This is a genomic window from Caenimonas sp. SL110, assembly GCF_001044395.1.
GTDB lineage: Bacteria > Pseudomonadota > Gammaproteobacteria > Burkholderiales > Burkholderiaceae_C > Ramlibacter.
In genome coordinates, this window is record NZ_JANU01000068.1 from 1 (window position 1) to 57,671 (window position 57,671).

Annotated in this window: 50 protein-coding genes and 1 tRNA gene (1 of these 51 running past the window's edge); 31 read left to right on the plus strand and 20 right to left on the minus strand. The window is 63.6% G+C overall.

Annotation, left to right across the window (positions count from 1 at the left end; all coding sequences use genetic code 11):
• Positions 1 to 123: 123 nt before the first annotated feature.
• Positions 124 to 1,185, minus strand: coding sequence for an aldo/keto reductase (locus AQ12_RS21335; RefSeq protein WP_048442005.1), 1,062 nt, complete (start codon positions 1,183 to 1,185; stop codon positions 124 to 126).
• 37 nt (positions 1,186 to 1,222) lie between these two features.
• Positions 1,223 to 2,983 carry an acyl-CoA synthetase gene (locus AQ12_RS21340; RefSeq protein ID WP_048442006.1) on the minus strand — a complete coding sequence of 587 codons (1,761 nt, stop codon included), beginning with the start codon at positions 2,981 to 2,983 and terminating at the stop codon, positions 1,223 to 1,225.
• A gap of 53 nt (positions 2,984 to 3,036) precedes the next feature.
• On the opposite strand from AQ12_RS21340, the gene AQ12_RS21345 reads away from it, so the two are divergent.
• The 12 genes from AQ12_RS21345 to AQ12_RS21400 all read left to right on the plus strand — a co-directional run bounded on the left by AQ12_RS21345 (position 3,037) and on the right by AQ12_RS21400 (position 18,041).
• Positions 3,037 to 3,942, plus strand: a complete 906-nt coding sequence (locus AQ12_RS21345; RefSeq protein ID WP_048442007.1) for an alpha/beta fold hydrolase — start codon at positions 3,037 to 3,039, stop codon at positions 3,940 to 3,942.
• A gap of 128 nt (positions 3,943 to 4,070) precedes the next feature.
• Complete coding sequence (locus AQ12_RS21350; protein ID WP_048442008.1) at positions 4,071 to 4,991, plus strand: DUF2927 domain-containing protein; 921 nt, start codon at positions 4,071 to 4,073, stop codon at positions 4,989 to 4,991.
• A gap of 120 nt (positions 4,992 to 5,111) precedes the next feature.
• Positions 5,112 to 8,588, plus strand: a complete 3,477-nt coding sequence (locus AQ12_RS21355) for a response regulator (protein WP_048442009.1) — start codon at positions 5,112 to 5,114, stop codon at positions 8,586 to 8,588.
• 37 nt (positions 8,589 to 8,625) lie between these two features.
• The gene (locus AQ12_RS21360; protein ID WP_048442056.1) at positions 8,626 to 9,441 is read left to right on the plus strand and encodes a CheR family methyltransferase; all 816 of its coding nucleotides are present in this window, start codon (positions 8,626 to 8,628) and stop codon (positions 9,439 to 9,441) included.
• A complete protein-coding gene (locus AQ12_RS21365) occupies positions 9,438 to 10,070 on the plus strand; it encodes a chemotaxis protein CheB (RefSeq protein ID WP_048442010.1) in 633 nt (210 codons plus the stop codon). The genes AQ12_RS21360 and AQ12_RS21365 overlap by 4 nt, the downstream gene beginning before the upstream one ends.
• On the plus strand, positions 10,067 to 11,212 hold the full coding sequence (locus AQ12_RS21370; RefSeq protein WP_048442011.1) for a hybrid sensor histidine kinase/response regulator: 1,146 nt from the start codon (positions 10,067 to 10,069) through the stop codon (positions 11,210 to 11,212). The genes AQ12_RS21365 and AQ12_RS21370 overlap by 4 nt, the downstream gene beginning before the upstream one ends.
• Before the next feature lie 30 nt (positions 11,213 to 11,242).
• Positions 11,243 to 12,347, plus strand: a protein-coding gene (gene prfB / locus AQ12_RS21375) for a peptide chain release factor 2 (protein WP_152682893.1) whose coding sequence is annotated in 2 segments (ribosomal slippage) — positions 11,243 to 11,323 and positions 11,325 to 12,347 — 1,104 coding nt in all. Because the reading frame shifts where the segments join, the coding sequence is not laid out codon by codon here.
• Between the two features lie 37 nt (positions 12,348 to 12,384).
• On the plus strand, positions 12,385 to 13,104 hold the full coding sequence (locus AQ12_RS21380; protein ID WP_082151730.1) for an HAD family phosphatase: 720 nt from the start codon (positions 12,385 to 12,387) through the stop codon (positions 13,102 to 13,104).
• Positions 13,097 to 15,751 (plus strand): aminopeptidase N, encoded by a 2,655-nt coding sequence (gene pepN, locus AQ12_RS21385; RefSeq protein ID WP_048442013.1) that lies wholly within the window; start codon positions 13,097 to 13,099, stop codon positions 15,749 to 15,751. The genes AQ12_RS21380 and pepN overlap by 8 nt, the downstream gene beginning before the upstream one ends.
• Before the next feature lie 132 nt (positions 15,752 to 15,883).
• Entirely contained in the window at positions 15,884 to 17,146 is a 1,263-nt protein-coding gene (locus AQ12_RS21390; protein WP_048442014.1) for a 6-phosphofructokinase, read from the plus strand.
• Positions 17,147 to 17,250: 104 nt separating this feature from the next.
• Positions 17,251 to 17,547 carry a DUF1778 domain-containing protein gene (locus tag AQ12_RS21395; protein ID WP_048442015.1) on the plus strand — a complete coding sequence of 99 codons (297 nt, stop codon included), beginning with the start codon at positions 17,251 to 17,253 and terminating at the stop codon, positions 17,545 to 17,547.
• On the plus strand, positions 17,544 to 18,041 hold the full coding sequence (locus AQ12_RS21400; protein WP_048442016.1) for a GNAT family N-acetyltransferase: 498 nt from the start codon (positions 17,544 to 17,546) through the stop codon (positions 18,039 to 18,041). Before AQ12_RS21395 ends, AQ12_RS21400 begins: the two co-directional genes overlap by 4 nt.
• Before the next feature lie 5 nt (positions 18,042 to 18,046).
• Here AQ12_RS21400 and AQ12_RS21405 read toward each other — a convergent pair whose 3' ends face one another.
• The 5 genes from AQ12_RS21405 to AQ12_RS21425 are packed head-to-tail and all read right to left on the minus strand — an operon-like array spanning position 18,047 to position 25,418.
• Positions 18,047 to 19,825, minus strand: coding sequence for a DUF885 family protein (locus AQ12_RS21405; RefSeq protein WP_048442017.1), 1,779 nt, complete (start codon positions 19,823 to 19,825; stop codon positions 18,047 to 18,049).
• A 28-nt stretch (positions 19,826 to 19,853) separates the two neighbouring features.
• The gene (locus tag AQ12_RS21410) at positions 19,854 to 21,689 is read right to left on the minus strand and encodes a S8 family serine peptidase (protein ID WP_161799055.1); all 1,836 of its coding nucleotides are present in this window, start codon (positions 21,687 to 21,689) and stop codon (positions 19,854 to 19,856) included.
• Between the two features lie 10 nt (positions 21,690 to 21,699).
• Positions 21,700 to 23,394, minus strand: a complete 1,695-nt coding sequence (locus tag AQ12_RS21415; protein ID WP_048442019.1) for an ABC transporter ATP-binding protein — start codon at positions 23,392 to 23,394, stop codon at positions 21,700 to 21,702.
• A 12-nt stretch (positions 23,395 to 23,406) separates the two neighbouring features.
• Positions 23,407 to 24,483, minus strand: a complete 1,077-nt coding sequence (locus tag AQ12_RS21420; protein WP_048442020.1) for an ABC transporter permease — start codon at positions 24,481 to 24,483, stop codon at positions 23,407 to 23,409.
• On the minus strand, positions 24,480 to 25,418 hold the full coding sequence (locus AQ12_RS21425) for an ABC transporter permease (RefSeq protein WP_048442021.1): 939 nt from the start codon (positions 25,416 to 25,418) through the stop codon (positions 24,480 to 24,482). Before AQ12_RS21425 ends, AQ12_RS21420 begins: the two co-directional genes overlap by 4 nt.
• A 149-nt stretch (positions 25,419 to 25,567) precedes the next feature.
• On the opposite strand from AQ12_RS21425, the gene AQ12_RS21430 reads away from it, so the two are divergent.
• From AQ12_RS21430 to AQ12_RS21460, 7 genes are all read left to right on the plus strand, one after another.
• Positions 25,568 to 27,412, plus strand: coding sequence for an ABC transporter substrate-binding protein (locus AQ12_RS21430; RefSeq protein WP_048442022.1), 1,845 nt, complete (start codon positions 25,568 to 25,570; stop codon positions 27,410 to 27,412).
• Between the two features lie 12 nt (positions 27,413 to 27,424).
• Positions 27,425 to 29,056 (plus strand): peptide ABC transporter substrate-binding protein, encoded by a 1,632-nt coding sequence (locus AQ12_RS21435; RefSeq protein ID WP_048442023.1) that lies wholly within the window; start codon positions 27,425 to 27,427, stop codon positions 29,054 to 29,056.
• Between the two features lie 9 nt (positions 29,057 to 29,065).
• Positions 29,066 to 29,986 (plus strand): oligopeptide ABC transporter permease OppB, encoded by a 921-nt coding sequence (oppB, locus tag AQ12_RS21440; protein ID WP_048442024.1) that lies wholly within the window; start codon positions 29,066 to 29,068, stop codon positions 29,984 to 29,986.
• An 87-nt stretch (positions 29,987 to 30,073) separates the two neighbouring features.
• Positions 30,074 to 30,925 carry an ABC transporter permease gene (locus AQ12_RS21445; protein WP_048442058.1) on the plus strand — a complete coding sequence of 284 codons (852 nt, stop codon included), beginning with the start codon at positions 30,074 to 30,076 and terminating at the stop codon, positions 30,923 to 30,925.
• Between the two features lie 3 nt (positions 30,926 to 30,928).
• Positions 30,929 to 31,945: an oligopeptide/dipeptide ABC transporter ATP-binding protein gene (locus tag AQ12_RS21450; protein ID WP_048442025.1), complete on the plus strand. Its 1,017-nt coding sequence runs from the start codon at positions 30,929 to 30,931 to the stop codon at positions 31,943 to 31,945.
• A complete protein-coding gene (locus AQ12_RS21455; protein ID WP_082151733.1) occupies positions 31,942 to 32,979 on the plus strand; it encodes a dipeptide ABC transporter ATP-binding protein in 1,038 nt (345 codons plus the stop codon). The genes AQ12_RS21450 and AQ12_RS21455 overlap by 4 nt, the downstream gene beginning before the upstream one ends.
• A complete protein-coding gene (locus tag AQ12_RS21460) occupies positions 32,976 to 34,244 on the plus strand; it encodes an MFS transporter (protein ID WP_048442027.1) in 1,269 nt (422 codons plus the stop codon). Before AQ12_RS21455 ends, AQ12_RS21460 begins: the two co-directional genes overlap by 4 nt.
• A 137-nt stretch (positions 34,245 to 34,381) precedes the next feature.
• Here the strand turns inward: AQ12_RS21460 and AQ12_RS21465 are convergent, their stop codons facing one another.
• From AQ12_RS21465 to AQ12_RS21485, 5 genes are all read right to left on the minus strand, one after another.
• Positions 34,382 to 37,333 (minus strand): TonB-dependent receptor, encoded by a 2,952-nt coding sequence (locus tag AQ12_RS21465; protein ID WP_048442028.1) that lies wholly within the window; start codon positions 37,331 to 37,333, stop codon positions 34,382 to 34,384.
• A 294-nt stretch (positions 37,334 to 37,627) separates the two neighbouring features.
• Positions 37,628 to 38,287, minus strand: coding sequence for an energy transducer TonB (locus AQ12_RS23070; RefSeq protein WP_048442029.1), 660 nt, complete (start codon positions 38,285 to 38,287; stop codon positions 37,628 to 37,630).
• Positions 38,288 to 38,294: 7 nt separating this feature from the next.
• Positions 38,295 to 38,717: a biopolymer transporter ExbD gene (locus tag AQ12_RS21475; RefSeq protein ID WP_048442030.1), complete on the minus strand. Its 423-nt coding sequence runs from the start codon at positions 38,715 to 38,717 to the stop codon at positions 38,295 to 38,297.
• Between the two features lie 16 nt (positions 38,718 to 38,733).
• A complete protein-coding gene (locus AQ12_RS21480; RefSeq protein ID WP_048442031.1) occupies positions 38,734 to 39,156 on the minus strand; it encodes a biopolymer transporter ExbD in 423 nt (140 codons plus the stop codon).
• Positions 39,157 to 39,194: 38 nt separating this feature from the next.
• Entirely contained in the window at positions 39,195 to 40,067 is an 873-nt protein-coding gene (locus AQ12_RS21485; protein WP_238587797.1) for a MotA/TolQ/ExbB proton channel family protein, read from the minus strand.
• A gap of 262 nt (positions 40,068 to 40,329) precedes the next feature.
• Here AQ12_RS21485 and AQ12_RS21490 point away from each other — a divergent pair.
• The 3 genes from AQ12_RS21490 (at position 40,330) to AQ12_RS21500 (ending at position 42,235) form a co-directional block, all read left to right on the plus strand.
• Positions 40,330 to 40,405 (plus strand) — tRNA-Thr (locus tag AQ12_RS21490).
• A 131-nt stretch (positions 40,406 to 40,536) separates the two neighbouring features.
• Positions 40,537 to 41,796 carry a serine hydrolase gene (locus AQ12_RS21495; protein WP_053076847.1) on the plus strand — a complete coding sequence of 420 codons (1,260 nt, stop codon included), beginning with the start codon at positions 40,537 to 40,539 and terminating at the stop codon, positions 41,794 to 41,796.
• Between the two features lie 112 nt (positions 41,797 to 41,908).
• On the plus strand, positions 41,909 to 42,235 hold the full coding sequence (locus AQ12_RS21500) for a hypothetical protein (RefSeq protein ID WP_048442033.1): 327 nt from the start codon (positions 41,909 to 41,911) through the stop codon (positions 42,233 to 42,235).
• Here the strand turns inward: AQ12_RS21500 and AQ12_RS21505 are convergent.
• On the minus strand, positions 42,211 to 42,960 hold the full coding sequence (locus AQ12_RS21505) for a SapC family protein (protein WP_048442060.1): 750 nt from the start codon (positions 42,958 to 42,960) through the stop codon (positions 42,211 to 42,213). The two genes, AQ12_RS21500 and AQ12_RS21505, sit on opposite strands and share 25 nt — an antisense overlap.
• Before the next feature lie 22 nt (positions 42,961 to 42,982).
• The gene (locus AQ12_RS21510) at positions 42,983 to 44,302 is read right to left on the minus strand and encodes a hemolysin family protein (RefSeq protein WP_048442034.1); all 1,320 of its coding nucleotides are present in this window, start codon (positions 44,300 to 44,302) and stop codon (positions 42,983 to 42,985) included.
• Between the two features lie 25 nt (positions 44,303 to 44,327).
• On the opposite strand from AQ12_RS21510, the gene AQ12_RS21515 reads away from it, so the two are divergent.
• The gene (locus AQ12_RS21515; RefSeq protein ID WP_048442061.1) at positions 44,328 to 45,155 is read left to right on the plus strand and encodes a symmetrical bis(5'-nucleosyl)-tetraphosphatase; all 828 of its coding nucleotides are present in this window, start codon (positions 44,328 to 44,330) and stop codon (positions 45,153 to 45,155) included.
• Between the two features lie 27 nt (positions 45,156 to 45,182).
• On the opposite strand, the gene AQ12_RS21520 is transcribed toward AQ12_RS21515, so the two are convergent.
• Together AQ12_RS21520 and AQ12_RS21525 are read right to left on the minus strand one after the other, a co-directional pair.
• Positions 45,183 to 46,646 carry a DEAD/DEAH box helicase gene (locus AQ12_RS21520; RefSeq protein ID WP_048442035.1) on the minus strand — a complete coding sequence of 488 codons (1,464 nt, stop codon included), beginning with the start codon at positions 46,644 to 46,646 and terminating at the stop codon, positions 45,183 to 45,185.
• 106 nt (positions 46,647 to 46,752) lie between these two features.
• Positions 46,753 to 47,634, minus strand: coding sequence for a neutral zinc metallopeptidase (locus AQ12_RS21525; RefSeq protein WP_048442036.1), 882 nt, complete (start codon positions 47,632 to 47,634; stop codon positions 46,753 to 46,755).
• 57 nt (positions 47,635 to 47,691) lie between these two features.
• Here AQ12_RS21525 and pcp point away from each other — a divergent pair, with 57 nt between their 5' ends.
• The 7 genes from pcp (at position 47,692) to AQ12_RS21560 (ending at position 53,556) form a co-directional block, all read left to right on the plus strand.
• On the plus strand, positions 47,692 to 48,363 hold the full coding sequence (gene pcp / locus AQ12_RS21530; RefSeq protein WP_048442037.1) for a pyroglutamyl-peptidase I: 672 nt from the start codon (positions 47,692 to 47,694) through the stop codon (positions 48,361 to 48,363).
• A gap of 70 nt (positions 48,364 to 48,433) precedes the next feature.
• A complete protein-coding gene (locus AQ12_RS21535; RefSeq protein ID WP_048442038.1) occupies positions 48,434 to 49,285 on the plus strand; it encodes a 3',5'-nucleoside bisphosphate phosphatase in 852 nt (283 codons plus the stop codon).
• The gene (locus AQ12_RS21540) at positions 49,255 to 50,175 is read left to right on the plus strand and encodes a DMT family transporter (RefSeq protein ID WP_048442039.1); all 921 of its coding nucleotides are present in this window, start codon (positions 49,255 to 49,257) and stop codon (positions 50,173 to 50,175) included. The genes AQ12_RS21535 and AQ12_RS21540 overlap by 31 nt, the downstream gene beginning before the upstream one ends.
• 15 nt (positions 50,176 to 50,190) lie before the next feature.
• Positions 50,191 to 50,826: an L-threonylcarbamoyladenylate synthase gene (locus tag AQ12_RS21545; protein ID WP_048442040.1), complete on the plus strand. Its 636-nt coding sequence runs from the start codon at positions 50,191 to 50,193 to the stop codon at positions 50,824 to 50,826.
• A gap of 45 nt (positions 50,827 to 50,871) precedes the next feature.
• A complete protein-coding gene (locus tag AQ12_RS21550; protein WP_048442041.1) occupies positions 50,872 to 51,546 on the plus strand; it encodes a site-2 protease family protein in 675 nt (224 codons plus the stop codon).
• Between the two features lie 31 nt (positions 51,547 to 51,577).
• The gene (locus AQ12_RS21555; RefSeq protein WP_048442042.1) at positions 51,578 to 52,861 is read left to right on the plus strand and encodes a tryptophan--tRNA ligase; all 1,284 of its coding nucleotides are present in this window, start codon (positions 51,578 to 51,580) and stop codon (positions 52,859 to 52,861) included.
• 101 nt (positions 52,862 to 52,962) lie between these two features.
• Positions 52,963 to 53,556: a response regulator transcription factor gene (locus tag AQ12_RS21560; RefSeq protein WP_082151741.1), complete on the plus strand. Its 594-nt coding sequence runs from the start codon at positions 52,963 to 52,965 to the stop codon at positions 53,554 to 53,556.
• Here the strand turns inward: AQ12_RS21560 and AQ12_RS21565 are convergent.
• Positions 53,535 to 54,950, minus strand: coding sequence for a HAMP domain-containing sensor histidine kinase (locus AQ12_RS21565; protein WP_048442043.1), 1,416 nt, complete (start codon positions 54,948 to 54,950; stop codon positions 53,535 to 53,537). The genes AQ12_RS21560 and AQ12_RS21565 overlap by 22 nt on opposite strands.
• A gap of 58 nt (positions 54,951 to 55,008) precedes the next feature.
• On the opposite strand from AQ12_RS21565, the gene AQ12_RS21570 reads away from it, so the two are divergent.
• Positions 55,009 to 55,860: a hypothetical protein gene (locus tag AQ12_RS21570; protein WP_048442044.1), complete on the plus strand. Its 852-nt coding sequence runs from the start codon at positions 55,009 to 55,011 to the stop codon at positions 55,858 to 55,860.
• Here the strand turns inward: AQ12_RS21570 and AQ12_RS22890 are convergent.
• From AQ12_RS22890 to soxB, 3 genes are all read right to left on the minus strand, one after another.
• The gene (locus tag AQ12_RS22890; protein WP_152682895.1) at positions 55,857 to 56,051 is read right to left on the minus strand and encodes a hypothetical protein; all 195 of its coding nucleotides are present in this window, start codon (positions 56,049 to 56,051) and stop codon (positions 55,857 to 55,859) included. The genes AQ12_RS21570 and AQ12_RS22890 overlap by 4 nt on opposite strands.
• Before the next feature lie 95 nt (positions 56,052 to 56,146).
• The gene (locus AQ12_RS21575) at positions 56,147 to 56,644 is read right to left on the minus strand and encodes a heme-binding protein (RefSeq protein WP_048442045.1); all 498 of its coding nucleotides are present in this window, start codon (positions 56,642 to 56,644) and stop codon (positions 56,147 to 56,149) included.
• Positions 56,631 to 57,671, minus strand: partial view of a thiosulfohydrolase SoxB gene (gene soxB / locus AQ12_RS21580; protein ID WP_048442046.1) — the 3' portion only. 696 nt of this gene lie beyond the right edge of the window; 1,041 of the gene's 1,737 nt are visible here — the last part of the coding sequence; its start codon lies beyond the right edge, outside the window; the stop codon is at positions 56,631 to 56,633. Before soxB ends, AQ12_RS21575 begins: the two co-directional genes overlap by 14 nt.

Here is a 57,671-nt window from a genome sequence, read left to right on the forward strand (position 1 = left end):
CGAATCAAGCACTTGAGTGGTGTTTCTTAAGAGTCCGCAATGACAGCCAATATCAAGTCCGCAATGACAGCCGATATCGAGTCCGGCATGACAGACCGGGCGTCCATCAACAGCCATCACAGCTCAATTCGCCGGATCGCGATGCTTCCACCTGATCGCGTCGATCGCGGCCAGCACCTCCGGCGACAGCGTCGTTCCCAAGGCGGCGACATCTTCATCGAGCTGCGCAATGCTCGTCACGCCGATGATCGTGCTGGCGACCTGCCACTTGGTGTAGCAGAACGCAAGCGCCATCTGCGCGGGCGTCATGCCGTTGGCGCGGGCCAGCGCGTTGTATTCACGCGCCGCAATCAGCGCGCCTTCACGGCCCCAGCGGCCCTTGCGAACGCTCTCGAACTTCGCGATCCGCGCATCCGATGGAGCCGTATCGCCGGTCAGGCCCGATTCATCGTACTTGCCCGTGAGCAATCCAAACCCAAGCGGTGAATAAGCCAGCAGCGAAACATTCAGACGATGCAGGGATTCGTCCAGGGCGTTTTCAAGCGCGCGGCTGATCAGGCAATACACGTTCTGCACCGTCGCGGGTCGCGGCAGGTTGTGCAGCTCGGCCAGTCGCACGAATTCATGCACACCGTACGGTGTCTCATTCGACAGGCCCATGTAGCGAACCTTGCCCGCCTTCACCAGCTTGCCGAATGCCTCCAGCTGCTCGTGGATGGAGGTGACCGTGCGCTCCTTGGTCGGGTCGTAGTAGTTCGCGCCGAACACAGGCACATTGCGCTCGGGCCAGTGGATCTGGTAGAGGTCGATCACGTCGGTCTTGAGCCGCCGCAGTGAGTTGTCGCATGAGGCCACGATGTCCGCCGCCGTCATGCCTTCGCCCGCGCGAACCCACGGCATGCCGCGAGACGGCCCCGCAACCTTGGTGGCAAGAACGACCTTCTGGCGCACGCCGCGATTCTTTTCGAACCAGTTGCCGATGATGGTTTCAGTCGCGCCGTAGGTTTCTGCGCGCGATGGCACGGCGTACATCTCTGCCGTGTCGATGAAGTTGATGCCGTGTTGCTGCGAACGGTCGAGGATGGCGTGCGCTCCCGCCTCGTCCACCTGCTCGCCAAAGGTCATGGTGCCCAGGCAGATCGGCGTGACTTGAAGGCTGCTGGAGCCAAGCTGAATTTTTTGCATGCGAAAGGATAGACGAATCGCGCCGCGCCTGCTGCGTTCAGGACTTCGACCCTGCCCTGGCCTCCTCCTGCAACCGCAACACGCGCCGCTGCACCTTGCCTGTGGTGGTCATGGGCAACGCGTCGATGAATTCGATTTCCTTCGGATATTCATAGGGCGCAAGTTTGCCCTTCACGTGCGCCTGCAACTGCGCGATCAGCTGCATGTCATAGACCGCGCTGCCCTCAACGCTTTCGCCTTGCTGCCGCAGCCGCGCCGCAGCGTAGTCGGGTGCAAGCACCACGAACGCCTTCACCACCGCGCCGCGTTCGCTGTCGGGCTTGGGTACCACGGCAGCATTGACCACAGCCGGATGCTTGACCAGGCAGTTCTCGATTTCGCTCGGGCCGATGCGGTAGCCCGCCGCCTTGAACACATCGTCGGCGCGGCCCTGATACCAGAGGTAGCCGTCCTTGTCGCGCGTGGCGAGATCACCGGTGCGGCACCAGTCGCCGGTGAACTTGTTCGCCGTGGCGTTGTCGTTCTTCCAGTAACCCAGAAAGAAGATCGGATCGGGATCACCATGCACATCGAAGCGGTTCAGCGCGACATCGCCGGGCACGCCCACTTCACATTCATTGCCTTGGTCGTCGATCACCGCCACGCGATGACCGGGATAGGGCTTGCCCATGCTGCCCGGTCGCGCCGGCCATCCGATGCCTTGCGCCGTTCGCCCATTCATCGCGCAGTTGCCCACGATGTAGTTGACCTCGGTCTGCCCGAACATTTCGTTGACGGTGATGCCCAGGTGGTCCTTGCAGTAAGCGAACACGGCGTCGCCGACGGCTTCACCCGCGCTCATCATGGCTTCGAGCTTCAATGAAAAGTGAAGCTCGGGCTCGGGATAGGCCTTCATCATTGCCTTGAGCGCCGTCGGGAAGAGAAAGGTGTGCGTGACGCCATGCTCCTGCATCAGCGTGAACGCGAGTTCCGGCGAGAAGCGGCCGTTGTACGCGACGATGGGACGGCCGAAGTAAAGCGTGGGAAGCAATGCGTCCATCAGTCCGCCGGTCCATGCCCAGTCGGCAGGCGACCAGAAGATGGCATCGCTGTCTTTCTTTCCCGCAAAGCCAAACCAGTTCTGGCTGCACACAAACCCGGGCAGGTTTCCGATCAATGCACGGTGCGGGATCAATGCGCCCTTGGGCGGCCCGGTCGTGCCGCTGGTGTAGATCAGCACGGCGCCCTCATCGGCCTTGGTCGCAACGCAGGTGAAGGTCCGGCCCTGTTGATCCATGGCTGCTTCATAGGCAAGGTCTGCCTGCGCGCCTGCACTGCCCACGCCGACGACCGTGCGAAGCGCAGGACACTTGCTGCGCACTTCATTCATGTTCGCAATCGAACTTTCGTCGCAGATCGCCACCACGGCTTCACTGTCCTGCAGACGGTATTCGAGCGCCTCCGGCCCGAACAGGATGGACAGCGGCATGGCCACCGCGCCCATCTGGAAGATCGCCATGTAGGCGATCGCGGTTTCAAAGCGCTGCGGCATCACGACCGCCACCCGGTCCCCGCGCTGGACTCCTAGCGACACCAGAAGATTGGAAAGCGCGTTGGCGCGGATGTGCAGTTCCTTGTACGAGAGAAACTCGGCGCCCGCCTCCACGCCATGCGCACGAATGGCCGTGCGTTCGATGGCATCGGGCATGGCCGCCCAACGCACGCAGCACTCGTTGGCGATGTTGAAGTGCGCAGGCACTTGCCAGCCAAAGCTGGCGTGCATGCCGGCATAGTTGTCCGTGCGGGGTCTGGTTGCCATGTCGGTCTCCCATGTGATCGAGCGAATGTAACGGGGTCTTTATCATCGGCGGCATGTACCAGGAAAAGAAGCAAGCCCGCAGCGAATTCACGCCGATCCGCAACCTCAACTACCACGTGCTCACATGGGGCGAGCCGGCCCCCGGCAAGGTGCCGCTGGTCATGGTGCATGGCTGGATGGATGTCGCGGCGTCGTGGCAATTTGTCGTCGATGCTTTCAAGGCCGACCACTGGGTCATCGCGCCCGACTGGCGCGGCTATGGCCTGACCACAGGCAGCCCGGTAGATAACTACTGGATTCCCGACTACCTCGCCGACCTCGACTTCCTGCTGGACCACTACAGCCCCGACGCGCCCGTCAACCTGGTCGGCCACAGCCTGGGCGGCAACGTCGCCATGCTCTACGCGGGCACGCGTCCCGACCGAATCCGGAGGCTGGTCAACCTCGAAGGCTTCGGCATGGCGGCCACGCGCCCGTCGATGGCGCCCAAGCGCCTCGCGAAATGGATGGACGAACTCAAGTCCTTTCATCGCGGCGAGATGGCGCTCAAGCCTTATGCATCGGCCGCAGGCGTTGCCGCGCGCCTGATGAAAACCAACGAGCGTCTTTCGCAAGACAAGGCCGACTGGCTCGCGCAGCACTGGGCCGCGCAGGCAGACGACGGCCAGTGGCGCATCCTGGGCGACGCAGCGCACAAGATCACCAACGCCAACCTCTACCAGGTGCCCGAAGTGCTGGAGACCTTCAAGTCCATCACGGCGCCCACGCTCGCTGTCGAGACCCGTCACGACAGCCTGTCGCAGTGGTGGCAAGGCAAATACACTCTGGCCGAGTACCACGAACGTTTGAAGTCGGTTGCGGATGTGCGCATTGCCGTCGTGGATGAGGCCGGGCACATGCTGCACCACGACCAGCCCGAAGTTGTGGCGGGACTCATTGAAGAGTTCATCGCTCTGTAGGAGGCGTCCGACATTGCGAAAAATTCCCGATGGGCAGCCCAGCAGGACTGTAAGAACGTAACAGCGCTTGAAGTAGGACGCGTCCTACCGCACACTCCTGCCACCCAAACGGTGTTCGGAGTAATCGGATGCGCGGAAAGTTTTTCGGTCTGCTGGTCGCTTGCCTGCTGCCTCTCGGCGCTGTTGCCGATGAGTTCGACTCGGGGCTGGCGACCCTGTGGGAAGTGCTGTGGCACCAGAGCGGCACACCCACACGCATCGTGCGCTGGGAAGGCGACATCCGCGTGCGGCTGCACGGCGTCAACCTCGCCCAGCACCGCGAACACACACTGAAAGCCCTGCGCACCGTCACCGCAGAGGCAGGCATCAACCTCATCGACGTGAGCGCCCTGCCCGCTGCAGAGCAGCACGCCAACCTCAACGTCGAGATCATCCCGGACAACCAGCTCGAAGACGTGCAGCCCTGCGTGACCGTGCTCGACTTCAAGGCCGAAACAAAAATCGAAAGCGCCACGGTCCAGATGCGCAGCAAGGACGCCTGGCGCTGCGCGTATCACGAAGCCATGCATGTCATGGGCGTTCGCGGCCACCCGGCCGGCCAGACCGTGCTGAGCTATTTCCCCTGGAAGGTGGACGGCCTGCTGCCGCTGGACAAGGTCATGCTGCGCGCCTGGTATTCCCCGCGCATGGTGGGCGGCATGACGCCTTTCGAAGCCCTGCCGGTGCTGGCGGACCAGCTCGTGGCGATCTCGCCCAACAAGACCACCGCGGCCCACGCTCGCGACAGGTTCTTCATTGCCACGGTGCAGCAGATGCACGCCTACGCCAACGGCCAGGGCGACATCCCTGCCGTGGTCAAGCGCTCGGGCAAGGCCACGCCCGACGGCATTCGCTACGGCCGCGGCGAGATGAGTTACTTCCTGGGCATTGCATACCTCGAAGGTAATACCGTGACGCGCGATGCCACGCAAGCCGTGCAGTGGCTCGAACGCGCAGCGACCATGGGCAACCGGGGTGCGCAGGCGCGGCTCGGCGCGTTCAAGCAGTAAGCGGCGCGCCGCACGAGGCGGCCACCGCCCGGTGGCTGCAACTCATCCATGGGCTGGGACGCCCCAAAACATCCGCTGGTTGGGGCACACTCGCCGATTGCCTGTCGAGCTGTACCGTCCATGCCCAACTCTGTCGCGCCGCCCGCCCACGATTCCAGCGAATTCAAACGCATCCTGTCGCGCAATGTCGCGCTCCCCCTGGGGGTCGGCATTTTTGGCGCGGTTCTCTTTGTCGCGCTGATCGTCTACCTTCTGTCCACCATCGCCAAGGTGGAGCACACCGATGCCGTGCTTCGCAAGGTGAGCGTGCTGCTGCGCCTGTCGATCGACCAGGAAACCGGAATGCGCGGCTTCGTGCTGACCGGCGACGAGCAGTTTCTGGACCCCTTCGCGCAAGCCGGTCCGCGCTTCAAATCCGAAAGCGACAGCCTCAAGCAACTCATCTCGGACAGCCCGGTTCAACTCGAGCGACTGAAGAAAATCGATTCATTGCAAGCCCAGTGGGATGGTTTTGCACAAGAGATGATCGCGATGCGTCGTGCCAACCTGGACGCAACCGACGCCATCAAGTCGCGCAGGGGCAAGCGCATCACCGACGAAATGCGCAACGAGTTCGAACTGTTCGAACGCATCGAGCAACGATTGCGGGCCGAGCGCAATGACACGGCGACGCGCAACGCGATCATCGTCGTGGTGTTGTACATGCTGTTCACGCTGTCGCTCAGCGCCTTGCTGGCGTACTTCGGCCGGCGCGAGTTGCTGGGGCTTTCCACCACCTTCAGTGACGCGCTCGAAGCCCAGGCCGCGCAGGCCGATGGGCTGCGTTCGCAGGCGTGGCTGCGAGACGGCCAACGCCAACTCGTCGAGAGCCTGGCGGGCAAGCAGCAACTCGGCGTGCTCGGGCACAACGCGCTGGACTTTCTTTCCCGCTACATGGGTTGCGTGGTCGGCGCCCTGTATGTGCGCAACGCGCAGGGCAAGCTCGACCGTGTGGCTGGCTGGGGCTTTGACAGCGCTAGCACCGAGGCCGGCCGCAGCTTCGACCAGGACGACAGCATCGTGGCGGAGGCGGCCGCGAGCAACCGGCAGATCCGGCTGGACAACGTGACCGACAGTTTCCTGCGCATCACCTCGGGGCTCGGCCAGGGCAGCCCGCGCAGCATCATCGTCTCGCCGGTTGAAAACGATGGCGAAGTCAATGGTGTCGTGGAACTGGGTTTCCTGCGGCCCTTGCACGATCGCGATGTGGAGCTGCTGCAGCTTGCGCGCTCCAGCCTCGGGGCAGCGGTGGAAGCTGCACGCTACCGTCAGCGCCTGCAGGACACGCTCGAAGAAACCCAGCAGCTCAACGAAGAGCTGCAGGTCCAGCAGGAAGAACTGCGCACCACCAACGAAGAGCTCGAAGAGCAGTCGCGCGCCCTCAAGGAGTCGCAAGCGCATCTGGAAACCCAGCAGGCCGAACTCGAGCAGATCAACCTGCAGCTGTCCGAGCAGCGCGACGCGCTCGACCAGAAAAATGACGCCCTCAAAGAAGTGCAGGTCGAAGTCGAAAAGCGCGCGCTGGAACTCGAACGTGCGAGCCGCTACAAATCCGAGTTCCTGGCGAACATGTCGCACGAACTGCGCACGCCGCTCAACAGCTCGCTCATCCTGGCACGCCTCTTGGGCGACAACAGCAAGGGCAACCTGGACGAAGAGCAGGTCAAGTTCGCCGAGTCGATCTATTCGGCAGGCAACGATTTGCTCAACCTCATCAACGACATCCTGGACATCGCCAAGGTCGAGGCCGGCAAGCTCGAAGTGCGGCCGGAGGTCACCGGTATCGCCGGCATGGCCGAAGCGCTCAAGCGCACCTTCGAGCCGCTGGCAGCCGACAAGCACCTGGCCTTCGAGCTGAATCTGGCCGACGACTTGCCAGCGACGCTCTACACCGACCGGCAGCGGGTCGAGCAGATCCTGAAGAACCTGCTGTCCAACGCAGTGAAGTTCACCGACAAGGGCAAGGTGTCCGTGAATGTCGAGCGTCAAGGCGCAAGCGCAGTGGCCTTTCGCGTCAGCGACTCGGGCATCGGTATCGACCCCAGCCAGCATGCGCTGATTTTCGAAGCGTTCCGGCAGGCCGACGGCACCACCAGCCGGCGCTTTGGCGGCACCGGACTGGGCCTGTCGATCTCGCGCGACCTCGCGCATCTGCTGGGCGGCGCAATCTCTGTCGAGAGCCGTCCCGGCCAGGGCAGCACCTTCACCCTCTCGCTGCCCATCGAGTATTCGGGCGCACAGGAACAGCCCGCATCGGCGCCTGCGCCAACCGAAGCGCCGATGTATCGCGCGCCGCAGCCCACACCGGCGGCAACCAAGGCGCCGCGCGCCGCGCCCATGGACGACGACCGCAACGTGCAACTGCTGCCCCAGCAACGCCGTGTGCTGGTGGTTGAAGACGAGCCGCAGTTCGCACAGATCCTGCGCGACCTTGCACGCGAGCTGGGCTACAACTGCGTCATCGCGCAGCAGGCCGACGAAGCGCTCGAACTGGCAGAGAGTTTCAAGCCCGATGCCATGCTGCTGGACATGCGCCTGCCCGATACCTCGGGCCTGTCAGTGCTGCAGCGCATCAAGGAGAACCCGTCCACGCGCCACATTCCGGTTCATGTGATCTCCGGCGAGGACGTATCGGAAACGGCATTGCAGATGGGCGCCATCGGCTATGCGCGCAAGCCCACCTCGCGCGACGAACTGCGACAGGTCTTCGGGCGGCTCGAAGCCAAGCTCTCGCAAAAGGTGCAGCGTGTGCTCGTGGTCGAAGACGACAAGTTGCAGCGCGAAAGCATTGCCCTGCTGATCGGCGACGACGACATCGAGATCGTCACGGCCGAGACCGGTGCCCAGGCGCTGGAGAAGCTGCACACCGACATCTTCGACTGCATGATCATCGACCTGAAGCTGCCCGACATGCCGGGCAACGAGGTGCTCAAGCGCATGGCGAGCGAAGAGATCCGCTCGTTCCCGCCGGTGATCGTCTACACCGGCCGCAACCTCACGCGCGAGGAAGAAGCCGAGCTACAGCGCTACTCGCGCTCCATCATCATCAAGGGCGCGCGTTCACCTGAACGCCTGCTCGACGAGGTGACGCTGTTTCTGCACAAGGTCGAATCGGACCTGTCGTCCGAACGCCAGAAGATGCTGCGCCTGGTGCGCAACCGCGACAAGGTCTTCGAGGGTCGGCGCATCCTGCTGGTCGATGACGACGTGCGCAACATCTTTGCGCTCACCAGCGCGCTGGAGCACAAGGGTGCGACGGTGGAGATCGCGCGCCACGGCCAGGAGTCGCTCGACAAGCTCGCCGCCAACGACAACATCGACCTGGTGCTGATGGACATCATGATGCCCGGCATGGACGGCTACACCGCCATGCGCGAAATTCGCAAGAACGTGAAGTGGCGCAACCTGCCGATCATTGCAGTCACTGCCAAGGCGATGCGCGACGACCAGGAACGCTGCCTGGCCGCAGGTGCCAACGACTATCTCGCCAAGCCGATCGAGCTGGAGCGCCTCTTCTCGCTGATCCGCGTGTGGATGCCCAAGCTGGAGCGCATCTAGCGCTCTCCCCGCATTACCCGACAAGCAATCCATGACCATGTCCCAGGCTGTCGATATCGAGCTTCGGCTCCTGATCGAGGCGATCTTCCTGCGCTACAGCCACGACTTTCGTGACTACTCGGTCGCGTCGCTCAAGCGCCGTGTGCTGCATGCGCAAACGCAGCTGGACTACCCGTCCATCTCCAGCATGCAGGAGCGAATCCTGCGCGATGCGGATGCGTTCGGCCAGCTCATGCAGTACCTCACCGTGCCCGTCAGCGACATGTTTCGCGACCCCGCGTACTTTCTGGCGCTGCGCCGCATCGTCGTGCCCGTGCTGCGCACCTATCCTTCCATCAAGGTCTGGGTGGCCGGCTGCAGCACCGGCGAAGAGGTTTATTCGCTGGCGATCCTGCTGCGCGAAGAGGGCCTGCTCGACCGCACCATCCTGTACGCCACCGACATCAATCCCGTCTCGCTCGACAGCGCGCGCCACGGCGTGCTGCCGCTGGAGCGCGTGAGCAACTACACCGCCAACTACCAAAAGGGCGGCGGCCTGCGCAGTTTTTCGGACTACTACACGGCGGCCTATGGCGGTGCGCTCTTTGACAAGTCCCTGCGCGACAACATCACCTTCGCCGATCACAGCCTGGCGACGGACAGCGTCTTTTCCGAGACGCAATTCATCTCGTGCCGCAACGTGCTGATCTACTTCAACCGCAAACTGCAGGATCGCGCGCTGGGCCTTTTCCACGAGTCGCTCAGCCATCGCGGGTTTCTGGGGCTGGGCTCCAAGGAGACGCTCGACTTCTCGATGTGGCGCAACAAGTTCGAGCCCGCCTCCAAGCCCGATCGCATCTACCGCAAGCTATGAGACCCGCTACTGCTCCCGCCAGCGGCGCGGCTCGCACCGCCATTCCAGCCGGCTTCCGGCGACCGGTGCGGCTGGTCGCGATCGGCGCGTCGGCTGGCGGCGTCGAGGCGCTGCTCACGCTGCTGTCGGGCTTGCCGCGAGGCTACGGCGTGAGCGTGGCCGTGGTGCTGCACCTGCGCGAGGAGCGCGACAGCCTGCTGGCGAATCTTTTTTCCGCCCGCTGCGCCATCCCGGTGTCCGAGGCTTTCGACAAGCAACCGGTCGAACCCGGCGTGATCTACTTCGCGCCGCCGGGCTATCACCTGCTGCTCGAATCGGACTGCAGCTTCTCGCTCAGCTGCGACGCACCCGAACGCTTCAGCCGTCCTTCAATCGATGTGTTCTTCGCGTCCGCAGCCGACGCCCTGGGGCCTGACCTGGCCTGCGTGCTGCTCACAGGCGCCAACGACGACGGCTCTCGCGCATTGGCGTACGCTGGCGGGCTGGGCGCACTCACCGTCGTGCAAGACCCTGCGCAGGCCCAAAATAGCGACATGCCAGCGGCGGCCATTGCGCGCCGCGCCCCCGATTTCATCCTGCCCCTGGAAGGAATACGCGACCTGATGACTCACCTGGAACCCACGCCATGAACCCCGTCAAGCTGCTGATCGTCGATGACCTGCGCGAAAACCTGGTCGCGCTCGAAGCCCTGATCCGCCAGGAAGATCGCCAGATCTACAAGGCCTTCTCTGGAGATGAGGCGCTCGCCCTCCTGCTAGAACACGACTTTGCCCTCGCCATCCTGGACGTGCAGATGCCCGGCATGAACGGGCTCGACCTCGCGGCGATGATGCGCGGCACCGAAAAGACCCGGCGCATCCCGATCGTGTTCGTGAGCGCGGGCGCGCAGGAGCTCAACTACGCCTTCAAGGGGTACGAGACCGGCGCGGTCGATTTTCTCTACAAGCCGCTCGATCCACATGCGGTGCGAAGCAAGGTCAATGTCTTTGTCGAGATCTACCGCCAGCGCCAGCAACAGGAAATGCTGCTGGCCGAACTGCGCGATACGCAGGCCGAGTTGCAGCGCTCCATCGAGATGCGCGACGACTTTGTCTCCATGGTGTCGCACGAGCTGCGCACGCCGCTCAACACGCTCTACCTGCAAACACAACTGCGAAGGCGCATGGCCAGCGGCGTGACCCTGACGCCCGCACAGATGACCGCGATGGTCGAGCGCGACGAGCAGCAGATCAGGAACATGGTGCGGCTGATCGACGACATGCTGGATGTATCGCGCCTGCGCAAGGGCACGCTCGCGATCCAGCCTGCGGCGGCGGATCTGGCGGTGCTGGTCAAGCGGGTCATCGAAAGCTACGCGGACCAGGGCGCCAACGTCGGATGCCCGATGGAATACAGCGGGCCGGACACCTTGCCCGGCATCTGGGACGAATTCCGGATCGAACAGGTGGTCGCCAACCTGCTGACCAATGCGATCCGCTATGGCGGAGGCAAGCCCGTCAAGGTGACGGTCGAGGCGTCGGGCCAGGAAGCCACGGTGTCGGTGCGCGACCAGGGCATCGGCATTGCGCCGCAGGACCAGGCGCGCATCTTCGAGCAGTTCGAGCGAGCCGTCGGCAAACAGGTCGCGCCGGGCCTGGGCCTGGGCCTGTTCATCACCCGGCAAATCGTCGAAGCGCACGGCGGAACCATCAGCGTGGAAAGCTCTGCCGGCGAAGGCTCGACCTTCATCGTGCGATTGCCCCGCCGCACGCCCTCGGCTCCCCTGTCATGACACAATCCGGGATTAACCCGGAAGACGATCATGGAAGCAGAACAAATCAACGCCATCGGCGCCCAACTCTCCGACCTTTCCTCGCGCACGCAAGAGCTTCGGGGGTATCTTTGACTTCGATGCCAAATCGGAACGACTGAGAACCGTCAACGCATCGCTCGAAGACCCGCAGGTCTGGAACGACCCCAAGAAAGCCCAGGAACTGGGCCGCGAAAAAAAGCAGCTCGACAGCACGGTCGTCACGCTCTCGACCCTCACCAGCGAACTGTCGGACAACCTCGAGTTGTTCGAGATGAGCAAGGAAGAAGGCGACGAGGCGGGCCTTGCAACCATCGCAGCTGAAGCCGCCAAGCTGGCCAAGCTGGTGGAGGAACTCGAGTTCCGCCGCATGTTCAACAAGCCTGCCGACCCGCTCAATGCCTTCCTGGACATCCAGGCCGGCGCGGGCGGCACCGAAGCGTGCGACTGGGCCAGCATGCTGCTGCGCCAGTACCTCAAGTACGCCGAGCGCAAGGGCTTCAAGAGCATCGTCGAAGACGAAACACCCGGCGATACGGCAGGCATCAAGAGTGCGACGATCAAGCTCGAAGGCGAATACGCCTACGGCCTGCTGCGCACGGAAACCGGTGTTCACCGCCTGGTGCGCAAATCGCCGTTCGACTCATCGGGTGGACGCCACACGAGTTTTGCGAGCGTGTTTGTCTATCCCGAGATCGACGACTCGATCGAGATCGACATCAACCCGGCCGATGTGCGGGTGGACACCTACCGTGCCAGCGGCGCGGGCGGCCAGCACATCAACAAGACCGATTCCGCCGTACGCCTGACACACTTGCCCACGAACATCGTCGTGCAATGCCAGGACAGCCGCAGCCAGCACAGCAACCGCGACGTCGCGTGGAAGCGCCTGCGCTCGCGCCTGTACGACCACGAGATGCGCAAGCGCCAGGAAGAGCAGCAAAAGCTCGAGGACACCAAGACCGATGTGGGCTGGGGTCACCAGATTCGCAGCTATGTCCTGGACAACAGCCGCATCAAGGACCTGCGCACGGGCGTGGAGATTTCCGCGACCCAGAAAGTGCTGGACGGCGACCTGGATGCGTTCATCGAGGCAAGCCTGAAGCAGGGCGTATGAGGAGTCAGGCGGTCATTGCGGGCTCGACCCGCAATCCATGTCTTCGGCAGCCGTCGCCGCTGCGCGGCATGACAGCCCCGGGGGCGGGGACGTGAGAACCTCCGCGTTGATCTTCGACATGGACGGCACCATGATCGACTCGATGCCGTGGCATGCGAGAAGCTGGGTCGAGTTCACGCGCAGGCATGGCGTGGATATCAACGCCGCCGAGCTGATGCGCCGCACCACCGGCCGCACCGGCATCGAATGCATGACCGACGTGTTCGGGCGTGAAATGGAAACCGAAGAGGCGCTCGCCCTCATCAGCGAGAAAGAAGCGATCTACCGCGACCTGTTCACGCCGGTGTTTCGCGAGGTGAGTGGCTTCAAGGCGTTTTCCTCCGACGCTCGCAACCGCGGCCTCAAGGTCGGCGTCGGTACCGCCGGCGACAGGCACAACATCGCATTCGCTTTCGGGCATCTCGCGATGCCGGTTCCGCCCCACGCCGTTGTCGGTGGCGACGAGGGCTTGCCCGGCAAACCACAGCCCGATATTTTTCTGGAAGCCGCACGCCGCATGGACGTGCCGGCGCATGAGTGCATCGTTTTCGAGGATGCACCGTTCGGCATCGAAGCAGCGCGGCGCGCAGGCATGCGCGCGGTGGCGATCTGCTCCAGCCACCAGGCCAGCGAACTGGCAGGACCCCATGTAGTGGCGCAGGTGCGCGACTATGACGAGTTAATGAAGACGAACTTTCTGGAGAGCCTTTATGCGTGAAGGACATGGCAACGTGATTTACCGTTCCGACTACCAGGAGCCGGCGTTCTGGATCGACAGCGTCGACCTGTGCTTCGACCTCGACCCGCAAAAGACGCGGGTGCTCAACCGGATGAAGGTCCGGCGCAATCCCAACGTGCCGCCACAGGCCCTGCGCCTGGACGGCGAAGAGCTGAACCTGGCTCGCGTGATGGTCAACGGCCAGGGCATCTCGTTCAAGATCGACGGCAACGCGCTGGTCCTGGAGAACGTGCCTTCGGGCACCGAGGCCTTCGACCTGGAGATTTTCACGACCTGCTCGCCGGCAAAGAACACCAGCCTGTCGGGCATCTACACCAGCAACGATTCGTTCTTCACGCAGTGCGAAGCCGAGGGCTTCCGGCGCATCACCTACTTCCTGGATCGCCCCGACGTGATGGCGAGCTACACGGTGCTGATCCGCGCGGACAAGCGCAAGTACCCGGTGCTGCTGTCCAACGGCAACCTGGTCGAGCAAGGCGAGCTGGACGACGGCCGCCACTTCGCGCGCTGGGTCGATCCGTTCCGCAAGCCGAGCTACCTGTTTGCCCTGGTGGCCGGCCAGCTCGTCGCACGCGAACAGCGCATCACCTCGCGTGCGGGCAACGACCACCTGCTGCAGGTGTATGTACGCCCCGGCGACCTGGACAAGACCGAGCACGCGATGAATTCGCTGATGGCTTCGGTGGCATGGGACGAAGCACGCTTTGGCCTGTCGCTGGACCTGGAGCGTTTCATGATCGTCGCCACCAGCGACTTCAACATGGGCGCGATGGAAAACAAGGGCCTGAACATCTTCAACACCAAGTACGTGCTGGCGAGCCAGGCGACTGCCACCGACACCGATTTCAACAACATCGAATCGGTGGTGGGCCACGAGTACTTCCACAACTGGACCGGCAACCGCATCACCTGCCGCGACTGGTTCCAGCTGTCGCTCAAAGAAGGCCTCACGGTTTTCCGCGACCAGGAATTCAGCATGGACCTGGCGGGCGAGGCATCGGCCCGCGCAGTCAAGCGCATCGAAGACGTTCGCGTGTTGCGCACAGCGCAGTTCCCGGAAGACGCGGGCCCGATGGCGCATCCGGTGCGGCCCGACCAGTATCTTGAAATCAACAATTTCTACACCGTCACGATCTACGAAAAGGGCGCCGAAGTCGTTCGCATGATGCAGACGCTGGTGGGGCGCGACGGGTTCCGCAAGGGGATGGACCTTTACTTCCAGCGCCATGACGGCAGCGCCGTGACCTGCGACGACTTCGCGCAGGCGATTGCCGATGCCAACCCTGATTCAAAGCTCGCGCAGCTCTTGCCGCAATTCAAGCGCTGGTACAGCCAGGCCGGCACGCCGCGCGTGAAGGCCACCGCAAGCTTCGATGCAGATGCCGGCATCTACAGCCTCACGCTCACGCAGAGCTGCCCCGCAACGCCGGGACAGGCAGAAAAAGAGCCCTTCGTCATTCCCGTTGGACTGGGCCTGTTGTCCGCCGATGGCAGCGAACTGACCCAGGGCATGCACGTGATGACGCAGGCCAGCGAGACCCTGACTTTCCCGGGCCTTCAAGGCGCGCCGGTGCCTTCCATCCTGCGCGGTTTCAGCGCACCCGTGGTGCTGGAGTTCGATTACACCGACCGGCAACTGCTCACCCTGCTCGCGCACGACACAGACCCGTTCAACCGCTGGGAAGCGGGTCAGCGCCTGGCCCTGAACCGCGCACTCGCGTTCATCGCGCAGGATGGCCTCAACCCTTCTGACATTCGGCTGGATGCGCCGTACATCGAAGCCATCCGCACCGTCCTGCGTCATCCCACGCTGGACGCCGCGTTCAAGGAACTGGCGCTGACCCTGCCTGCCGAAAGCTACATCGGCGAACAGCTCGATGTGGTCGATCCGCAGCGAATCCATGCGGTGCGCGAAGCCATGCGCGAACAGATCGCGCAGCAACTGCGCGCCGACTGGGAATGGGCGTTCGAGACGCACAAGGAAAACGGTGCGTACTCGCCCGATTCCGTTTCGTCGGGCCGTCGCGCCCTGGCCGGCATGGCGCTCAGCCAGTTGTGCCTGGCATCGCGCGCCAGTTCCGACCCCGTCTGGCCGGGCAAGGCGTTGCAGCGTTTCAAGGACGCCAGCAACATGACCGACCGCTTCAACGCCCTCGCCGCCCTGGTGACCAGCGGCCACGAGCTGGCCGCCCCTGCCCTGCAGCGCTTCCATGCGATGTTCAAGGATGAGGCGCTGGTGCTGGACAAGTGGTTCGCCTTGCAGGCGGGCGCTCCCGATCGCGGCGGCCATGTGCTGCCCATCGTCAGGCAGCTGATGTCGCATCCCGACTTCAGCATCCGCAACCCGAACCGCGCGCGCAGCGTGATCTTCAGCTATTGCAGTGCGAACCCGGGCGGCTTCCACCGCGCGGATGCGGCAGGCTATGTGTTCTGGGCCGACAAGGTGATCGAGCTGGACAGCATCAATCCGCAAGTAGCTGCGCGGCTGGCACGTGCGCTGGATCGCTGGAAGAAGCTGGCCGAACCGCAGCGCAGTGCTGCCCGCGAGGCGATCGCACGCGTCGCCGCAAAGCCTGATCTGAGCAACGATGTGCGCGAGGTCGTCACGCGCGCGCTGAGCGACTGAACATCCTGGACCCCGGGTCAAGCCCGGGGTGACAGCCCTGGTGGCTGTTGCCAGGAGTGACAGCTGTAGTGGCTGTCATTGCGGACTTGATCCGCAATCCATGTCTTCAACCCGAAACTCGAAGGACAAACGATGGCCACCAAAAAGAAGAACGCGTTCTACGCACAATCGGGCGGTGTCACCGCCGTCATCAACGCATCGGCCTGCGGCGTCATCCAGACGGCGCGCGCGCACGGCGGCAAGATCGGCAAGGTCTACGCGGGACGCAACGGCATCATCGGCGCGTTGACCGAAGACCTCATCGACACCAGCAAGGAGTCGGCCGCTGCCATCGAAGGCCTGCGTTCCACGCCTTCAGGCGCATTCGGCTCCTGCCGCTTCAAGCTCAAATCGCTTGAAGCCAACAAGCGCGAATACGAACGCCTGATCGAGGTGTTCAAGGCGCACGACATCGGCTACTTCTTCTACAACGGCGGCGGCGACTCGGCCGACACCTGTTACAAGGTCAGCCAGTTGTCCGAGTCCATGGGCTACCCGATCCAGGCGATCCACGTACCCAAGACGGTGGACAACGACCTGCCGATCACCGACTGCTGCCCCGGCTTCGGTTCGGTTGCAAAGTACGTGGCGGTGTCCGCGCTCGAAGCATCGTTCGACGTGCGCTCGATGGCCAAGACATCGACCAAGGTGTTCGTGCTCGAAGTGATGGGCCGGCACGCAGGCTGGATCGCCGCTGCGGGCGGCCTGATCGACAAGCAGGGCATACCGGTTGTCGTGCTGTTCCCCGAGATTGCGTTCGACAAGGCCAACTTCCTGGCGCGCGTGCAGGAGCTGGTGAAAAAGCATGGCTTCTGCACGGTGGTCGTCTCTGAAGGCTGCCACGATGCGGACGGCAAGTTCCTGGCTGAACAAGGCACGCGCGATGCATTCGGCCACGCGCAACTCGGCGGCGCAGCGCCCGTCGTTGCCAACATGATCAAGGAGGCGCACGGCTACAAGTTCCACTGGGCCGTTGCCGATTACCTGCAGCGCTCTGCGCGCCACATCGCATCGAAGACCGATGTGAAGCAGGCTTATGAGTTGGGCAAGGCGGCAGTGCAACTGGCGCTCAAGGGCCACAACGCGGTGATGCCCACCATCGACCGCGTGAGCGACAAGCCCTACAAGTACAAGATCGGCATGGCGCCGCTGTCCAAGGTCGCGAACGTCGAGAAATTCATGCCGCGCGACTTCATCAGCGCCGATGGTTTCGGCATCACCGAAAAGTGCCGCAAGTACCTGATGCCGCTGATCCAGGGTGAGGACTACCCGCGCTACAAGGACGGGTTGCCGGTTTATGTGACGTTGAAGAACGTGGCGGTTGCCAAGAAGTTGCCACCGTTTGAATTGAAGTGAATCGTGTCCCCTCCCCCTCTGGGGTAGGGTGGGGGCATGCAGTGGACGGCGTGCGTCGTTTGTACTAACATCACTGCCCATCGAACCACTGGCAGAGGTGCCCCATGGCTGCAGCTTCATCATCATCAGCTTCCCCGCGCTCTTCGCGAGTCGGACTGCGGGCGACGCACGAACAGGAAGCCGTGCTGCGTCGTGCGGCCGAAGTTGCACACAAGTCCCTGACCGATTTCATTCTCGATAGCGCCTGCCTGGCCGCAGAGCAGACTTTGCTGGATCAACGCCTGTTCATGGTGAGCGGTGCTGAGTACCAGGACTTCATGACCCTCCTGGATCAGCCCGAATCCGAAAACAAGGGGTTGAGCGATCTGTTCGCCCGCAAGGCTCCCTGGAAGAAGTCTTGAGCATCCGCGCTCCGGTGCCCCTGTGCGCCCAGCATCTTCTGGACGGGTTCGACTGCGGCAAGGCCGCATTGAACGAGTGGCTCCTGCGGCATGCCAGCCAGGCCCAGGGTAGCGGCTCTGCGAAGACTTTCGTCGCTTCTGAAAAGGACCGTGTGGTCGGCTACTTCAGCCTGACGGTGGGTCAGGTCGACACCCTGGATGTGCCTGAGCGGATTCGCAAAGGCATGGGCCAGTACGCCGTTCCGGTAGTCGTCCTCGCTCGCCTGGCGGTTTCCATTCAGGACCAGGGTCGCGGTATAGGACTGGGGCTGCTTCAGGATGCCATCCGCCGCACCGTGCTTATCGCAGAGCAAGCCGGCGTCAGGGCCATGTTGACTCACCCGATCGACGAAGAAGCAGCGATGTTCTATATGCGCTTCGGGTTCTCCGCCTCGCCACTACGGGAGCAACAGTTGCTTTTGCTGCTCAAGGATGCGCGCCGCTGGGTGCGTTGATCGCGTCAGCGTGCCTTCTCAGCCGCCACCCACTCATCCACCACCTTCTCCAGCACATCCATCGGCAACGCACCGTTGTCGATGGCGACGTTATGGAAACGGCGCAGATCGAACTTCGCACCCAGCGCGGCTTTCGACTTCTCGCGCAACTGCGCAAACTTGAGCGCGCCGATCATGTAGCCCAGCGCCTGCCCCGGCTGCGAGATGTAGCGATCGACTTCCGATGTCACGAAGCCCACATCCATTCCCGTGCGCTCCACCATGAAATCAATCGACTGCTGGCGCGACCAGCCCAGGCTGTGGATGCCGGTATCGACGACCAGCCGTGCCGCGCGAAACGCACGCCACTGGAGGTGACCAAACAGGTCGTACGGGTCCTCATACAAACCGATCTCACGCCCCAATGCTTCGGCATACACCGCCCAACCCTCGACGAACGCGGTGTACCCACCGCCGCGCCGGAACTCGGGCAATGACTTCAGCTCGATGGCACGCGCGATCTGCAGGTGATGGCCGGGCACGGCCTCGTGCGCAGTCAGCGTGGCCATGCGCCACATGGGCCGCGTCTTCCAGCCCAGCACATTGGCGTTGAACCAGCCCGGGGTCGATCCATCCACCGCCGGGCCGTTGTAATACTCCGCTGAATCCGGGCCACGAAATGCGGGCATGCCGCGCACGCCGTACGGTGCACGCGGCAGTTCGGCAAACAGGCGCGGCAACTGCGCGTCGATTCGCTTGGAAATATCGCGATAGCCCGCGAGCAACTCATCCGGGCCCTTGTGAAAGAACTTCGGATCGGTCGTGAGGTACGCAATGAACTGCGCGAAGTTGCCCTGGAACTTCGTGCGCTGCATCACGCCTTCCATCTCGGCGCGAATGGCGGCGAGTTCACGCAGGCCGATGGCATGGATCTGCGCTGCGGACAGCTGGGTCGTCGTGCGGTGGCGAACCAGGCCGTCGTACACCTTCACCCCATCGGGGTAACGATGCAAGGCGCCGTCTGCCGGTGCGCGCGGCAAATATTCGTCGGCAACGAACGCACGCAGCTTGCGAAGCGGCGGGATCACATCGCGTGCAATGGCCGTGCGAGCCGATGCCCGCAGCGCTGCCTGGTCAGCCGCTGGTATGCCGGCGCCCAGCGTCTTGAACGGTGCGTAGTACGGCCCCGCTTCGACATCCGCAGGCATTTGCTTGTCGATCTGGTCGAGCACCCGGGCGAGCACGTCGCGCGACGACACCCAGCCCAGCGCCATCGAACGGCGCATGCAGTCGATCTCCTGGTCCATCCAGCGCGGATACGCGGCCATGCGCGCGAGCATCTGCTCGACTTGCGCACGGGTTGCAACCGGCGATGCCCGCAGCAAATCCGCCAGGCCCGTGTGCGACCCGCCGAGCGCGCCGAGGTTCAGGCATCGGTAGCCTGTCCACGCCTGCTCTTCGACATAGCGCTCATGGTTGCTGATGAAAAGGTCCAGCGAGAGGCGGTCGCCCGCGGACAAGCGTTCACGGCGCAACTGCTTCGCCTCTGCGACCCACGCGCGATTTTGCGCATCCCATGCCGCGACGGCCTCTGGCGAGCCGTCCGACAATTGATCGTTGTAGCGATAGTCGCCGCGATAGGTGGTCCACTCCGGAAAGCGCCTGGCTACCGCTTCCCAGTTGCGGTCAAACAGCGCCTTGAGCGCAGCCGTCTCCTGGGGATCAACCTGGGCCTGGGCCTGCGCGGGGGCGAGGTTCGCGCAGCACAACACCAGCAAGAAAGCCGCACTCCGGATGATGTTCATGGCAATCCTCAAGGTGACTCAGGGTGTCTCAGGGCATATACCCGACTGCAGCCAACGCGCGCGCCGGATGGACAAGCGTGCGCCGACCATCTTCGCTGCGATCGGCCGTCGTGCGCATGATGGAGATGATCTCGGCAGGCTTGAGCGATGGCTTGACCGCCAGCATCTTGGCTGCGAGGTTGGTGACTTGCGGCGCCGACATCGACGTGCCGGAGATCGCCAGCCGCCTGCCACCAGGGACATAGCTTTCGACCTGGTAGCCATTGGCATGCAGCAGCACGGTGGGCCCATAGCTCGTGAACGATGCTTCGTCGCCCGCCTTGTCCACTGCGCCGACGGCAACCACATTGGGCAGCACGATGCCCGACGGATAGATGTCGTTGAAGGTGGGGTCGTTGCCGGAATTGCCCGCCGAGACGACGAACAGGATGTCAGGCGCTGAAGCAAGCGCTGCCGTCAAGGCGCCCAGGTGCCGGTCGAAGTAACGCCGCGCGATCGTGCGGCGCTCGGCTGCATCCTTGCCAATCGCGCACTGCTCCAGCGCTGTCTCATAACCGCGCAGGCTGCCGCCCCAGCTCATGTTGACCACACGCGCGCCGGTCTTCCTGATGAAGTCCATGTAGTGCGCGAAGTTGCCTGCTGTACGTGCTGTCAGTTCGTCGCTGGGGCACGGGTCGGGCAGCAAGGTGTAGCCGAAGTCGATGCGCGCATCGGCCAGCCGTGCATACGGATTGCCGGCCATCGCGATGCCGGCCACGTGCGTGCCATGCTGGTAGGTACTCACCAGCCGCAACTCTTCCTGCACCGCCTTGTATTGCGCTGGCGCGAGGTTGGACAGCAGGTTCTTGACCTCGGAGGCCTCTGCGCTATCGATGTTGGACGTGAGGTCCGACATGCCCTTGCTGCGAGCCTGCAATGCGCCGATACGGCCCTGCACATCGGCAGGCAGTGGCTTGAGCGGCTCCAGCGAAGGACGCGCTTGGCGGTCGAATGCAATCCGTGCGGGCTTGCCGTCTTCCACGATGAAGCGATCAGCGAAGACCGTGGCGTCGATGCCGCCGTCCCACACGACGATGCGCACCGGTTGGTAATTGCGCCCTGCCGGCAGCGCCACATCGCGCGCCGCCCAGATGTCCGGCTTGTCGACCTTGTTGGCCGCCAGATAACCGCCGTAGGCATCCACCAGGGTCTGCTTGAGCGGCAGCACGAATTCGAGCGAATAGCGTGCGCCGATGACCGTGGGCACCAGGTCGGAACTGAGCGTGCCGGTGCTCGTGGCCACCGGCTGGAGCACGCCACGCACACGCCCCAGGATCAGCGTCTCACCGACCGTCTCCATCCCGGCTTTCGCACGCTGGATGTCGTTGCGGATCTGCAGGTGCGGATACCGATTGAGCTCCTGGACCACCAGCCGCCCAACCTCTGCGCGATACGCGCTCGAGTTGCGGTCCCCGACCTTCTTCGCTGCCGCCACCATCGCGCGAATCGTCAGGCCCGATATCAGCTTGTCAGCCGGCTTGTCCTGGAGCTGGCGAATCTGCTCGGAGCGACGCAGCGCATCGTCGTAGCGGCCTTCCAGCATGTCCATCTGCATGAGCGTGCCCAGCAGCTGGCGGCGCGTCGCGGTCTCTGCGATGTCGTACGCGGCCAACGTGCCTTCGGTGTTGCGGCGCACATCGGCGGCAAGCAGCGCGAAGCGCTGGGGATCACGCACCAGTGCTTCGACTTCGCCTGTGACCGGATAGGTGAAGCGCGGAAGCTCATCGGCGCGTTCAATGCGTTTGGGCGTCTGCGCGAGCGCAGCACCGAGAACAAAAACACCCACGAGAGCGCCGATCGAGGCGCGGGCCATGCCAAGCTTCACTGAACTCTCCTCAAACGCCCACGGGCGCCGCGTGCGCAACCTCATAGCCGCGCGGAATCGCCGCCAGCAGTTGCTGCGTGTACGCATGCTGCGGATTCGAATAGATCTGCTCGGACGTGCCGCGCTCGACGATCTCGCCCTTGTTCATCACCAGGATGTCGTCGGCCATGTACTTCACCACCGCCAGGTCGTGGCTGATGAAGACATAGGTCAGGCCGAATTCTTCCTGCAGGTCGAGCAGCAGGTTGAGCACGGTTGCCTGCACGCTCACGTCCAGCGCACTGACGCTCTCGTCGCAGATGATGATCTCGGGCTGCATGGTCAGGCATCGCGCAATCGCGATGCGCTGGCGCTGGCCGCCCGAAAATTCATGCGGGTACTTGCCAAACGCTGTTTCCGGCAGGCCCACTTTCTTGAGCCATCCGAGTGCAAGCCGGGCACGCGCGTTGTCGTCGGCGCCGATCGAATGGATGCGCATCGGCTCCATCAAAATCTGGCCAACGGTAAAGCGCGGATTCAGGCTCGCGTACGGGTTCTGGAAAATGATCTGGATGCGCCGACGCCAGGCCTGCAACTGCCGGGCGCTCAGGGTCGCGAGGTCGGTTCCTTCAAACAGGATATGGCCCGAGCTCGGGTCGGTCAGGCGCGTGAGCATCATGCCCACCGTCGTCTTGCCGGAACCCGATTCGCCCACCACGCCCAGGGTGCGGCCCTTGTGCAGCACGAAGTCCGCCTGCTTCACCGCGCTGATGACCTTGCGCTTGAACAGGCCCTCTTTGAGCTTGTATTCCTTCGACAGATTCGACACTTCAATCAGCGGTGCGCCCTGCGCCGGAACACTGATGCGCTCGGTCGTCTCGGGTGCGCGCTTGTTGATGATGTCGTCGATGACGGCCAGCCTGCGCGGTCGCGCATCCAGACGCGGACGGCATGCCAGCAGGGCCTGTGTGTACGCATCTTTCGGCGCGTTGAAAATCTGCCCGGCTTCACCAGCTTCGCGCACCTGGCCGTGACGCATCACGACGACACTGCTCGCGATTTCGCCCACCAGCCCGAGGTCATGGCTGATAAACAGCATGCTCATGCGGTGGCGCTGCTGCAAGCCGGCCAGCAGGTTCACGATCTGCCGCTGCACGGTCACGTCGAGCGCCGTGGTCGGCTCATCGGCGATCAGCATCTTGGGCTCGCAGGCAATCGCCATCGCGATCATCACGCGCTGCTGCTGTCCACCCGAAAGCTCATGCGGGTACGCATCGACGCGCGCACGCGGCTCGGGGATACCCACTTCGTCGAGCAGTTCCATTGCGCGATTGCGGGCCTGGCTGTTCGACATCCCCATGTGGATGCGCAGCACTTCGGCGATCTGCTCGCCGACCGTGAACACCGGGTTCAGCGAGCTCATCGGCTCCTGGAACACGACAGAGATTTCCTTGCCGCGCAGCGCCCGCATCTCGGACATCGGCGCTTTCAGCAGGTCGCGGCCCTGGTACAGGATGCGGCTCTCAGGCGAGACCACCGCGTTCTCGGGCAACAGGCGCACGATGCTCATCGCACTTACGCTCTTGCCGCTGCCGGACTCGCCCACCAGCGCCACGGTGGTGTTCTCGGGCACGTCGAAACTCACGCCGCGCACGGCTTCGTGCATCTCGTTCTTGCCGACACGGAAAGCGACTCGCAGGTCGCGCACCTCGATCAGGTTACTCATGGTGCTGGCGTCCTATCGCAGTTTCGGGTCGAGCGCATCGCGCAGTGCATCGGTGAGCAAGGCAAATGCCGTCACGAATGCAGCCATGAAGAAGGTTGCAGCAGCGAGCTGCCACCACTTGCCCAGCACCAGTTCGGTCTGGGCTTCGGCCAGCATCGTGCCCCAGCTCACCATGTCGATCGGCACGCCCAGGCCCAGGAACGACAGGATCACTTCGGCCTTGATGAACGACACCACATGCAGCGACAACTGCACCAGTACCACGTGGCTCACGTTCGGCAGGATGTGGGTGAACATGCGAGCGGAATGACCCGCGCCAATCGCTTCGGCGGCCCGCACATATTCGCGGTTGCGGTGCTTCATGTACTCGGCGCGCACCAGCCGGTAGATGCCGGTCCAGCCCACGACGCCCAGGATGATGACCACCGGCGCGATGGTGTTCGCAAACATCTTGGAGATCGGCCCGGACTTGAACAGGGCCGCGAGCGTGAAGATCAGCAGGATGTACGGAATCGAAGTGAAGACGTTGTAGACCCACTCCAGAAAGTCGCCGAGCTTGCCGCCGTAGTAGCCGCCCAGGGCGCCGAGCACCGTGCCGATGAAAGTCGCGAGCAACGCAGCCGCGATGCCCACCAGGATCGACACCTGCGCACCCTTGATCGCCTTGTCCAGCACATCGCGCCCCAGGCGGTCTGCGCCCAGCGGCAGCGTCTGGGCCTTGACTTCATCGACGGTCTTCACGCGCGATGCGCGTTCTGTCCATTCCGCATAACGCGGCGCGAGCGGATCGACATCGCTCAGGTCCACGTTGGGCCGCTGCTGGCCGACGACGACTGCCGCTTCTTTCTCCTGCGCGCCGACCATGTGCGGCGGCGCGAACGGCACGCCCACTTCCTTTTGCCAGCCGGAGGCCAGGATGCCGAACTGCGCGGCCAGCACGAGCGCGAGAAAGAAGATGACAACTGCCAGCGACACCATGCCGACGCGGTCGCGCTTCAGGCGCGTCCAGGCCTGCATCCAGACGTTGGGAGACTTGGGCAGCGCCGATTGGGCGACGGCCTCTTCGGGCAAGGGAAGAACCGCGCTCATTTCAGCACCACCCGTGGATCGACGAATTTGTAGAGCATGTCGGTGATGAGGTTGATCACCATCGTCAAAGCGGCGAGGTAGATCGTGACGGCCTGGATGACCGGGTAGTCGCTTCGGCCCACCGCCGCATAGACCTCGCGGCCCAGGCCCGGCACCGAGAAGAACACCTCGATGAGGAACGAGCCGATGAAGACACCCGGCAACTGCGTCGCCACGTTGGTCAGGATCGGGATCATGGCGTTGCGCAAGACGTGCTTGAACAAAATTGTGTTCTCTGCCACGCCCTTGGCGCGCGCGGTGCGCACATAGTCGTGACCGATTTCATCGAGAAAAAAGCTGCGATACAGGCGCGTGTGCGGCGCCAGGCTCACCAGCACGGCGATGAGCACCGGCAGCGGCGCATACACCAGCAGGTTGGTCCACACGCTGTTGCTCCAGCCCTGCACCGGGAACCATCCCAGCCGGAAGGCAAAGAAGTACTGCCCGACGATGACGTACACCAGGAAGCTGATCGACAGCGCGACGGTCGAGATGATCATCACCGCCCGGTCGGTGAGGCTGCCGCGCACATAGGCGACCGCCATGCCTGCGACGATGGCCAGACCCACTTCCAGCACCAGGATGGGCACCATGATGGTCAGCGTGGCGGGCAGGCGGCTGGCAAAGATGCTGCTCACGGTTTCGCGCGTGGCCCAGCTGCGGCCCCAGTCGAACGTGACAACTTTCTCGATAAAGCCCCAGAACTGCGCCCAGAGCGGCCGGTTCAGGCCCAGCTCGTTACGAATCGACTCCACCTGGTCGTTGCTGGCGCCAAGGCCTGCAATGATCTCCGCCGGGTCGTCCCCGAAGAAGGTAAAGAGCAAAAACACCAGCAGGATGACGCCCGCCAGGGTGGGGATCATCTGAAGGATCCGCCGTATGAGGTATGACAGCATGTTGAGATTCCAGGGCGGCGGTTGGCCGCCCTCCAGACACAAAAATAGGGGGGCCGCTCGTGGAAAAATAGGGAAACCGCTCGTGAGCGGTGGTCCGGGTGCGCATTATGCTTGCGGATTGCCTTTCCCTACCTAGGTAATTACCAAGCATGAATATTCAAACTTGGGCATCGACCATCAGTCTATGCCTGGCGTTGGGAGCAGCCTACCCGGCCTTCGCCCAGTCGCCCTCTCCAAAACCTGCAGCGCCGGCCCAGGAAAAAATCCTGCGCTATGCATTCCCCGTCGCCGAGACCGGCTTCGATCCACCGCAGCTGTCGGACCTGTACTCGCGCATCGTCACGGCCAACATCTTCGATTCGCTGTACGGCTACGACTATCTGGCCCGCCCTGCCAAGGTCAAGCCGGTACTAGCAGAAGGCATGCCCGACATCTCGGCGGACTTTCGCACCTACACCATCAAGCTGCGGCGCGGCATCTACTTTGCCGACGACGCAGCCTTCGGCGGCAAGAAGCGCGAGATCACCGCGCAGGACGTCGTGTACACCTGGAAGCGCCTCGCAGATCCCAAGAACAAGAGCCCGAGCTGGTCGGGGCTTGAAGAAGAAAAGATCATGGGACTTGCGGACCTGCGCAAGAAGTCGCAGGCCAAAGCCAACGATGGCGGCGCGAAGTTCGACTACGACACCGAGATCGAGGGCCTGAAGCCGCTGGACCGCTACACCGTGCAGTTCAAGCTGGAAGCACCACGCCCGCGTTTCATGTACACGATGGCCGACCCCGGCATCCTGGGCGTGGTCGCACGCGAAGTCGTCGAGAAGTACGGCGACGACATCATGGCCCACCCCGTCGGTAGCGGGCCCTTCATGCTCAAGGAGTGGAAGCGCTCGTCGACCATCACGCTGGTGCGAAACCCCAACTACCGCGATGAAGTGTTCAACGCCGAGCCCGCGGCCGATGACGCGCACGCCCAGGCCATCTTCAAGCAGATGAAGGGGCGCAAGCTGCCGATGGTGGACAAGGTGATCGTCTCGATCATCGACGACCCGCAGCCGCGCTGGCTCGCCTTCTTGAATGGCGAACACGACTTTTTGGAACGCCTGCCGCAAAACTTTGCGACGCACGCGATCCCCAACAACAAGCTCGCGCCCAACCTGGCCAAGCGCGGCATCACGATGGAACGCGTGCCGCTGTCGGACATCACCATGCTCTTTTGGAACATGGACGATCCGGTCATGGGTGGCTATACGCCGGACAAGGTGGCGCTGCGCCGTGCCATTGCACTGGCCTACAACAGCGCCGAAGAAGTGCGGTTGCCGCGTCGTGGCCAGGCCATCGTGGCGCACAGCTACCTCATGCCCAACACCGCGAGCTACGACCCGGACTTCCGTTCGGAGATGGGCACCTTTGACAAAGCGCGCGCCACTGCCCTGCTCGACATGTACGGCTACACCGACAAGAACGGCGACGGCTGGCGCGACATGCCCGACGGCAAGCCGCTCGCGCTGGACCACAACACGCTGGGCACCGCCGATTACCGCGAGCTCGACGAGATCCTGAAGAAGAACCTCGATGCCATCGGCGTCAAGATCAATTTCCGCATCGGCAAGTGGCCCGAGCAACTCAAGGCTGCACGCGCGGGCAAGCTGATGATGTGGGGCGTGGGCCTTTCGGCCAGCAGCCCGGACAGCGGACCGGTGCTCGAACGCGGCTACGGCCCGTCGATCGGGCAATCGAACCTCGCGCGATTCAAGAACGCGAAGTTCGACGAACTCTATCGCCAGCAAAGCCAGATGCCCAACGGGCCCGAGCGTGACAAGGTGATCCGCGAAGCCGAGCGCATTCTCATCGCCTACATGCCCTACAAGATCCGCGTCCACCGCATCGGCACCGACCTGATGCAGCCGTGGGTCGTTGGCTACAAGCGCCATCCCAATGCACGCGAGTTCTGGCAATACGTGGACATCGACACCAGCAAGCTGCCAAAGAAGTAATCGGACGACATCATGAATAACAACACGAACATCACCCTCCCTGCATTTGCGCGCGGCCTCATCGCCACCGTCGTTTCCATTGCTGCTGCGTCTTCGTTTGCAGCCGTTGTGCCGCCCGGTGTGCAGTTGCACGCCACGCAAACGCTGATCCGCAACAACGGCTCCGAGCCCGAGTCGCTCGACCCTGCGATTGCAGAAACTGTCGGCGCGAACAACATCACCCGCGACCTGTTCGAAGGGCTCACCGCCAACGACGGTGACGGCAAGATCGTGCCCGGCGTTGCAGAAAGCTGGAAGCAGACCAACGCCACGACATGGGTGTTCAAGCTGCGCCAGAACGCGAAATGGTCCAACGGCGATCCGGTCACTGCGCAGGACTGCGTGTACGGCATCCAGCGTTTCCTGGACCCCAAGACCGCATCGAAGTACGCGATGACCTACGGCATGTTTTTGCTCAATGGCAAGGACGTGGCCTCGGGCAAGAAGCCGCCTTCGGCCATCGGTGCCAAGGCCTTGGACAAGTACACGGTTGAAATCAAGACGGCGTTTCCTGCGGCCTTCCTGCCGCAACTCATGTCCAACAACAACCTGGGCCCGCTGCACAAGGCCAGCGTTGAAAAGGGCGGGCGCGACTGGACCAAGCCCGGCAACATGGTGAGCAATGGCGCGTTCATGCTCAAGGACTGGCAGCCCAACAGCAAGGTCGTGATCGAGAAGAACCCGCACTACTGGGACGCCGCCAATGTGCAGCTCATGCGCGTGACCTACCTGGGCATCGAAGACGGCAACGCCGACATCAAGCTGTTCGAAGCCGGCCAGAACGAGATGGTGTACCAGCTGCCGCCCGGCACGTATGAGCCTGCCAGGAAGCAGTTCCCGAAAGACGTGAAGAACGCGCCCATGCTGGGCCTGCGCTACTACACGCTGCAGACGCAGAACCCGGCGATGAAGGACGTGCGCGTTCGCAAGGCGCTGTCGATGGTGCTGGACCGCGACATCCTTTCGCAGAAGATCACCGCTGACGGCCAGATGCCTGCTTACGGACTCATCGTGAAGGGGCTGGAAGGCGCCGACATGACCGAGTACGAATGGGCGAAATGGCCGATGGCCAAAAAGATCGAAGAAGCGAAAAAGCTGCTGGCCGAAGCAGGCGTGAAGCCCGGCACCAAATACACGTTCTCGTACAACACGAGCGAGTACCACAAGAAGATGGCGATCTTTGCGCAGTCGGAATGGAAGACCAAGCTGGGCGTGAACATCGAACTCGAAGCGATGGAGTTCAAGGTGCTGGTGAAAAAGCGCCATGACGGCGCGTTCGACATCGCACGCGACGGCTTCATCGCCGACTACAACGATGCGACGAATTTCCTCGCGCTGGTGCGCTGCGACTCGGACCAGAACACCAACAAGAACTGCAACCGCAAGGCCGAAGAACTGATCAACCAGGCCGAGCAGAACGACGACCAGGCCAAGCGCAAGCAGTTGCTGACGCAGGCCACGAAGATGATCATGGACGACTACCCGATCATCCCGCTGGTCCAGTACTCGCTGCCGCGCCTGGTCAAGTCGTACATCGGCGGCTACTCGCTGCTCAATGCACAGGACCGGTTTCGCAGCAAGGACCTGTACATCATCAAGCATTGAAGGACCCCCATGTGGTCCTATACCCTGCGTCGCCTCCTGGTGACCATCCCGACGCTGCTGGCCGTCATCACGGTCTGCTACATCCTGGTCCACGCGGCACCGGGTGGCCCCTTCGACGGCGACCGGCAGGTCTCCGAAGCGGTGCTCGCCAACCTGCAAGCCAAGTACCACCTCGACCAGCCGGTGTGGAAGCAGTACCTGCTGTACCTCAACAACCTGCTGCACGGTGACCTGGGCGCATCGTTTCGCTACGCCGACTGGTCGGTGAACGACCTGGTGGCGCGCGCGTTGCCGGTGTCGCTGTCGATCGGCGGCATCTCGCTGGTGATTTCGTTCATCCTCGGTGTCGCCCTGGGCATAGGCGCAGCGCTCAAGCAAAACAGCCTCGCAGACTTTTCACTCATGCTGGTGAGCAACATCGGAAGCGTGGTGCCGTCATTCGTGATGGGGCCGGTGCTGGTGCTGGTGTTCGCGCTGTGGCTGAAATGGTTGCCGGCCGGCGGCTGGGACGACTTCGCGCCGCAGTTCATGATCCTGCCGATGGCGCTGCTCACCTTCATCAACATCGCCACCATCGGCCGTGTGATGCGGGGCAGCCTGATCGAAGTGATGCAGAGCAACTTCATCCGCACGGCACGCGCCAAGGGCCTGCCGATGCGGCTGGTGGTGCTGCGCCACGCGATCAAGCCTGCGCTGCTGCCGGTGGTGTCGGTCGTGAGTCCGCTCGCGATTTCTTCCATCACGGCGGCGCTGGTCACAGAGACGGTGTTTTCACTGCCGGGCCTGGGCAAGCTGATCGTGAACGGCGCGGGCAATCGCGACTACACGCTGGTGCTCGGCCTGGTGGTGCTCATCACGCTGATCGCGGTGCTGATGAACCTGCTGGTCGATCTCGCCTATGCGGCACTCGACCCCAAGATCAGGTACTAGTCCATGCTGTTCTTCACCAAACGCAAGGCCCTGATCGATCAGCTGGCTGATGTAAATGCAGCAAGCGCAGCCAGCGCCACCGCATCCATGCACGGCCGCAGCCCCTGGGCCGACGCGCGCGCCCGCTTCATGTCCAACAAACCGGCCGTCGTCAGCCTGGTGCTGCTCATCATCATCGCGCTGGCCTGCATCATCGGGCCGTGGGTGCTGCCCTATCAGTTCGACACCACCGACTGGGACTCGATGAGCCAGCCGCCCGGCCTGAAGGGCATGCACTGGTGGGGCACCGACGAGTCGGGGCGCGACCTGCTGGTGCGATGCCTCGTCGGCGGTCGCATCTCGCTCATGGTGGGCCTGCTCGCAACCATCTGCTCCTGCGCAGTCGGTATCGCGTGGGGCGCCACGGCGGGCTTCATCGGCGGCAAGGTCGATGGCGCCATGATGCGCATCGTGGACATGATGTATGCCATTCCGTACCTGCTGATTGCGATCCTGCTGGTCACGATCCTGGGGCGCGAGTTCTACCTGGTGGTGCTGGCGATCACCGCGTTCTCGTGGATGGACATGGCGCGCGTGGTGCGCGGACAAACCCTGTCGCTGCGCAGCATGGAGTTCGTCGAAGCTGCGCGCTCCATCGGTGTGCCGACACGCAAGATCATCTTCTCGCACATCGTGCCCAACCTGCTGGGCGTGGTCGTGATCTACACGACGGTCACGGTGCCGTCGGTGATCCTGACCGAGTCGGTGCTGTCCTTCCTCGGCCTGGGCATACAGGAGCCGATGACGAGCTGGGGCGTGCTGATCGAAGACGGAACCGGCGTGATGGAAGTCGCACCGTGGATGCTGCTGTTTCCCGGTGCGATGCTCTCAATCACGCTCTACTGCTTCAACTTCATCGGCGACGGATTGCGCGACGCGCTCGATCCGAAACAGCGATAAATCATGGCCGAAGCAAACAACAACAAGCTGCTGGAGGTCGATGACCTCAGCGTCAAATTCTCCACGCCCGAAGGCGATGTGACGGCTGTCAATGGCCTGGGCTTTTCGCTGGAGCGCGGACAGACCTTCGGCATCGTCGGCGAAAGCGGCTCCGGCAAGAGCCAGAGCATGCTCGCGATCATGGGCCTGCTCGCCGCCAACGGACGTGCCACCGGTCGCGTGCGATTCAATGGCCAGGACCTGCTGGCGATGGCGCCACGCGACCTCAATCGCATTCGCGGCAACCGCGTTGCGATGATCTTCCAGGACCCGATGACATCGCTCAATCCGTACCTCACGGTCGAGCGGCAGATGACCGAAGTGCTGGAGCTGCACAAGGGCCTCACGCGAAGGAGCGCGCTGACGCTGGCGATTCAGACGCTGGAGCAGGTGCGCATTCCAGATGCCGCGCGGCGCATTCGCATGTACCCGCACGAGTTTTCGGGCGGCATGCGCCAGCGGATCATGATCGCGATGGCACTGCTGTGCCAGCCGGACCTGCTGATCGCTGATGAGCCGACCACCGCACTGGATGTGACGGTGCAGGCGCAGACGATGACGCTGCTGCGCGACCTGCAGCGCGACTTCGGCACGGCCATCATCCTGATCACGCATGACCTGGGCGTCGTTGCCGGCATTTGCGACAAGGTGATGGTTTTGTATGGCGGCCGGATCATGGAACAAGGTACGGCTGAAGATATCTTTTATGCGCCGACGCATCCCTACACGCTGGGCCTGCTCGGCGCGGTGCCCAAGCTCGATCACGAAGGCGAGCGATTGATTGCAATCCCGGGTGTGCCGCCGAACATGAGCCGTATGCCGGTGGGCTGTCCGTTCACCGAGCGATGCAGTTTTGTGCTGCCGCATTGCGGGACGGTGCGGCCGCCTCTGGTGCGGGTGGAGGGGCGCGAGGCGGTGCTGCGTGCTTGTCATCGACCGCCGCAGGAGATTGAGAAGATGGCGCTGGAGGTGTTGCCATGAGTGGGGTTCCCGGTACGGGAGTCGCCCTCACCCCAACCCTCTCCCAGAGGCAGAGGGAGCAAAGCCCATTGCTATCGGTGCGGGACTTGCATGTGCACTTCAACGTGCGCGGTGAGGGGCTGTTTCCACCCAAGCGCACGCTGAAAGCCGTCAACGGCGTGAGCTTCGACCTGTACCCCGGCGAAACACTGGGCATCGTCGGTGAATCGGGTTGCGGCAAGTCAACGCTTGCGCGCGGGATTCTCAATCTGGTGCCGCGCACATCAGGTCAGGTCGTCTGGTTAGGCCGGGACATGAACGATGCAAAGGCCGGCGACTGGCAGCAGGTGCGCAAGCATGTGCAGATGGTGTTCCAGGACCCGCTGGCCTCCCTGAATCCGCGCATGAACATCGCGCAGATCGTGGGCGAGCCACTGCGAACGCACCACCCGGAACTGCCTTCCAGCGAAGTGCTCGAACGCGTCAAGGCGATGCTGGTCAAGGTCGGCATGAACGAGTCGCACCTCTATCGTTATCCGCATGAATTTTCGGGTGGGCAGTGCCAGCGCATCGGCATTGCACGCGCGCTGATCCTCAAGCCGAAGCTGATCGTCTGCGACGAGCCCGTATCGGCGCTCGATGTGTCGATACAGGCGCAGATCATCAACCTGCTCAAGGACCTGCAGCAGGAGATGCAGCTGGCGCTGGTCTTCATCGCGCATGACCTCGCGGTGGTCAAGCACGTGAGCCAGCGCATCCTGGTGATGTACCTGGGCCGCACGATGGAGCTGGCCGACAAGCACGCGCTCTATGCCGATCCGAAGCACCCGTACACCAAGGCGCTGCTGTCCGCTGTGCCGCTGGCCGATCCGCGCCGCGAGCGTGGCAAGGTGGTACAGATGCTCTCGGGCGACCTGCCCTCGCCTATCAGTCCGCCATCGGGCTGCGTGTTCCGCACGCGGTGCCCGCACGCATTCGATCGCTGCGCCGCTGAAATCCCGCCACTGAAGCCGGTCGACGGCCATTCACAGGCGGCCTGCTGGCTGTACGAATGACGATCAGGAAGCACTTCACCCTGCCGCCTGACGACCTGCTGCGGGGCAGGCTCTATCGCCGGCTGTGGCTGTCGATCCTGCTCAGCTCGTTCGGCGGGCAGATCACGATGCTGGCCATCCCACTCACGGCTGCGGTGTTGTTGCATGCCACGCCTTCGCAGATGGGCCTGCTCACGGCGATGGAGATCGCTCCCTTTGTTTTGTTCTCGCTGCCGTCCGGTGTGTGGCTCGATCGCGTGCGCAAGCTGCCGGTGTATGTGGCGGGAGAACTGATCATTGCACTGGCAGTTCTCAGCGTGCCGGCAGCCTGGGCACTCGATGTCCTGACAGTGCCGTTCCTCTACGGTGTTGGATTTGTCATCGGCACGGTCTATACGACCGCCGGCACTGCCGCGCAGATCGTGCTGACACAGGTTGTGCCCCGTTCGCGCCTGGTCGAGGCGCACGCCAAGAACGCGCTCGCGAGCTCCGCCGCTGAAGTCGCCGGACCCGGCGTGGCAGGCGCCCTGATTCGCCTGGTGGGCGCACCGGTCGCATTGATTGCGGACGCGGTGATGCTGCTTTTTTCCGTCGCCATCCTGCGAGGCCTGAAGATTCACGAAGAGCCCGGTGCCAAGGTGCCGGTTCACTTCTGGATTGCGTTGAAAGAAGGGCTCTCGTTCGTGCGCAGCACGCCGCTACTGGTGGCGATGGCGTTGCTCGTGGGCATCTGGCAGATGTGCCATCACTCTGCGATGGTCGTGCAGATTCTTTTCGCGACGCGAGAACTGGGCCTCAATGAGCGACAGGTCGGTCTTTGCTATGTCGGGCTCGGCGTCGGCACTGTCATGGCAGGCGTCTTCGGCAACCGCATTTCGCAACGGTTCGGCGTGGGGCCCTGCCTGCTCGCAGGGTTCGCGATCAACGGGATCGGCTGGTTGCAGCTGGCGATCGCGCCGGCCAGCGACTTCGGCGTTTTCTCGTTTGTGCTGATGCTGCTTTGCTTCGGGCTTGGCGCCGTGCTGATCTTCATCAATTTCCTGGCGCTGCGCCAGGCCGTGACGCCCGAGCCCTTGCTGGGGCGCATGACCAGCACGATGCGCTGGCTCATCCTGATTCCCGCACTGCCCGGCGCCTTGCTGGGCGGCTACCTGGGTGAACACCTGGGCCTGCGCTGGTCCCTGGCCGCGGGGGGTGTGGGTGCGCTCACGCTGGCATTCGTCGGCTGGAGATTCACGATGCTGCGCGGGCAGCGAGTGTTGCCGGAACAAGCTTCGGCTGCCTGACGGCGTGGATTGCGGGTCGAGCCCGCAATGACAGCGTTTACACCTTGCGCATCGCCCAAAAAAAAACCACCGCCGAAGCGGTGGTTTGCAAGGTGCGGCCCGTTTGACCGGGCCGCATCTCTTTTGGCACTAGGCCATCAGAAGCGGTGCTTGATGCCCACGCGATAGAAGCGGCCGATAGCGCCCGAGTAGTCGAGCGGGTTGTAGCCGATGGCACCGTAGGTCTCGAAGTCAGCAGGCGGCTTCTTGTCGAAGACGTTCTGGATCGAGCCGAAGATTTCGGTGTTCTGGCGGAATTTCCAGGAACCCGACAGATCGACCGTCGTGAACGACTTCAGCTTGCAACCACCAGGGAAGTCATCGCCGTTAGCCAGGTGCTGTGCGCAGCTCGTGTCCGAACGCTCGAAAGTGTTCGACAGGCCACCACGGTGGTTCACGTTGGCACCCAGGCGCCATGGACCCATTTCCCAGGTCGTAGCGAACTGGATACGGTTGCGGGGCGAGCCGATGCAGTTCGTGATGTTGCAGTCACCGTGGGTGCCAGCGTAGTCATGAACAATGCCCGATGCCTCGATCACGCGCTGCTTGAGCAGGTGCGTCCAGGTCAGCGACGAGGTCAGGCGGCCCATGCCACCGCCCAGGTCCCAGCGGTGCTTGGCTTCCAGGTCGATACCTTGCGTCAGCGACTGCGCAGAGTTCTGGAACACCACGAAGCCGGACAGGATGCCGCCCGGGTCGCCAGCAGCGACGGAGGTTGCCGGGTCGCGGGTCACGCGGCCACCGTCAACAGCAGCTTGCGGGTCTTCGATGACCGGCAGGCCCTTGCGCTTGATCTGCCATGCGTCAATGGTCACGCTGGTCTTGGGCGTGATGTCCCAGACTGCGCCAACCGTGAACGACTGCGACTTCTCTGGCTCCAGGGCGGGGTTGCCGCGCTGGACGAAGGTCGGAGCGACACCACGGCAGATGGCATCTTGTGCAGCGCCGACGATGCCGGCTGCCTGCAGTGCTGCGCAACGTGCGTTGTCGTCGATGACCGCGCCGCCGAAGGCTGCAACCGAAGCTGCGCTGTTTTCCGTCGACGACGGAGCACGGAAGCCCTGTGCGTACGTGCCACGGATAGCCAGGTTGTCCAGGGGACGCCACTTGGCACCGATCTTCGGCGTGACAGCGGTGCCTGCATCGGAGTACTTGTCATAGCGCAGGGCTGCGCTCAGCTCGATGCGCTTGGTGACAGGCAGCAGGATTTCGCCGTAGGTCGCGAAGATGTCGCGCTCGCCGCCGTAAGCGGTGAGCGACAGGCCGGCGTAGTTGCCCAGGCCGTTGTACAGCGGCAGGTTGTTCTCTTCGTGGCGCAGTTCAGCACCGAAAGCGATGCCGATCGGGCCGCCTTCGAGTCTGCCGAGTTCACGCGAGATCTTGATGTCGCCGCCGTATTGACGCGAGTAACCCGAACGCTGCTGGTCCTGCAGCAGGGCTGCATACATGGCTTGCGAGTTCAGGCCTGCGTTCTCACCGATGCGCCACACGGTGCCCGGGGGCAGCGCGGCGTACAGCGAGCTGAAGGCAGTGGCAGCAGCCACGTTGGCAGGCGTCGGGTTCAACAGGGCGTCAGCGACGCGCCAGTTGATCAGGCGCTGCGACACGTCGGTCTGCTTGGCTTCAGAAAAGTGGACAGCTGCGTCGTAGTCCCAGGCCGAGAACGTGCCCTTCAGTCCGGCGACCAGGCGCTTGGAGTTGGAGCTGGAGTTGTTGTTGGTCGGTCCCGTGTCGTACAGCGGCAGGTACATCAGGCGAGCGGCCGCGTTGTACGGATTGTCCGGGTGCGTTGCGCCCAGCTGTGCCGTTGCCGTACGCGAAACCACCACACCGTCAGGACGGAAGAAGCCGCCGCTTGGCGAGATCGGCAGGCCGGTCACGTCCGATTCGGTCTGGTACAGACCCACTTCGACGAACGCTTCCATGTTGGCGTTGATCGTCTTGGTGAAACGGCCGTAGAAGCTGGCATTTTGCGAATCAGGCTGGACCTGGTTCACGGCCATGCGGACGTCGTTGATGCAACCACCGGTGGGGTTGTTCTGCGGCAGGTTCGTATTGTTGTTGCAATACGTCTGTGCGGCAGGGTAGAAGCGGGCGAAGCCCACGCCAGCGGCATCGCTACGGCTGTAGTAGTCGAGCGTGACGGGATTGCGAACGTTACCGATGAACGACGGTGCGGCGCTGTTGTTCACACGGCCTGCGGCGTTGGCGGCAGTCGGGATCCAGCCGTTACCACCGGCGCGGGGGATGTTGTTGGTCGGGCCTTCGTTGGGGTTGAAGCCGATGCCGTACTGGCCGATGGCCGAGATACCGACCGGGCCGCGGCCAGCGCGGTCACGGTAGTTGATTTCCTGGCGCTTGCCAGCTTCAACGTTCAGCAGCAGGTTCCAGCCGTCCTTGTCGAGGTCGCCCATGCCGTGCGTGATGGCGATGCGGGGTTCCTGGCCGTCGCCCTCTTCGGCAACGCCGTAGGTCAGCTTGGCAACGGTGCCCTTGAAGTTCTTGCGCAGGATGATGTTGACAACACCAGCGACCGCGTCAGATCCGTAGATCGACGAAGCGCCGTCTTTCAGCACTTCAACGCGCTCGACAGCTTCCATCGGGATCTGGTTCAGGTCAACGTAGGTGCGCTGTGCGTCGTCCGCGAGAACGGCGGATGTGACACGGCGACCGTTGATGAGGACCAGCGTTGCGTTGGCGCCAAGGCCGCGCAGCGAGATGCCCGAAGACGTTGCGCCCGAGAAGCCGCGACCGTAGGTGAACGGAACGGAACCCTGGCCGTCAGACGTGAGGGTCTGAAGGTACTCAGCGACCGTGCCCTTGCCGGACTGGTCGATTTCTTCCTTGGTGATGACCTGGACCGGAGACGCTGTCTCGGTGTCAGTTCGGCGGATGTTCGAGCCCGTAACCTCGACGCGTTGCAGTGTTGAGCCTGTCGATGTCTGCGCAAGGGTGTCCTGCGCAATCATCATCGAGGCAGTGCCGCAGAACGCCGTGATGAGGGCGCGCGCGACTACCGTTTTTCTAAACCTTTGTGTACCGGTTTTCATGTGTTCTCCAGACCTGTTCCTGTCGAGAAAGAGTTCGAGCCTCAAGTGCCCATAACCCGCATTTAAAGAACCGGGCGCACCTTATGAATTAAAAAACGGTACGCCGCAGTCCAGCACCTGTTTTTACACGCGCGTCACAGTGGCGTCACTCGGCATTAACAGTGTTTGGGTGTTTGTGTTGCCGAAATACATCAGCCCCGCGAGGGGGCTGATTGGCTGGCACGGCAAACCATGAAAAACGGACCGCAAAGCGGTCCGTTTTTTGGAAATCGCCGGGATGGCGATGGATAGAACTCAGTCGATCTTGAAATCGAATTCCTGGGTTGCGATGACGTCGCCGCCCGAGGTCGAAATGCACTTGTACTGCATCATCGCGTTGCGCACGGCCGAGTGCAGCACGCGCGGACCCGACAGGATCTGCACATCACGCACCACGCCATCGCGGATCGTGACTTGCGCCCGCACCGTGCCCGTCGCACCTTCGCGGATCGCCTGGCGCGACATCTCGGGCTTGACCTGTGTCGGGCAGGCGATCGCGATGTCCTGGCGGCCGGTCGGAGCCGGTGGTGCTGCAGGTGGCGGCGGTGGCGCGATGGGCGCCTGCACCGTGGGTGGCGCCTGCACCGACGCGATGGTCGGCGCGGCGCTCGGTGGCGGCGTCACTTCCGACGGCGGCACATAAGGCGGCGGCGGAGCCTCGACCTTGGGTGGCGCCTTCTGGATTTCCTTGGGCGGCGGTGGCGGCGGAGGTGGCGGTGGTGGAGGAATGATCACTTCCTGGATCACGGCCGCTTCAAGCGGCTTCTTGATCAGCTCCAACCCTTTGCGCGCTGTTCCGGAGATCAGCGCCCACGCGACGACAACGTGCACCAGGATGACAATCGCCCAGCCGACCATGCGCCGCCGGGGATCGGCGTTCTGGTATTTGGGCATGTGCATGGATGTTGCGCTCATGTAGGCCTCACTGGATGAACTGCTCGCTGCCAGTGACAGCAATCTTGGTGAGCCCCTTGCGCTTGGACGTCGACAGCACGTTCGCAAAAACGGCGTAGCCCGCATCCTTGTTGGGGTGGATGTTGACGACCGGCTGCGGATTCATGGCTGCCACTGCCGCCATCTTGTCGTCGAGCTCCTGCTGGGCAACGGGCAAGCCCTGCCAGTACACGATGCTCGCCTGGTCGATGTCGATGCGGATCTTGTCCGGCTCCTGCGTCGTGGGCGGCGCGCCCACGGGCATTTCCAGGTTCACGGCGTGAAGCTGGATCGGGATGGTGATGATCAGCATGACGAGCAGCACCAGCATCACGTCGATGAGCGGCGTGGTGTTGATGTCCATCATCGGTTCAGGGTCGCCGCCTTTGCTCTTGAAGCGGCCTGGTTTCATTCTCATGCGCTTCTTCCTAGTTGAGCGGCGGCGGCTCGGTGATGAAGGCGACCTTCACGATGCCTGCGACCTGGCAGGCATAGAGCACCTTGCCAACGCCGTTGTACTTGGCCGTCATGTCGCCGCGAATCTGCACTTCAGGCTGCGGCTTCATGGTCGAGACCCGCTTGAGGCGATCGATCAGGTCACGGGGCGTGTTCATCTTCTGGTCGTACCAGAACACATCGCCCTTGGGATCGACCGAGATGATCACGTTTTCGGGTTTGGTTTCGCGCACCTCGACCCGTTCCTTTGGCAAGGTCACGGGAATCGAGGTGGTCACTACCGGGATGGTGATCAGAAAGATGATCAGCAGCACCAGCATCACGTCCACGAGGGGCGTGGTGTTGATCGCGGAGATGACGTCTTCATCTCCGTCGTGTCCGACAGCCATTGCCATGGCGGTCTCCTTGGGCGGGCGGTTGCCGGCGGGGCCGCTTAAGCGGCCTTGCCGGCGGAGCCCACGATCACGGCGTTGAGTTCATCGCTGAACTCACGCACATCGTCCATCACCGCCTTGTTGCGGCGCGCCAGCCAGTTGTAGGCGAACACAGCCGGAATCGCGACTGCCAGGCCGATGGCGGTCATGATGAGCGCTTCGCCCACGGGACCTGCCACCTTGTCGATGGACGCCTGGCCGGAAATACCGATGGCCGTCAGCGCGTGATAGATGCCCCACACCGTGCCGAACAGGCCGACGAAAGGAGAGGTGGAACCCACGGTTGCCAGGAAGGCCAGGCCGCCCTGCATGGTGGAGTTGACGCGATCGACGGCGCTGGTGATGGACATCGGGATCCATTCGGCCATCGGGATGTGGCCCTTCAGGCCGCCATGGTCGGTGGTTGCCGCCGCACCAGATTCGGCGATGAACCGGTAGGCGCTGTTCTTCTCGAGTGCGGCAGCGCCGGCGCTCACCGACTTCGCATCCCAGAAGGCCTTGTCCACGGTGGCGGCGTGGCGCTTCATCTTGGATTGCTCCAGCAGCTTCACGACCATGATGTACCAGCTGCCGATCGACATGATCGCCAGGATAAGGAGAACAGCGCGCGCAATATTGTCCGAACCCTTCCACAGGGCTTCAATGCCGTACGGGTTTTCTGCGGAAGCAGCGGCAGCCTTGGGCGCCGAGGCGACGACAGAGGCCTCCGGGGCAGCTGCACCGGGTGCTGCTGCAGGTGCAGTCACTGCGGCCGAAGCACCCGGGGCGGCCGGGGCCTGGGCGTTCGCCGTGATGGCGCCGAAGGAAAAGATGATCGGCAGCATGAAGGAAGCTGCGACGCGAAGGGAAGAGGCCAGCGATAGGGTCCGCAAGATAAGTCCTTTGTCTTTTGGGATTCAAAAGCTCTTTTCGGGCGACCTCGGCACGGTAGTGCCTGCGGCCTTTGCCCAAAGCCCATGAGTATAGTTCGCAACACGAGGTCCAAGTGCTAGGCCTGGCGGTCCAATTTGATCGTTTACCCTGTGAGATGTGATGAGTACGCATTACCGGGCCTTGCGGATTCGCCTTGCAAATTCCAGCTGTTCAGCGCGAGCCCTCTATCCGGCCACGCTATAATCGCGGGCTGTATTTAAAGCCGGTGTAGCTCAGTCGGTAGAGCAGCTCATTCGTAATGAGAAGGTCGGGTGTTCGATTCATCTCTCCGGCACCAAACAAGCAAGAAGGCCGCCAGTTTTTCTGGCGGCCTTTCTTTTTCTCCTGAGCAAACGCGAAGAAAAACTACAAGGCCAACTGCATTCGGCTGTCAGGCCGCCTGCGGTGCATCCGGCACGCTCGAAACCCATGACAAAGCGTGCATACATCGGCCTGCTCATCCTCCTGATCATCGGGGCGGGTGCGTGGTTCGCCCCTGTTGTGCTGCCTTCGGTATTTCCCGCCCGAACCCCATCGGTCGCGCAGGCACCCCGCACAGCGCCCTCGGTCTCGCCCGCATCGGCACCGGGGTCCATCGTTCCTCCCCTGTCGCCCCAGGCCGCTTCGGCCGCCGCACGCGGTGCGGTCGTCGAGGAGGTGCGCGAAGGAACGGACTCTGAATCGGCCTTGCAGAGTATCTTGCCGCGCCGCTCGGCGGGGCACGCTGCCGGCCTGCACAAGACGCAGGACGAATTGCGATTGGGTTCAAGCGCGGCTTTGGTGCTCGACGCCAACACCAGGCAGGTGCTCTATGGCAAGAATCCCGATGCCGTGCTGCCAATGGCTTCCATCACCAAGCTCATGACGGCCATGGTCGCGCTCGAAGCGCAGCTGCCGCTGGACACCCCCATCACCATCGCAGAAGAGGACGTCGACAAGATTCTGTCGAGCCGCTCGCGCTTGCGGGTGGGCACCGTGATCACCCGCGGTGAGGCCCTGCGACTGGCCCTGATGTCCAGCGAGAACCGCGCTTCACATGCAATCGCGCGCACCTCGCCTGCCGGAATGGAGGCGTTTATCGCAGCGATGAATCGCAAGGCCCGCCAGCTGGGCATGACGAACACGACGTTCGTCGATCCCACGGGCCTGTCGAACAAGAACCAGTCGAGCGCCCGTGACCTCGCGACCATGGTGCTCGCTGCCTCGGCGCACCCGCTCATCCGCGAATATTCCACCACCCGCGAACACCAGACTGCCATGGGCAACCGCGTGCTGCTCTACCGAAACTCCGATCCGCTGGTCAAGGACCCGACGTGGGACATCACGCTGCAAAAGACCGGATACATCATCGAAGCCGGGCATTGCGTGGTGCTGCGCACACGCCTGGATGGACAGGACGTCGTGATGGTGCTGCTCGACTCGGCCAGCAATGGCCGGCGCAGCGCTGACGCCCGCCGTATTCGCCAATGGATTGCAGGCGATCCTGTGGCCGAGCGTCCGCAGGCCGCTGCCGCTTCACCGCGCAAGCAGGTAACCGCGAAAGCCGCCGCGAAAGCCGCGGCCAAGGCCAACACAAAGACCAGCGCCAAGTCCCGGGCGGGCGCACCAGACAAGGGCAAGCGCGTTCAGGCCACCTTTGCCGGGACGGGCTCGAACACCCGCAAATCCGGCGGCCCCGGTAAAAACTAAAAGGCTAAGCAAGATTCCTAATCCCGGCGGGCGCATCACCTATAGGCTCCAGAGCCAAGCCCCCGACACTGGCTCAACTGCCTTCAGGGATGTACCAAAAATGCCAAGCGTCTTGGATTCGCTCACAAGCTGGGCCCGCAAAACGACCACCACGTTTGCCGAGCTGCGCATGTCGGTGATGCCGCGGTCCGAGGTAGATGAACCAGGTGAAGGACTTGCCTACCAGCTGCGGCACTGGCCGGATCTCTCGGGCGCACGAACTGCAGACATGCTGCGGGCACTCTCCGTGATGAGTCACCGACCGGTCAACCGCCGCTGGATCCTGGCAAGCACCCGGCTCACGGCTGTCGAAGTCGACAACCTCATCGCCCGGCTCATTGCCCAGGACGCGGTCACCGTCATCGATACCGGCCGCTACGCCGGTTTGGGCGCAGGCTGAATGGGGCTTTGGCGTTCGGCCACCCGATCGACCAGTTTCTTCATGTTCGACAGTGACGCCAGGTGCATCGACACCAGGTGCATTTCTCCGGCGCGAAACAACTCCAGCACTGTCGCATCCGGCAGCGCCATCAGCTTCGCCTCGTCCACCACCAGCAGGCCGCCCACGGTGAAGCTGCGCCCATCCACCAGGTCCGCCTTGGCGTTCATTTCGCGCAGCACGCCGGCCTTGTCCAGCCGCTGGCAGAACAGATCGGTGCGCACGTACTCCTGCTGGTAGCGGCCCAGAAAGTCGAGTGCGTTTTTCAGCAACGGCGTGTCGGCCCCCGAATCGTCGAACAGCGGCTCACCCTCTGCCTGGTTCAGCCCCGCAAATGCTTCGTCGATGCAGACGCCCAGCTGGTTGCCGGCAAGCTCCGCCAGCACGAACGGATAGCGGCGCACGAACGCAGGAACGTACGAGCCGGTCCATCGTTCTTCGCCATCGACAAACAGGTTTTCCCTCGCGCGCAAGCCCAGCATGGCCAGCGGCACAAGACGGCCGCCCGCCTGCCTCGAAAACACGATCGGGTATTCCTTGAACGCTTCAGGAAACTCCACTGCGGCAATGAACAGCGAATTCGCCTTGCGCGCAAAGGCGTAGCTCGACGTGGGTTTCACGCGAAAATTGCGATGCTTCACACGGTCGAGAAGCACGGGTTTTTCGTAGTACACGGAATCTGTCACGTCACTGGCTCCTTCATTTTTTTCAGGCCTGGCCGGCCGCAATACCTTCATTGTCTGATGCGGTCCTGGGCATCGCCAGCACCTTGTCGATGCGCTTGCCGTCCAGGTCAACCACCTCGAACACCCAGTCGCCGCAGTCGATGCGCGCAGCCACACCCGGCAGGCTCCCCGATATCGACATCAGCAGACCCGCCACCGTGTTGTATCGGCCGCGATCTTCTTCGGGCAGGTCACGGATTTCCAGGCGCGCCTTCAGTTCGGCAACCGGCATCAACCCATCGAGCAGCCACGAACCATCTTCGCGCTGGGTGGCCCAGGCCTGCATCTGCGCGCCGGGCTGCAACTCGCCGGTGATGGCTTCGAGCAGGTCGTGCGGCGTCATCAGGCCCTGCACGACGCCGTACTCATCGACGACAAACACCAGCCGCCCGGCGCGTGCGCGGAACTGCTCGAGCAACTCCATCCCCGAAAGCGTTTCGGGCACGAACAGCGCGGGGATGGCGAGCGACTCGATCCTGGCGCCGGGCTCGCGTGTCGACGCACCCAGCAGGCGCGCCACGCTGAGGACACCCACCACATCGTCAAGCGACCCACGGCAGACGGGGTACCAGGAGTGCGGCTCGCCCTCGCCTGCGCGCCGCAGGCACTCGGCCACGGTGAGTCCGGCTTCCAGCCATTCGATATCGGAGCGCGGCACCATCATGGAGGTGAGCGGCCGGTCGTCCAGGTGAAAGACGTTTTGCACCATCTGCCGCTCGTGCTGCTCGATCACGCCTGCATCCACGCCTTCTTCGAGGCTGTGCGCGATTTCTTCTTCGGTCATGCCACGCGCCATCGTCGTATCGATCGGCAGCACCTTGAGCACGGCCTGCGTCGATGCAGACAGCAGCTTGACGAAGGGTCCTGCCGCCCTGGCCAGCCAGCTCATCGGCCGGGACATGAGGCGCGCGACGGTCTCCGGGTAGATCTGTCCGATGCGCTTGGGCACCAGCTCGCCGAAGATGATCGTGACGTAAGTGATGATGGTGACGACGATGGCGGTAGCAACGTACCCCGACGCGCGCTCCCCCATGCCCAGGCCCTGCAACCACATCGCGAGCCCCGCGCTGAAAGCAGCCTCGCCGATGATGCCGTTGAGCACGCCGATGGAGGTGATGCCCACCTGCACCGTGGAAAGAAACCGGGTGGGGGTATCGAGCAAACGCAGCGCCGCCGCGGCACCGGCGTCGCCCGCTTCCGACAGCCCTTGCAGGCGCGCCTTGCGGCTGGAAGCCAGCGCCATCTCCGACATCGCGAACACGCCGTTGAGCAGCGTGAGCAACGCGATCAGCAGGACTTCCATGGATCAGGGTACAGAATGGGACACCATGGGACTTTACTTGATCGGTGATGTGCAGGGCTGCGATGCGCCGCTGGGTCGACTGCTCGACCGCATCGGTTTTTCGCCAAGCCGCGACACGATTTACCTGCTGGGCGACCTCGTCAATCGTGGCCCGTCTTCGGCGCAGGTCTTGCGCCGCCTGATGAGCTATGGGGATTCGGCGCGCTGCCTGCTCGGCAACCACGACCTGAGCCTGCTGGCCGTCGCGCACGGCACGCGCGCACCTCATCGCAATGACACGATGGACTCCGTGCTGCTGGCCCCCGATCGGGGCGACCTGCTCGGCTGGCTCAGGCGCCAGCGGATGGCCATGTACGAACATGGCGTGCTGATGGTGCATGGTGGGGTTCTGCCGCAATGGGACGTTTCGCAGACGCTGGCGCTGGCAGCCGAAGTGCAAGCCGTGCTGCGCGGACCGGATCTTGCGCATTTCCTGCCGCGCATGTACGGCAATGAACCTGTGCAATGGAGCGACGCGCTGGAAGGCGCAGACCGGCTGCGCCTGATCGTGAACGCGCTGACACGGCTGCGGTTCTGTACGGCCGAGGGCGTGGTGGACCTGAAAACCTCCGGCGGCCTGCAAGACGCGCCTGAAGGGTTCATGCCGTGGTTCGATGTGCCCGGGCGCAAGACGGCGAACACGCGCATCGCATTCGGGCATTGGTCCACGCTGGGGTTCCTCAAGCGCGATGACATCGTGTCGCTCGACACCGGATGCGTCTGGGGCGGGTGCCTGAGCGCGCTCAGGCTGGATGCGTCAGGCGACGAATTGATCCAGGTTGCGTGCGAGCAATCGCAAGTGCCCGGCGACTAGAGCGCCGGACAGGCGCAAGCCTGGGGCTCAGTCCGCCTTGAACAGAGCAGCGATCTTGCGCTTGGGCTTGATGTTGGCCGACACGCGCGATGAAGCGGGCTTGGCGTTGGCTTCCCAGGCGGGCGCGACTTCGGTGACCGGTGCCTCGTAGGGCTGGTCGAAGAACGGATCTCGCGGAGCGGCCGCCGGCCTGAAGTCGCGTTGCGGGCGCCTGTCGCGCTCGCCCGTGCTGCGGTCGATACCGCGCTCGCGGTCACGCGGCACATCGAGTGCATCGCGCGGATCGCCCACTTCGCCGGCCTCGCGCCACGCACGGCGGCCGTCGTTGATGCGACCGCGCGGCTTGTCCTCGTCGTACTCCATCGCCTCGAGTTCGATCTTTTTCTTGAGCAGCTTTTCGAGGTCGGCAATCAGCCTGGAATCGGTAGCCGACACGAACGTCACGGCAAGACCCGATGCACCCGCGCGGCCGGTGCGGCCGATGCGGTGCACGTAATCTTCGGCGTTGAATGGCACGTCAAAGTTGAAAACTGCCGGCACGTCCTTGATATCGAGTCCGCGCGCAGCCACGTCGGTCGCCACCAGCAGGTCGACTTCGCCGGCCTTGAACGCCGCCAATGCTTTCAGTCGCTCGTCCTGGCTCTTGTCCCCGTGCAGCGCCGTCGTGCGCAGGCCTTCGCGTTCGAGCGAGCGCGCCAGGCGGGCGCAACCGAGCTTGCTGTTGACGAAAACGAAGGCCTGGTTCAGGCCGCGCTGGCGCACGATCTGCTTGAGGGCGTGGCGCTTTTCCTCGTCGGGCACGCTGAAAAAGTGCTGCTCGACCGTGGAAGCTGTTTCGTTGGGCCGCGCCACTTCGATGGTGACCGGGTCCTGCAGGTAGCTGCCGGCCAGGCGCTTGATTTCAGGCGAGAACGTCGCCGAAAACAGCAGTGTCGTGCGCTGCTTGGGCAGGAAGGAAAGGATTCGCTGCAGATCGGGCAGAAAGCCGATGTCGAGCATGCGGTCGGCTTCGTCGAGCACCACATATTCGACCTGGTTGAGCACCGCGTTCTTGGCTTCGATGTGGTCGAGCAGCCGGCCGGGCGTAGCCACCAGAACCTCGACACCCTTTTTCAACTCAGCCGTCTGCGGCTTCATGTCGATGCCGCCAAACACCACCGCACTGCGCAGGTTGGTGTACTTGGCGTAGAGCTTGACCTGTTGGGCCACCTGGTCTGCCAGTTCGCGCGTGGGCAGCAGCACCAGTGCGCGCACCGGATGGCGCGCGGGCGAGGTCGAGGCGTTTTCGTGCTTGAGCATCCGCTGCAGCAGCGGCAGCGAGAACGCCGCGGTCTTGCCGGTGCCGGTTTGCGCCGCACCCATCACATCCTTGCCCGAGAGCACGACGGGGATCGCCTGCTCCTGGATGGGGGTCATGGTCTCGTAGCCCATTTCGGCTACGGCGCGGGCCAGCGGCTCGGCCAGCGAAAGGTTGGAGAAGGATGCGGTCATCTATGGGGGTGCGAAGGGGTGCGACAAGTAACCCGCTATTGTCGCACCCATGGGGTTACCTGTACGTGACAGGGCACCCCAGCCCCTACAGCCCGCCCAATTGCGGTCAGATGTCCCGGGAATTGAAGGTATCGCAGGCCTTGACGCTGCCGGTCTTCAATCCGGTGGAGAACCACTTCTGGCGCTGGGCGCTGGAGCCGTGGGTAAAGCTCTCGGGCACCACAGCCCCGCCACGCGCGCCCTGCAGGGCATCGTCACCGATCTTGGCTGCCGCGTTCATGGCTTCTTCGACGTCGCCCTGCTCCAGGATCTGGCGCGCGTTTTGCGCGTGATGCGCCCAGACGCCTGCAAAGCAATCGGCCTGCAGTTCGAGCCGCACGCTCATCGCGTTGTACTGCGCCTTGCTCGACGAGCTGCGCATCTGGTCCATCTTCTGGGTGATGCCCAACAGGTTCTGAACGTGGTGGCCGACCTCGTGCGCGATCACGTACGCCTGCGCGAAATCGCCGGGCGCGCCCATGCGCGTCTTGAGCGTTTCGTAGAAGTTCAGGTCGATGTACACCTTCTGGTCGCCGGGGCAGTAGAACGGACCCATGGCCGACTGGCCGGTGCCGCAGGCCGTGCCGACAGCGCCGCGAAACAGCACGAGCTTGGGTTCGCGATAGGTCGCGCCGCCTTCCGTGAACTGTGCCTTCCAGACGTCTTCGGTGTCTGCCAGCACGGTCGAGACGAACTTCGCCATCTTGTCGTCTGCGGGCGGTGCCTTGGCCGGGCCTTCGTTTTGTACTTGCACGGGTGAGCCGCCACCGGTCAGCACGCCCAGGATCGTGAGGGGATTGATACCGAAGATGGCGCCGCCCACCAGCGCGATCACGATGGTGCCGATGCCGATGCTGCGGCCGCCCAGGCCAAAGCCACCGCCGCCGCCTCCACCGCTGCCACGCGCGTCTTCCACGTTGCTCGATTCCCTGTTGCCTTCCCAGCGCATGATGTCACTCCTGTTTGAGTCTCGAAGGGCATGGCCCCTCGCGTATAAAGTCGATCCATGGTAGCCGCAACAGTCCCATCCGTGGGCCGCTTTCCCACCGTCCTGGTAACCGGATTCGAGCCGTTTGGCGGCAGGGAAATCAACCCGAGCTGGATGGCCGTGCAGGCGCTACACGGGAGAATCGTGGGTGATCACCGCATCATCGGCGCGCAACTGCCCACGGTGTTCGACCAGTCTCTGACATCGCTTCGCGCCCTGCTCCTACATCACCGGCCGGACCTGGTTTTGTGCGTGGGCCAGGCCGGCGGACGCGCGGCGCTGTCACTGGAGCGCATTGCGATCAACGTGAACGATGCGCGCATCGCCGACAACGCCGGCAGCAAGCCGGTGGACACGCCTGTCATCGCTGGAGGACCGGCCGCTTACTTCACGACCCTGCCCATCAAGGCCATGCTGCAAAGCCTGATCGATGCCGGCATCAACGCCGAGGTCTCGCAGACGGCAGGTACCTTCGTGTGCAACCATGTCTTCTACGGATTGATGCATGAAGTTGCGACGCAGCCGCGCTTGCGCCACACGCGCGCGGGGCTGGTGCATGTGCCTTTGCTGCCGTCGCAAGGACAGCCTTCGATGCGGCTCGATGAGATCGTCGAAGGGCTGCGTGTCGGGGTGGCCTGCGCGCTGGCGACGGTGACGGACATCCGCAAGGGGGCGGGGGCGCTGAACTGACGCCCCTGTCCTGTCAGTGGTGTTGCGTCCAGTGCCCACACGCGCACGGCCTGCGCCCTAGAATCGAAGCGTGTCCATCCTCAACGCCGACCTGCATTGCCACTCCGTGGTGTCCGACGGCACGCTGACGCCCGAAGCACTTGCGGCGCGCGCAGCGGCCAACGGGGTCGAGCTGTGGTCGCTCACCGATCATGATGAGATCTCGGGCCAGCACCGCGCTGCCGCCGCCGCCAGGTCGCACGGCATGAAGTACCTCACCGGCACCGAAATCTCCGTCACCTTCGCCGACCAGACTGTCCATATCGTGGGCCTGGGCTTCGACCCCGACGACGCTGACATGCTGCACGGGCTCATGGAAACGCGTGGCGGCCGTGAGCAGCGCGCGCGGCAGATGTCCGACAGCCTTGCGCTCGCAGGCGTCAAGGGCGCCTACGAAGGCGCGATCAAATACGCCGGCAACCCCGAGCTCGTTTCGCGCACCCACTTCGCCCGCTTCCTGGTCGAGTCGGGCGTGTGCAGCGACACCTACGAGGTCTTTCGCCGCTTCCTGACCGAAGGCAAACCGGGCTACGTCTCGCATCGGTGGGCATCGCTGCGCGCAGCGGTCACCTGGATCACGCGTGCTGGCGGCATGGCGGTCATCGCGCACCCGGCGCGCTACCGGTTCACGCCCAACGAGGAATACGCCCTGTTCACCGAGTTCAAGGCCCACGGCGGGCAAGGCGTCGAAGTCGTCACCGGCAGCCATACCGCAGCCGAGTACGTCACCTATGCCGGCACGGCCAGGGAATTCGGCATGGCCGCATCGCGCGGCAGCGATTTCCACAGCCCCGCCGAAAGCCGCATCGACCTGGGCCAGCTGCCCTATCTGCAGGGCGAACTCACGCCCGTGTGGGAACTGCTGGCCGACCGCATCCAGTGACGGCCGCATCCAGGGTCCTGGCTGGCGTTGCATTGGTCGTCGCAGCGGGCGCGTGCTTCGCCGCCCTGGACACCACCACCAAGTACATCAGCGCGGCTGTTCCCCTGTTGATGGCGCTGTGGTTTCGCTATGCATTCCAGGCCATCGCCACGACAGTCGCCGTGCTGCCGGTTCGCGGGCTTTCGGCACTGCGCACCAGGCACCCGAAGTTCCAGGTGCTGCGCGGCGTGCTGCTGCTGACCAGCAGCCTGTTTGCATTCGCCAGCCTCAAGTACATGCCGGTCGGCGAGTTCACCGCCATCGTCATGATCGCGCCGCTGGCCATCACGCTGCTCGCGGCGACGGTGCTCAAGGAACACGTCTCTGCCACCCGCTGGGCACTGGTTGCAGGCGGATTCGCCGGCTCGCTCATCATCATCCGGCCGGGGGGCGAAGCCTTTCACTGGGCCAGCCTGTTGCCGCTTGGCCTGGTGGGCACCAACGCCTGGTTCCAGGTGCTCACGAGCAAGCTGGCGCGCACCGAAGACCCGGTCACGATGCACCTCTACACCGGCTGGGTGGGCACCTTGCTCGCAACCGTCGCGCTGCCGTTTGTGTGGACGGACCTGCCGCAGGGCTGGCTCTGGGCGGCGCTGTGCTTCATGGGGCTGACAGCGACCATCGGCCACTTCATGCTGATCCTGGCCTACCAGCGCGCACCCGCCGCAACGCTCACGCCCTACCTGTATTCGCAGATCGGCTTCGCCATGCTCGGCGGCTGGCTGGTCTTTGAACACGTGCCCGATCGCTGGTCGCTCGTGGGCATGGTGACGATTGCGATCTGCGGCGCTGCCGGTGCATGGTTGACGGTGCGCGAGAGCCGGGTTCGCATCGAACCGGTCGAGCCCTGATAAGGTGCGCACCCTATGGCCCAGTATTTCGACGTTCATCCCGACAACCCGCAGGCGCGTCTGCTCAAGCAGGCGGTAGGCTTGCTGGAACGCGGCGGCGTGCTCGCCGTGCCGACCGACTCCAGCTACGCGCTGGCCTGCCACCTCGACGACAAGGTGGCTGCAGACAAGTTGCGCCAGATCCGCAGCGTCGATGAAAAGCATCACCTCACGCTTTTGTGCCGCGACCTGAGCGAGCTGTCCAACTATGCCCGCGTGGACAACCGCCAATACCGCCTGCTCAAGCTGGCCACGCCCGGCGCGTACACCTTCATCCTGGAGGCGACCAAGGAAGTGCCGCGCCGCGTGAGCCATCCGCAGCGCAAGACGATCGGCCTTCGCGTACCCGACCACCGGGTGCTGCAGGAACTGCTGGCCCTGCACGGTGCGCCGCTGCTGGCCACCACGCTCATACCGCCCAACGAGAGCGAGGCCCTGAACGACGCCTCCGAAATCCGCGAGCGCTACCAGCACCAGCTGGCAGGCGTCATCGGCGCAGGCGCATGTCCGTCGCAGCCCACCACGGTGATCGACCTCACGCCCATGGGCACGGGCGGCGATGCAGTGGTGGTGCGCGAGGGGCGCGGCAGCGTGTCGGCACTGGGGTTATGACGGGGGCCGTCACTGGCACGCAGGCGCTCTGAGACAATCAGCCGGGTGAATACAACCTCGATGATCCTGACGGTCCTGATCTACGCCCTGCCGGTGCTCTTTGCAATCACCGTGCACGAGGCGGCTCACGGATACGTCGCACGCTACCTCGGTGACAACACCGCCTATGCCATGGGCCGCGTCACCCTGAACCCCATCAAGCACATCGACCCCATCGGCACGATCCTGATGCCGCTGCTGCTGTTCTTCGCGACCAAGGGCATGTTCCTGTTCGGTTACGCCAAGCCGGTGCCGGTGACGTTTCGCAACCTGCGCCACCCCAAGCGCGACATGATCTGGGTCGCGCTGGCCGGTCCTGCCGCCAACCTGATCCAGGCCCTGCTCTGGGCCATCGCGTACGCCGTGCTGGCATTGACCGGATCGCAGGAGCAGTTCTTTTTGGAGATGTGCAAGGCGGGCGTGCTGGTCAACTTCGTGATGTGGGCATTCAACCTGTTTCCGCTGCCACCGCTCGATGGGGGCCGCATCCTGGTCGGGCTGCTGCCCTGGAAGGCCGCAGTCGCCGTGAGCAAGGTGGAGCGTTACGGCTTTTTCATCGTGCTGGCGCTCGTGATGCTGGGCATCGTCGGCGCCTACTGGCTCTGGCCGCTGGTGCAGGCCGGCTATTTCGGCCTGGACTTGCTGGGCCTGGACACGCCGCTGCCTTCCAGAATTCGCTAGGCCTTGCAATCGATCACCCGACAGACACCTGATGAGCATCACCCGTTTCCTCACCGGCATCACCACGACCGGCACACCGCACCTTGGCAACTACGTCGGCGCCTTGCGTCCGGCCGTGCAGGCGAGCCGCCGTCCCGGCACCGAGAACTTCTACTTCCTGGCCGACTACCACGCGCTCATCAAGTGCGATGAGCCTGCGCGCATGCAGCGCTCCACGCTGGAGATCGCGGCCTGCTGGCTCGCCATCGGGCTGGACCCGGATCAGGTGTTTTTCTACCGCCAGTCCGACATCCCCGAGATCCCCGAGCTCACCTGGCTGCTGACCTGCGTCACAGGCAAGGGCGTGCTCAATCGTGCCCACGCCTACAAGGCCTCGGTGGACAAGAACCACGCAGCCGGCGCCGAAACCGATGCCGACGTGACGGCGGGCCTTTTCATGTACCCGGTGCTGATGGCCGCCGACATCCTGATGTTCAAGGCGCACAAGATTCCGGTGGGCCGCGACCAGGTGCAGCACATCGAGATGGCACGCGACATGGCGTCCAGCTTCAACCATCTGTACGGCGAGCACCTCGTGCTGCCCGAAGCCGCAGTCGATGACAGCGTGGCGCTGCTGCCGGGCACCGACGGCCGCAAGATGAGCAAGAGTTACGACAACGTGATTGCGCTGTTCGCCCCACGCGAGGTGATGAGAAAACAGATCGCGGGCATCGTCACCGATTCGCGCGCACCGGGCGAACCAAAAGAAACGCAAGGCTCTGCGCTGTTCCAGATCTACGAAGCCTTTGCGTCCAAGGATGAGACCGAGGCGTTTCGCAAGGCGTTCGAGGCCGGCATTTCATGGGCCGATGCCAAGCAGCAGCTTTTCGAGCGCATCGACCACGAGATCGCACCGATGCGCGAGAAATACGACGCGCTGGTGGGCAACCCCGCGCAGCTCGAGCAGATCCTCAAGGCCGGCGCCGAGCGTGCCCGCTCCCGCGCCACGCCGTTCATGAACGAGCTGCGCGAAGCAGTCGGTTTGCGCAACCTCGCATCAACGCCCGCCGCCAAAAAAGACAAGGCCGCCAAATCAGCGCTACCCTCGTTCAAGCAATACCGCGAAGCCGACGGCCGTCATTACTTCAAGCTGGTCGATGCGTCGGGGCGCCTGTTGGCGCAAAGCACCGGGTTCGATTCGCCGCAGGACGCGGGTCGCGTGATCGGGCAACTCAAGCGCAATGAAGCGGGCGCGGCGCAAGGCCAGCTGTCGCTTGCCGACGGTGTGAGCCAGAACGACGTGGACACAGCACTGGCGACGCTGGCGGCATCCTGACGACATGGATGGCATGCAAACAAACCCCAGTTTCACCAACCGGTGAATCGGCGTTATCCTTGCCCCCCATGCCTGATACCAAACCTCCTGCCGCCAAGCCCATCAGCCTGTATGTCATCGATGACCATCCGCTGATGCGCGAGGCGGTCGTGATGCTGCTGCGTCGCCTTCGCCCCGGTTCCAACGTCATCGAGCTCGACCGCCTCGGCGGGATGGAATCAGCCGTGCGACAGCACGGCAATCCCGACCTCATCTGCCTGGACCTGAAGCTGCCCGACACCACCGGCGCTTCCGGCATCCATGAGCTCAAGAAGCGCTATCCCGAGACTCCGCTGGCCGTGCTCTCCGCATCGCCTGCTGCCGACGCCGAAGAAGGCTGCATCGACGCGGGCGCCGACATCTACATCGAAAAATCGTCAGGCGCCCAGGAGATCGGCGCAGCGCTGCGGGCCTTGCTCAATGCCGACGGCGGCTTCGAAGAACTCTCGCCGACCGACAGCAAGCTGTCCAAGCGCCAGAAGCAACTGATCGTGATGCTGGACCGGGGCCTGTCCAACCGCGAAATTGCCGACGAACTGGGCATCAGCGAACACACGGTGAAGGTTCACCTGTGGCGCCTGTTCCGCCGTCTGGGCGTGAAGAGCCGCACGCAGACCATCCACTACGCCCGCACTCACGGCATGTTGACAAGCTGAGCCACCGATGCGGCCGCGCGATCGGCCGCGTCGCGCGCATTGGTGGGGTTGAGCATCACCCGAAAGACAGTGCCGCGCCCCGGCCTCGATGCGAGGTCCAGCGGGTGCCCCAGGATGCCCGAGAGCCTGGACACGATGTAAAGCCCCAGGCCGAATCCGTCTTCGGTGCCTGCGTGGCCCGGCACCTTGAAGAATTCCCGGAAGATCTCGCGCTGGTGAACCGGCGCAATGCCCACACCCGTATCCCAGACCTCGATCTGCGGCCCGCCGGGCGTCATGCGCGAGGCCATCAGCACGCCGCCGCGCTGGGTGTACTTGACCGCGTTGGACACCAGGTTGCCCACGATGCGCCGCAGCAAGATCGGGTCCGACACGACGATGCCATTGGCGACGTGCACCCGGAAGTCCAGCCCCTTTGCCTGCGCGAGCGGACGGTATTGCAGCTCCAGGTCGTGCATCAGCTGGCCCAGGTCCACCGGCTCGATATTGAGTTTGATCTTGCCCGAGTCCAGCCGCACCAGATCGAACAGCGAATCGAACAGCGCATTGACCGCCTTGGTCGATTCCACGATCTTGGGCGCGATCTCGTGCACCAGTTCCGGCTCGCTGCCCAGCCAGTCGGCATAGAGGCCCAGGGCGTGCACCGGCTGGCGCAGGTCGTGAGCCGCGCTCGCCAGAAAACGATTCTTGATTTCCACGGCATCGAGCGCGGCCTGCGTCTGGCGCGTGAGCGATTCGATCAGCTGGCTGTTGCGGTACTGCAACTCGTAGTTCTTGCGGTGCGTCACATGCAGCCGCAGGCCTGCCTGGCGCAGCACCTGCCAGAAGATCACCAGCAGCGCGATGATCCAGAAGTGATAGAGCGGCCCGCGAAACTGCAGCTCCACGCCGATGCGCCAGAGCATCACCGCCAAAGCCGTGAGGGTGAGCGCGTCCAGGTACAGGCGCAGCGTGCGCAGGTGGGTGGACAGGCTGTTGATCGAGAACATCGCCAGGCCCGCCAGCATCAACCAGCAGATGAACTGGTCCGCCAGCGACGAGCGGTCGAAGTACAGCAGCGTGGACAGGCCCCACACCACCGCGCTCACCGGCCACAGCAGGCGGTAGCGATGGAAAAATGCCAGATGTTCATCGACGCCGCCGGCCATCACGTGCCGCACGTACCTACGGATGATGGCGAATCGCGCTGCCGCCACGCCCAGGGCCGTGCAGGCCCACAGCAGCAACAGGGCCAGCGTCGCATCGGTCCACAGCACACCCAGAAAAATCGGGATCAGCAGCAGCCCCGCCAGCTGCGTGTTGCGCGCGGTGCGCATGAGGCTGCGCACCAGTTCGGCCTCGACCCACCGCGCCTCGGCAGGAGTAGCGCTGGCGGGTGTGACGTCGGGCTTCATAGGCCGCGAGTCTAGAGCACAACCGCACGGGCGAATTGACTGCGGTTACGCTCGGCGCGTGGCGTCAACTGAACCCTCTCCCAGCGGCAGCACCCGCCCACAACTCGCGTGGCTCGCTGCGGCCCTGCTCTGCACGGTCGCCCCGGTAGCTGCACTGGTGTCATGGCAAGCGTTCGATGAGGCCGCCCGGGAACGCGCGGCGCTGGACGCTTCGCTGGCACGCTCGGCAGCCGCGCTTGCGCAGGACGTGGATGCAGAACTCGCCGCGTCACTGCAGGCACTGAAGGTGCTGTCGCAATCGGGCTTTTTCCAGAAAGATCGCGTCGGGTCCCTGGGTCGCCTGTTGCATGGCCGGCCCCGGCGCGACTGGGACAGCCTGGTCGTCATCGACAGCGATGGGAGCGTGATTCTTGACACCGCACCGGCGCGCATTGCCGCCGCCGATATGGAGCGCGTGAAAGCATTGACCCAACGCATGCTGGCGAGCAAGGCACCACGGGTCACGCGGGCCAAAGGCGCGGTGACGCTGGCTGTTCCCGTCATGCAGGACGGACAGTTGCGATACGTGCTCGCAGCCCGCATGGCCGAGGCCACATGGGTGTTTCTGGGCGCAGCAGCGCAGCGGCCCGATGGCGCAAGGGTGCAGATTTTCGACGCATCGGGCGATCCAATCCTGGGCCCTCGCGCACAAAGCGCAGCACCCGCAGCGGCCCAGTACTCGGCGTCACATGAAATTGAAACGGCCGGCTGGAAGGCCGAGGTGACATTGGACGCAGGTCCGGTGGATGAGCGCCGCCGCGCACAGATGCTCGGGCGCCTGGCACCTGTGCTGATCAGCCTGCTCGCAGGTCTGGGACTGGGACTGGCCGTGGGTTGGCGACTCGTTCGCCAACGGGGCCATGCTCTCTAGGCGGACGGCTCTTCAGGACTGTCCAGGCCCGGCTCGGCGGCTGGGGTGGAGACGTCTGTTTCATCTTCAGCAGGGGGAGAACCCAGCTGCGAAGGTTGATTGTTCAAGTGCGGAATAACGCTGGCCGCGCCGTGGCCAGTGCGCGAAACCGGCTTGCCGCCAGCCGCATCGTCGTCTTTGCTGATTAACATACGATGTTAATGCTAGCGTCCGGATGACCTGACCGCTTGACGGACGAGTCGGACATGTTCGTAGGCCCAGTCCTACGCCGTCCAATGCGCGGCCTTCAAAGCTCCAGGTCGTCAGCAATGGCTGCGATGCCTGCCTTCGCGCAGACATCGTCCGCTTCGCCCCCCGGCGCACCGGAAACCCCAATGGCGCCTACCAGTGAGCCGGCAGATTCAATCCCGCGCCCGCCACCGACCGCAATCACCCGGGGCAACTGCCGAATCCCGGACATGGCCTCTTGCGCCATGGTCGCTCGTGCGAAGGCGAGCGTGTCGGTCTTGAAGCTCAACGCCGTGTATGCCTTGTTGGTCGCCGTATCCACCGTGTGCGGCCCCGCGAACCGGTCGCGCAGCATGACCAGCGGTGTGCCGGCCCGATCGGTCACGGCCACTGCCACCTGAAAGCCGCTCTTCGCACAGCTTTGCATCGCGGCTTGTGCAGCCTTGAGCGCGGCCTGGGGCGTGAGGCTTCTTACAGTGTGGGTCGCGGATTGCGCGATGCACGCAGGCGCACTGCCAAGCAGCACCGCCATCAACACGATCTCAACTCGTCGCATAGCCTGCATTCGGTAACCCTCCTGTGAGGCGCGGCACATTCAACTTGCGTGCAGCCACCTTGCCACCGCGCGCCTTGAGCCATTGCTCGACCAGGTCCCAAACGGGCGGCGCACCCGCCGTTCTCGCTTCTTCGGACACCGGCGCCCAGCCCGCCACCTTGTAGGTACGCGATGCCTCGATCGGCTTGCCGTCCAGCCGCATGTCCTCGATGCGCCGGCCCATTGCCGCCAGCGGATTGCAGTTGTAGGTGAGGCCACCGACCCGCACCATGTCACCACCCTGCTGGTAATACGGATCGGGGTTGAAGAGGTTGTCGCAGACGTCTTCGAGCACGGTCTTGATCGTCTCGCCGGTCATGTTGGAGAGCGTCGAATACGAGTAGGTCGTGGCCGTCATGTCCATCAGCCACTCGCGTGTGATGGGCTGGCCCGCAACCAGCGAAGTGCCCCAGCGGAACCCCGGTGAGAACGCAATCTGCGCGCCCTGCACGTCCATCAGCGCATCGAGCAGCAGCTGGTCGCCGGTGCCGTTGAAGTTGCCGCGCCGGTACAGCGTGCCCTCGCTCACCGCCAGCGTTTCGCCCAGCTTTGCTTCGTAGGGTGCGCGCACCTTCGTGATCAGGGCCTGCATCGCCGGATCGGCCGGCAACATGTTGGCGAACACCGGCAGCAAGCGATAGCGGAAGTCAGCGAGCTTGCCGTCCTTCACATCGAAGTCGATGACGCCCAGGAACTTGCCGTTGGAGCCCGCGTTGGTGACGATGGTCTTGCCGCCCGCGTTGCTCACGATGGAAGGCACCGGCATGCCGTCGTGGGTGTGGCCGCCCAGGATCGCGTCGATGCCTGTCACGCGGCTGGCCATCTTGAGGTCCACATCCATGCCGTTGTGGCTGAGCACGACCACGAGCCTGGCGCCCTTGGCCCGCACTTCGTTGACCATCTTTTGCATGTTCTCCTCCTGGATCCCGAAGGACCAGTCGGCAACAAAATAGCGGGGGTTGGCAATCGGCGTGTACGGAAAGGCCTG

Bases quoted from the DNA above. Each gene is read 5' to 3' on its own strand.
- AQ12_RS21335 (WP_048442005.1), bottom strand. From the start codon at position 1,185: ATGCAAAAAATTCAGCTTGGCTCCAGCAGCCTTCAAGTCACGCCGATC.
- AQ12_RS21340 (WP_048442006.1), bottom strand. From the start codon at position 2,983: ATGGCAACCAGACCCCGCACGGACAACTATGCCGGCATGCACGCCAGC.
- AQ12_RS21345 (WP_048442007.1), top strand. From the start codon at position 3,037: ATGTACCAGGAAAAGAAGCAAGCCCGCAGCGAATTCACGCCGATCCGC.
- AQ12_RS21350 (WP_048442008.1), top strand. From the start codon at position 4,071: ATGCGCGGAAAGTTTTTCGGTCTGCTGGTCGCTTGCCTGCTGCCTCTC.
- AQ12_RS21355 (WP_048442009.1), top strand. From the start codon at position 5,112: ATGCCCAACTCTGTCGCGCCGCCCGCCCACGATTCCAGCGAATTCAAA.
- AQ12_RS21360 (WP_048442056.1), top strand. From the start codon at position 8,626: ATGTCCCAGGCTGTCGATATCGAGCTTCGGCTCCTGATCGAGGCGATC.
- AQ12_RS21365 (WP_048442010.1), top strand. From the start codon at position 9,438: ATGAGACCCGCTACTGCTCCCGCCAGCGGCGCGGCTCGCACCGCCATT.
- AQ12_RS21370 (WP_048442011.1), top strand. From the start codon at position 10,067: ATGAACCCCGTCAAGCTGCTGATCGTCGATGACCTGCGCGAAAACCTG.
- AQ12_RS21380 (WP_082151730.1), top strand. From the start codon at position 12,385: ATGTCTTCGGCAGCCGTCGCCGCTGCGCGGCATGACAGCCCCGGGGGC.
- pepN (WP_048442013.1), top strand. From the start codon at position 13,097: ATGCGTGAAGGACATGGCAACGTGATTTACCGTTCCGACTACCAGGAG.
- AQ12_RS21390 (WP_048442014.1), top strand. From the start codon at position 15,884: ATGGCCACCAAAAAGAAGAACGCGTTCTACGCACAATCGGGCGGTGTC.
- AQ12_RS21395 (WP_048442015.1), top strand. From the start codon at position 17,251: ATGGCTGCAGCTTCATCATCATCAGCTTCCCCGCGCTCTTCGCGAGTC.
- AQ12_RS21405 (WP_048442017.1), bottom strand. From the start codon at position 19,825: ATGAACATCATCCGGAGTGCGGCTTTCTTGCTGGTGTTGTGCTGCGCG.
- AQ12_RS21415 (WP_048442019.1), bottom strand. From the start codon at position 23,394: ATGAGTAACCTGATCGAGGTGCGCGACCTGCGAGTCGCTTTCCGTGTC.
- AQ12_RS21420 (WP_048442020.1), bottom strand. From the start codon at position 24,483: ATGAGCGCGGTTCTTCCCTTGCCCGAAGAGGCCGTCGCCCAATCGGCG.
- AQ12_RS21425 (WP_048442021.1), bottom strand. From the start codon at position 25,418: ATGCTGTCATACCTCATACGGCGGATCCTTCAGATGATCCCCACCCTG.
- AQ12_RS21430 (WP_048442022.1), top strand. From the start codon at position 25,568: ATGAATATTCAAACTTGGGCATCGACCATCAGTCTATGCCTGGCGTTG.
- AQ12_RS21435 (WP_048442023.1), top strand. From the start codon at position 27,425: ATGAATAACAACACGAACATCACCCTCCCTGCATTTGCGCGCGGCCTC.
- oppB (WP_048442024.1), top strand. From the start codon at position 29,066: ATGTGGTCCTATACCCTGCGTCGCCTCCTGGTGACCATCCCGACGCTG.
- AQ12_RS21445 (WP_048442058.1), top strand. From the start codon at position 30,074: ATGCACGGCCGCAGCCCCTGGGCCGACGCGCGCGCCCGCTTCATGTCC.
- AQ12_RS21450 (WP_048442025.1), top strand. From the start codon at position 30,929: ATGGCCGAAGCAAACAACAACAAGCTGCTGGAGGTCGATGACCTCAGC.
- AQ12_RS21455 (WP_082151733.1), top strand. From the start codon at position 31,942: ATGAGTGGGGTTCCCGGTACGGGAGTCGCCCTCACCCCAACCCTCTCC.
- AQ12_RS21460 (WP_048442027.1), top strand. From the start codon at position 32,976: ATGACGATCAGGAAGCACTTCACCCTGCCGCCTGACGACCTGCTGCGG.
- AQ12_RS21465 (WP_048442028.1), bottom strand. From the start codon at position 37,333: ATGAAAACCGGTACACAAAGGTTTAGAAAAACGGTAGTCGCGCGCGCC.
- AQ12_RS23070 (WP_048442029.1), bottom strand. From the start codon at position 38,287: ATGAGCGCAACATCCATGCACATGCCCAAATACCAGAACGCCGATCCC.
- AQ12_RS21475 (WP_048442030.1), bottom strand. From the start codon at position 38,717: ATGAAACCAGGCCGCTTCAAGAGCAAAGGCGGCGACCCTGAACCGATG.
- AQ12_RS21480 (WP_048442031.1), bottom strand. From the start codon at position 39,156: ATGGCAATGGCTGTCGGACACGACGGAGATGAAGACGTCATCTCCGCG.
- AQ12_RS21495 (WP_053076847.1), top strand. From the start codon at position 40,537: ATGACAAAGCGTGCATACATCGGCCTGCTCATCCTCCTGATCATCGGG.
- AQ12_RS21510 (WP_048442034.1), bottom strand. From the start codon at position 44,302: ATGGAAGTCCTGCTGATCGCGTTGCTCACGCTGCTCAACGGCGTGTTC.
- AQ12_RS21515 (WP_048442061.1), top strand. From the start codon at position 44,328: ATGGGACTTTACTTGATCGGTGATGTGCAGGGCTGCGATGCGCCGCTG.
- AQ12_RS21520 (WP_048442035.1), bottom strand. From the start codon at position 46,646: ATGACCGCATCCTTCTCCAACCTTTCGCTGGCCGAGCCGCTGGCCCGC.
- AQ12_RS21525 (WP_048442036.1), bottom strand. From the start codon at position 47,634: ATGCGCTGGGAAGGCAACAGGGAATCGAGCAACGTGGAAGACGCGCGT.
- pcp (WP_048442037.1), top strand. From the start codon at position 47,692: ATGGTAGCCGCAACAGTCCCATCCGTGGGCCGCTTTCCCACCGTCCTG.
- AQ12_RS21545 (WP_048442040.1), top strand. From the start codon at position 50,191: ATGGCCCAGTATTTCGACGTTCATCCCGACAACCCGCAGGCGCGTCTG.
- AQ12_RS21555 (WP_048442042.1), top strand. From the start codon at position 51,578: ATGAGCATCACCCGTTTCCTCACCGGCATCACCACGACCGGCACACCG.
- AQ12_RS21565 (WP_048442043.1), bottom strand. From the start codon at position 54,950: ATGAAGCCCGACGTCACACCCGCCAGCGCTACTCCTGCCGAGGCGCGG.
- AQ12_RS22890 (WP_152682895.1), bottom strand. From the start codon at position 56,051: ATGTTAATCAGCAAAGACGACGATGCGGCTGGCGGCAAGCCGGTTTCG.
- AQ12_RS21575 (WP_048442045.1), bottom strand. From the start codon at position 56,644: ATGCGACGAGTTGAGATCGTGTTGATGGCGGTGCTGCTTGGCAGTGCG.